General features: G+C 64.8%; 59 protein-coding genes and 3 pseudogenes (1 of these 62 only partly in view). 35 read left to right on the top strand and 27 right to left on the bottom strand.

The features are described 5' to 3' along the window. Positions 1-797, bottom strand: the 5' end (the start) of a protein-coding gene (locus PQR02_RS05900; protein ID WP_408226844.1) for a bifunctional sugar phosphate isomerase/epimerase/4-hydroxyphenylpyruvate dioxygenase family protein. Its footprint begins 1141 nt before the window's first position; the window shows 797 of its 1938 coding nt (coding positions 1-797); it begins with the start codon at positions 795-797; its stop codon lies beyond the left edge, outside the window. Positions 798-869: 72 nt separating this feature from the next. Between PQR02_RS05900 and PQR02_RS05895 the strand changes: the two genes are divergently transcribed. From PQR02_RS05895 to PQR02_RS05885, 3 genes are all read left to right on the top strand, one after another. Then, positions 870-998 (top strand): hypothetical protein, encoded by a 129-nt coding sequence (locus tag PQR02_RS05895; RefSeq protein WP_408226841.1) that lies wholly within the window; start codon positions 870-872, stop codon positions 996-998. A 668-nt stretch (positions 999-1666) separates the two neighbouring features. Further along, entirely contained in the window at positions 1667-1969 is a 303-nt protein-coding gene (locus PQR02_RS05890) for an ArsR/SmtB family transcription factor (RefSeq protein WP_408226838.1), read from the top strand. 83 nt (positions 1970-2052) lie between these two features. Then, positions 2053-3114 (top strand): alkene reductase, encoded by a 1062-nt coding sequence (locus PQR02_RS05885; RefSeq protein WP_408226835.1) that lies wholly within the window; start codon positions 2053-2055, stop codon positions 3112-3114. A gap of 160 nt (positions 3115-3274) precedes the next feature. Here the strand turns inward: PQR02_RS05885 and PQR02_RS05880 are convergent, their stop codons facing one another. Continuing rightward, a complete protein-coding gene (locus PQR02_RS05880) occupies positions 3275-3802 on the bottom strand; it encodes a GNAT family N-acetyltransferase (protein WP_408226832.1) in 528 nt (175 codons plus the stop codon). 198 nt (positions 3803-4000) lie between these two features. On the opposite strand from PQR02_RS05880, the gene PQR02_RS05875 reads away from it, so the two are divergent. From PQR02_RS05875 to PQR02_RS05860, 4 genes are all read left to right on the top strand, one after another. Then, positions 4001-4648: a VTT domain-containing protein gene (locus PQR02_RS05875; RefSeq protein WP_408226829.1), complete on the top strand. Its 648-nt coding sequence runs from the start codon at positions 4001-4003 to the stop codon at positions 4646-4648. A gap of 118 nt (positions 4649-4766) precedes the next feature. Continuing rightward, a complete protein-coding gene (locus PQR02_RS05870; RefSeq protein ID WP_408226826.1) occupies positions 4767-5219 on the top strand; it encodes a MarR family winged helix-turn-helix transcriptional regulator in 453 nt (150 codons plus the stop codon). A 16-nt stretch (positions 5220-5235) separates the two neighbouring features. After that, positions 5236-5799 carry an isochorismatase family protein gene (locus PQR02_RS05865; protein ID WP_408226823.1) on the top strand — a complete coding sequence of 188 codons (564 nt, stop codon included), beginning with the start codon at positions 5236-5238 and terminating at the stop codon, positions 5797-5799. Between the two features lie 64 nt (positions 5800-5863). Then, positions 5864-7225 carry an MFS transporter gene (locus PQR02_RS05860; protein ID WP_408226820.1) on the top strand — a complete coding sequence of 454 codons (1362 nt, stop codon included), beginning with the start codon at positions 5864-5866 and terminating at the stop codon, positions 7223-7225. Between the two features lie 108 nt (positions 7226-7333). Here PQR02_RS05860 and PQR02_RS05855 read toward each other — a convergent pair whose 3' ends face one another. Both PQR02_RS05855 and PQR02_RS05850 read right to left on the bottom strand, forming a co-directional pair. Then, positions 7334-8857: a CoA-acylating methylmalonate-semialdehyde dehydrogenase gene (locus tag PQR02_RS05855; protein WP_408226817.1), complete on the bottom strand. Its 1524-nt coding sequence runs from the start codon at positions 8855-8857 to the stop codon at positions 7334-7336. Between the two features lie 241 nt (positions 8858-9098). Continuing rightward, positions 9099-10055 (bottom strand): LysR family transcriptional regulator, encoded by a 957-nt coding sequence (locus tag PQR02_RS05850; protein ID WP_408226814.1) that lies wholly within the window; start codon positions 10053-10055, stop codon positions 9099-9101. 311 nt (positions 10056-10366) lie between these two features. Between PQR02_RS05850 and PQR02_RS05845 the strand changes: the two genes are divergently transcribed. The 3 genes from PQR02_RS05845 to aroQ are packed head-to-tail and all read left to right on the top strand — an operon-like array spanning position 10367 to position 13368. Next, positions 10367-11773 carry an MFS transporter gene (locus PQR02_RS05845; protein WP_408226811.1) on the top strand — a complete coding sequence of 469 codons (1407 nt, stop codon included), beginning with the start codon at positions 10367-10369 and terminating at the stop codon, positions 11771-11773. 44 nt (positions 11774-11817) lie between these two features. Continuing rightward, on the top strand, positions 11818-12885 hold the full coding sequence (locus tag PQR02_RS05840) for a Gfo/Idh/MocA family protein (protein WP_408226808.1): 1068 nt from the start codon (positions 11818-11820) through the stop codon (positions 12883-12885). Positions 12886-12930: 45 nt separating this feature from the next. Then, on the top strand, positions 12931-13368 hold the full coding sequence (gene aroQ / locus PQR02_RS05835) for a type II 3-dehydroquinate dehydratase (protein ID WP_408226805.1): 438 nt from the start codon (positions 12931-12933) through the stop codon (positions 13366-13368). Between the two features lie 107 nt (positions 13369-13475). Here aroQ and PQR02_RS05830 read toward each other — a convergent pair whose 3' ends face one another. Then, the gene (locus PQR02_RS05830; protein WP_408226802.1) at positions 13476-14576 is read right to left on the bottom strand and encodes a hypothetical protein; all 1101 of its coding nucleotides are present in this window, start codon (positions 14574-14576) and stop codon (positions 13476-13478) included. Between the two features lie 230 nt (positions 14577-14806). On the opposite strand from PQR02_RS05830, the gene PQR02_RS05825 reads away from it, so the two are divergent. The 3 genes from PQR02_RS05825 (at position 14807) to PQR02_RS05815 (ending at position 17659) form a co-directional block, all read left to right on the top strand. After that, positions 14807-15712 carry a LysR family transcriptional regulator gene (locus PQR02_RS05825; RefSeq protein WP_408226799.1) on the top strand — a complete coding sequence of 302 codons (906 nt, stop codon included), beginning with the start codon at positions 14807-14809 and terminating at the stop codon, positions 15710-15712. A 120-nt stretch (positions 15713-15832) separates the two neighbouring features. Continuing rightward, complete coding sequence (locus tag PQR02_RS05820; protein ID WP_408226796.1) at positions 15833-16486, top strand: HAD-IA family hydrolase; 654 nt, start codon at positions 15833-15835, stop codon at positions 16484-16486. A gap of 30 nt (positions 16487-16516) precedes the next feature. Continuing rightward, positions 16517-17659 (top strand): DSD1 family PLP-dependent enzyme, encoded by a 1143-nt coding sequence (locus tag PQR02_RS05815; RefSeq protein ID WP_408226793.1) that lies wholly within the window; start codon positions 16517-16519, stop codon positions 17657-17659. 33 nt (positions 17660-17692) lie between these two features. Here PQR02_RS05815 and hpaR read toward each other — a convergent pair whose 3' ends face one another. Beyond that, positions 17693-18100, bottom strand: a complete 408-nt coding sequence (gene hpaR / locus PQR02_RS05810) for a homoprotocatechuate degradation operon regulator HpaR (RefSeq protein WP_408226949.1) — start codon at positions 18098-18100, stop codon at positions 17693-17695. Positions 18101-18283: 183 nt separating this feature from the next. Here hpaR and PQR02_RS05805 point away from each other — a divergent pair, with 183 nt between their 5' ends. The 7 genes from PQR02_RS05805 (at position 18284) to hpaI (ending at position 24327) form a co-directional block, all read left to right on the top strand. Then, the gene (locus tag PQR02_RS05805; protein ID WP_408226790.1) at positions 18284-19057 is read left to right on the top strand and encodes a fumarylacetoacetate hydrolase family protein; all 774 of its coding nucleotides are present in this window, start codon (positions 18284-18286) and stop codon (positions 19055-19057) included. Beyond that, positions 19054-19812: a fumarylacetoacetate hydrolase family protein gene (locus tag PQR02_RS05800; protein WP_408226787.1), complete on the top strand. Its 759-nt coding sequence runs from the start codon at positions 19054-19056 to the stop codon at positions 19810-19812. Before PQR02_RS05805 ends, PQR02_RS05800 begins: the two co-directional genes overlap by 4 nt. A 41-nt stretch (positions 19813-19853) precedes the next feature. Then, entirely contained in the window at positions 19854-21311 is a 1458-nt protein-coding gene (gene hpaE / locus PQR02_RS05795) for a 5-carboxymethyl-2-hydroxymuconate semialdehyde dehydrogenase (RefSeq protein ID WP_408226784.1), read from the top strand. 50 nt (positions 21312-21361) lie between these two features. Next, a complete protein-coding gene (gene hpaD / locus PQR02_RS05790; RefSeq protein WP_408226780.1) occupies positions 21362-22225 on the top strand; it encodes a 3,4-dihydroxyphenylacetate 2,3-dioxygenase in 864 nt (287 codons plus the stop codon). A 17-nt stretch (positions 22226-22242) separates the two neighbouring features. Then, complete coding sequence (locus PQR02_RS05785) at positions 22243-22641, top strand: 5-carboxymethyl-2-hydroxymuconate Delta-isomerase (RefSeq protein WP_408226777.1); 399 nt, start codon at positions 22243-22245, stop codon at positions 22639-22641. Between the two features lie 68 nt (positions 22642-22709). Further along, positions 22710-23513, top strand: a complete 804-nt coding sequence (hpaH, locus tag PQR02_RS05780) for a 2-oxo-hept-4-ene-1,7-dioate hydratase (protein WP_408226774.1) — start codon at positions 22710-22712, stop codon at positions 23511-23513. Positions 23514-23523: 10 nt separating this feature from the next. Beyond that, entirely contained in the window at positions 23524-24327 is an 804-nt protein-coding gene (gene hpaI / locus PQR02_RS05775; RefSeq protein WP_408226771.1) for a 4-hydroxy-2-oxoheptanedioate aldolase, read from the top strand. Positions 24328-24375: 48 nt separating this feature from the next. Here hpaI and PQR02_RS05770 read toward each other — a convergent pair whose 3' ends face one another. From PQR02_RS05770 to gtdA, 7 genes are all read right to left on the bottom strand, one after another. Continuing rightward, complete coding sequence (locus PQR02_RS05770) at positions 24376-26724, bottom strand: EAL domain-containing protein (RefSeq protein WP_408226768.1); 2349 nt, start codon at positions 26722-26724, stop codon at positions 24376-24378. A 113-nt stretch (positions 26725-26837) separates the two neighbouring features. After that, a complete protein-coding gene (locus PQR02_RS05765) occupies positions 26838-27071 on the bottom strand; it encodes a nucleotidyl cyclase domain-containing protein (RefSeq protein WP_408226765.1) in 234 nt (77 codons plus the stop codon). A 301-nt stretch (positions 27072-27372) separates the two neighbouring features. Continuing rightward, a complete protein-coding gene (locus PQR02_RS05760) occupies positions 27373-28740 on the bottom strand; it encodes an MFS transporter (RefSeq protein WP_408226762.1) in 1368 nt (455 codons plus the stop codon). 51 nt (positions 28741-28791) lie between these two features. Then, positions 28792-30012, bottom strand: a complete 1221-nt coding sequence (locus PQR02_RS05755; RefSeq protein WP_408226760.1) for a 3-hydroxybenzoate 6-monooxygenase — start codon at positions 30010-30012, stop codon at positions 28792-28794. A 22-nt stretch (positions 30013-30034) separates the two neighbouring features. Next, positions 30035-30685: a maleylacetoacetate isomerase gene (maiA, locus tag PQR02_RS05750; RefSeq protein WP_408226757.1), complete on the bottom strand. Its 651-nt coding sequence runs from the start codon at positions 30683-30685 to the stop codon at positions 30035-30037. Between the two features lie 22 nt (positions 30686-30707). Then, positions 30708-31406, bottom strand: a complete 699-nt coding sequence (locus PQR02_RS05745) for a fumarylacetoacetate hydrolase family protein (RefSeq protein WP_408226753.1) — start codon at positions 31404-31406, stop codon at positions 30708-30710. A gap of 122 nt (positions 31407-31528) precedes the next feature. Next, complete coding sequence (gtdA, locus tag PQR02_RS05740; protein ID WP_408226750.1) at positions 31529-32575, bottom strand: gentisate 1,2-dioxygenase; 1047 nt, start codon at positions 32573-32575, stop codon at positions 31529-31531. Between the two features lie 150 nt (positions 32576-32725). On the opposite strand from gtdA, the gene PQR02_RS05735 reads away from it, so the two are divergent. Next, on the top strand, positions 32726-33670 hold the full coding sequence (locus PQR02_RS05735; RefSeq protein ID WP_408226747.1) for a LysR substrate-binding domain-containing protein: 945 nt from the start codon (positions 32726-32728) through the stop codon (positions 33668-33670). Between the two features lie 164 nt (positions 33671-33834). Here PQR02_RS05735 and PQR02_RS05730 read toward each other — a convergent pair whose 3' ends face one another. Continuing rightward, entirely contained in the window at positions 33835-33984 is a 150-nt protein-coding gene (locus tag PQR02_RS05730) for a hypothetical protein (RefSeq protein ID WP_408226745.1), read from the bottom strand. A 46-nt stretch (positions 33985-34030) separates the two neighbouring features. Here PQR02_RS05730 and PQR02_RS05725 point away from each other — a divergent pair, with 46 nt between their 5' ends. After that, positions 34031-34243, top strand: a complete 213-nt coding sequence (locus tag PQR02_RS05725) for a cytochrome c oxidase assembly protein (RefSeq protein WP_408226742.1) — start codon at positions 34031-34033, stop codon at positions 34241-34243. After that, a complete protein-coding gene (locus PQR02_RS05720) occupies positions 34240-34752 on the top strand; it encodes a CopD family protein (protein WP_408226739.1) in 513 nt (170 codons plus the stop codon). The genes PQR02_RS05725 and PQR02_RS05720 overlap by 4 nt, the downstream gene beginning before the upstream one ends. On the opposite strand, the gene PQR02_RS05715 is transcribed toward PQR02_RS05720, so the two are convergent. Beyond that, a complete protein-coding gene (locus tag PQR02_RS05715; RefSeq protein WP_408226736.1) occupies positions 34716-35228 on the bottom strand; it encodes a DUF2231 domain-containing protein in 513 nt (170 codons plus the stop codon). The genes PQR02_RS05720 and PQR02_RS05715 overlap by 37 nt on opposite strands. Positions 35229-35249: 21 nt before the next feature. Here PQR02_RS05715 and coxB point away from each other — a divergent pair, with 21 nt between their 5' ends. The 4 genes from coxB to PQR02_RS05695 all read left to right on the top strand — a co-directional run bounded on the left by coxB (position 35250) and on the right by PQR02_RS05695 (position 40245). After that, positions 35250-35966 carry a cytochrome c oxidase subunit II gene (coxB, locus tag PQR02_RS05710; protein WP_408226733.1) on the top strand — a complete coding sequence of 239 codons (717 nt, stop codon included), beginning with the start codon at positions 35250-35252 and terminating at the stop codon, positions 35964-35966. Continuing rightward, on the top strand, positions 35963-38500 hold the full coding sequence (gene ctaD, locus PQR02_RS05705; RefSeq protein ID WP_408226730.1) for a cytochrome c oxidase subunit I: 2538 nt from the start codon (positions 35963-35965) through the stop codon (positions 38498-38500). Before coxB ends, ctaD begins: the two co-directional genes overlap by 4 nt. Then, positions 38497-38835, top strand: coding sequence for a hypothetical protein (locus PQR02_RS05700; RefSeq protein ID WP_408226727.1), 339 nt, complete (start codon positions 38497-38499; stop codon positions 38833-38835). The genes ctaD and PQR02_RS05700 overlap by 4 nt, the downstream gene beginning before the upstream one ends. Positions 38836-38919: 84 nt before the next feature. Further along, on the top strand, positions 38920-40245 hold the full coding sequence (locus tag PQR02_RS05695) for a ferredoxin reductase family protein (protein ID WP_408226724.1): 1326 nt from the start codon (positions 38920-38922) through the stop codon (positions 40243-40245). 334 nt (positions 40246-40579) lie between these two features. Here the strand turns inward: PQR02_RS05695 and PQR02_RS05690 are convergent, their stop codons facing one another. After that, the gene (locus PQR02_RS05690; RefSeq protein ID WP_408226721.1) at positions 40580-40885 is read right to left on the bottom strand and encodes a hypothetical protein; all 306 of its coding nucleotides are present in this window, start codon (positions 40883-40885) and stop codon (positions 40580-40582) included. Between the two features lie 233 nt (positions 40886-41118). Between PQR02_RS05690 and PQR02_RS05685 the strand changes: the two genes are divergently transcribed. Further along, positions 41119-41385 (top strand): hypothetical protein, encoded by a 267-nt coding sequence (locus tag PQR02_RS05685; protein ID WP_408226718.1) that lies wholly within the window; start codon positions 41119-41121, stop codon positions 41383-41385. 40 nt (positions 41386-41425) lie between these two features. Here PQR02_RS05685 and PQR02_RS05680 read toward each other — a convergent pair whose 3' ends face one another. The 5 genes and pseudogenes from PQR02_RS05680 to PQR02_RS05660 form a co-directional block, all read right to left on the bottom strand. Continuing rightward, the gene (locus PQR02_RS05680) at positions 41426-42775 is read right to left on the bottom strand and encodes an ATP-binding protein (protein WP_408226715.1); all 1350 of its coding nucleotides are present in this window, start codon (positions 42773-42775) and stop codon (positions 41426-41428) included. After that, positions 42775-43485 (bottom strand): response regulator, encoded by a 711-nt coding sequence (locus tag PQR02_RS05675; protein WP_408226712.1) that lies wholly within the window; start codon positions 43483-43485, stop codon positions 42775-42777. The genes PQR02_RS05680 and PQR02_RS05675 overlap by 1 nt, the downstream gene beginning before the upstream one ends. Positions 43486-43501: 16 nt before the next feature. Next, positions 43502-43855: pseudogene (locus PQR02_RS05670) on the bottom strand (efflux RND transporter permease subunit); the annotation flags it as partial. Beyond that, entirely contained in the window at positions 43846-44622 is a 777-nt protein-coding gene (locus tag PQR02_RS05665) for a TolC family protein (protein WP_408226708.1), read from the bottom strand. The gene PQR02_RS05665 and the pseudogene PQR02_RS05670, both read right to left, overlap by 10 nt. A gap of 238 nt (positions 44623-44860) precedes the next feature. Further along, positions 44861-45154 carry an EF-hand domain-containing protein gene (locus PQR02_RS05660; RefSeq protein ID WP_408226705.1) on the bottom strand — a complete coding sequence of 98 codons (294 nt, stop codon included), beginning with the start codon at positions 45152-45154 and terminating at the stop codon, positions 44861-44863. A gap of 470 nt (positions 45155-45624) precedes the next feature. Between PQR02_RS05660 and PQR02_RS05655 the strand changes: the two genes are divergently transcribed. From PQR02_RS05655 to PQR02_RS05645, 3 genes are all read left to right on the top strand, one after another. Continuing rightward, a complete protein-coding gene (locus PQR02_RS05655) occupies positions 45625-45966 on the top strand; it encodes a hypothetical protein (protein WP_408226702.1) in 342 nt (113 codons plus the stop codon). Positions 45967-46275: 309 nt separating this feature from the next. Next, entirely contained in the window at positions 46276-46521 is a 246-nt protein-coding gene (locus PQR02_RS05650; RefSeq protein ID WP_408226699.1) for a hypothetical protein, read from the top strand. After that, the gene (locus PQR02_RS05645) at positions 46518-47426 is read left to right on the top strand and encodes a formate/nitrite transporter family protein (protein WP_408226696.1); all 909 of its coding nucleotides are present in this window, start codon (positions 46518-46520) and stop codon (positions 47424-47426) included. The genes PQR02_RS05650 and PQR02_RS05645 overlap by 4 nt, the downstream gene beginning before the upstream one ends. A gap of 69 nt (positions 47427-47495) precedes the next feature. Here the strand turns inward: PQR02_RS05645 and PQR02_RS05640 are convergent, their stop codons facing one another. After that, the gene (locus PQR02_RS05640; protein WP_408226693.1) at positions 47496-48746 is read right to left on the bottom strand and encodes an arsenic transporter; all 1251 of its coding nucleotides are present in this window, start codon (positions 48744-48746) and stop codon (positions 47496-47498) included. 206 nt (positions 48747-48952) lie between these two features. Here PQR02_RS05640 and PQR02_RS05635 point away from each other — a divergent pair, with 206 nt between their 5' ends. The 3 genes from PQR02_RS05635 to PQR02_RS05625 all read left to right on the top strand — a co-directional run bounded on the left by PQR02_RS05635 (position 48953) and on the right by PQR02_RS05625 (position 50809). After that, a complete protein-coding gene (locus PQR02_RS05635) occupies positions 48953-49507 on the top strand; it encodes a cytochrome b (RefSeq protein ID WP_408226690.1) in 555 nt (184 codons plus the stop codon). A gap of 85 nt (positions 49508-49592) precedes the next feature. Further along, entirely contained in the window at positions 49593-50180 is a 588-nt protein-coding gene (locus tag PQR02_RS05630; RefSeq protein WP_408226687.1) for a YceI family protein, read from the top strand. Positions 50181-50230: 50 nt separating this feature from the next. After that, positions 50231-50809, top strand: coding sequence for a YceI family protein (locus tag PQR02_RS05625; protein ID WP_408226684.1), 579 nt, complete (start codon positions 50231-50233; stop codon positions 50807-50809). Positions 50810-51637: 828 nt separating this feature from the next. Here the strand turns inward: PQR02_RS05625 and PQR02_RS05620 are convergent. From PQR02_RS05620 to PQR02_RS05605, 4 genes and pseudogenes are all read right to left on the bottom strand, one after another. Beyond that, on the bottom strand, positions 51638-51865 hold the full coding sequence (locus PQR02_RS05620; protein ID WP_408226681.1) for a hypothetical protein: 228 nt from the start codon (positions 51863-51865) through the stop codon (positions 51638-51640). Positions 51866-52052: 187 nt separating this feature from the next. Further along, a complete protein-coding gene (locus tag PQR02_RS05615) occupies positions 52053-52973 on the bottom strand; it encodes a DMT family transporter (protein ID WP_408226678.1) in 921 nt (306 codons plus the stop codon). Between the two features lie 56 nt (positions 52974-53029). Then, complete coding sequence (locus PQR02_RS05610; protein WP_408226675.1) at positions 53030-53287, bottom strand: 2-hydroxymuconate tautomerase family protein; 258 nt, start codon at positions 53285-53287, stop codon at positions 53030-53032. A gap of 3 nt (positions 53288-53290) precedes the next feature. Next, a pseudogene (locus tag PQR02_RS05605) lies at positions 53291-53509 on the bottom strand (4-oxalocrotonate decarboxylase); the annotation flags it as partial. A gap of 133 nt (positions 53510-53642) precedes the next feature. Here PQR02_RS05605 and PQR02_RS05600 point away from each other — a divergent pair. After that, positions 53643-53852 (top strand): annotated as a pseudogene (locus PQR02_RS05600) (LysR family transcriptional regulator); the annotation flags it as partial. 39 nt (positions 53853-53891) lie between these two features. Here PQR02_RS05600 and PQR02_RS05595 read toward each other — a convergent pair. Then, positions 53892-54404, bottom strand: coding sequence for a DUF3455 domain-containing protein (locus PQR02_RS05595; RefSeq protein WP_408226672.1), 513 nt, complete (start codon positions 54402-54404; stop codon positions 53892-53894). Positions 54405-55165: the final 761 nt, after the last annotated feature.

The following is a 55165-nucleotide window of genomic DNA, read 5'->3' as shown; positions in this document are numbered from 1 at the left end:
CTCTCCAGATAGAGCAGCGAGCGCATCGCATCGACTGCGATGCGGCGATTAGGCGTTTCGCGGAAGATGTCGTTGAAGATCTCCAGCGACAACGGCCCGGTATAGCCGGCCAGCAAGACCTGTTCAAGGAAGGTCGCCATGTCGAACTGGCCCTGGCCGGGGAACGAGCGGTAATGCCGGGCCCACTGCAGCACGTCCATCGAGAGCAGCGGCGCATCCGCCATTTGCAGAAAGAAGATCTTGTGCCCGGGAATCCCGGCGATGCCGGCCGGGTCGTCCTTCAGCGACAGCGTATGGAAGCTGTCGAGGATCAGCCCGAGGTGCGGATGATCGGCGCGCCGCACGATCTCCCACGCCTGCCCGTACAGGTTCGTCGCGCGCCCCCAGGCGAGCGCCTCGAAGCCGACCCGCAGGTTGCGCGCCGCCGCGCGTCCGGCAAGCTCGTGCAACTGCGCCGCCGCGAGGTCCGGGTCGTCGATGGTGAGCGGCGACGTGTTCGAGCAGCACAGCACCATCGAGACATCCAGCGCCTGCATCAGGTCGAACTTGCGCTCGGCTCGCTCGAGGCTGCGCCGGAACTGCGCGTCGGGCATCCCCTCGAAATCGCGGAACGGCTGGTACAGGTCGATGCTCAGGCCGAGATCGCTCGCCATCGCTCGCACTTGCGAGGCCGAACCCTTGTAGTTGACGAAGTCGTTTTCGAACAGCTCGATGCCGTCGAAACGCGCGGCGGCAATGGCCTCGAGCTTCTCAGGCAGCGTGCCGCTGAGCGACACGGTGGCAATGGTGCGGCGCATGATTTTTCCCCGGCGTCAGTAACGAATCCACTCTACCCGATGGCAGCGATGGTAGCGACGGCTGCGATATCCATGAATACGCTGGATGCCGTCTCCGTCGATGTGACGCCGGCCGATCAGGCCAGCGCCGGCAACGGCCAGCTGGAGTTGTCTCATGATTTGTCTGATATTGGCCGCGCCGGAGTTGGAGAGGCATCGTAAATGGATGTGAGAGTACTCTTGCCAATCATCGACACAATGCGGCCAGATGGAAAATCATAATGCGCTGCCAGCGAATAATGATGGCGTGCGGCGCGCGCTGACTGGGTAAAGTGAAACCGGTTGCCGGCCAATGGAGCCATCGGCGTGGCGGTCCTCAATCACAGGCTGGCCGGCGCATGTCCGAAGTCCGTCCGCTGTAAGGTTCATGGCAGATAGTGCTTGGGATAAGAGGCGTCGTGTGTTCAGCGTCGCCTCAATGCACCAACGCTTACCAACGAGGTCGAGCGGACCCGGCAGTTCAGTCACGCGTTTGCGGCGTGAATCTATCTCGTCACAACGTCGAGGAATAGGAGGGCTTCTAGCTTGACCGAACACGGATGGACAACGACCGAATACATTCGGTATCCTGATCAATAACTGCTGCCGCCTGCCGGTTGCCCGTCACGCAACGCGCTGACCTGAAAAAGTGCCATCCTGTTTGAATACTTCGGCGAGTATCCGGGAAGCACAGACCTTGTTGTACGTCCATACCTATCACCCCCATTGCCAGTAGTGCTTTCGCGCATATCGTCAAATTCCGATATATGATTCGTTCCGTAGCGATGCAGATGCGTCGATGCCGGCCGGCATCCCGCCTGCCCGTTGTCGAATACCTTGAAGCCAACCCAATGAAGCCCGATATCGACGCGATTCACAAAGCGCTTTCCAACCCGGTCCGCCGGGAGATTCTCGGCTGGCTGCGGGAACCGCACGCGCATTTTGCCGATCAGGAGTTACCACTCGATCACGGCGTGTGCGCGGGCAAGATCGACGCGCGCTGCGGGCTGTCGCAGTCCACCGTGTCGGCGCACCTCGCGGCCTTGCAACGCGCGGGGCTCGTCACGTCGAAGCGGGTCGGCCAATGGGTGTTTTTCAAACGCAACGAGCCCGTCATCCAGGCGTTCCTCGAACATATGAACGCCAGGCTCTGAACGCGTCATTCGCGTCGCCGCGCTTCTTTCATCACGCAATCTTTTCAGGCTCGGGCCGCGCCCGCCGCCAAAGGTGAAAACTTATGCCGACTCTTTTCGATCCGCTGCAAATTGGCGACATCACGTTGTCCAACCGCATCATCATGGCGCCCCTGACGCGTCAGCGCGCCGAAGAAATCCGCGTGCCGAACGCGCTGATGGCGCGCTACTACGCTGAGCGCGCAACGGCCGGTCTGATCATCAGCGAAGCCACTTCGGTCACGCCGCAAGGCGTCGGTTATGCGGAAACGCCGGGCATCTGGTCGCAGGAACAGGTCGAAGGCTGGAAGCTCGTCACGAGCGCCGTGCACGGGGCCGGTGGCAAGATCTTCCTGCAACTGTGGCACGTGGGCCGCATTTCGGACCCGCTGTTCCTGAACGGCGAACTGCCGGTCGCGCCGAGCGCAATCGCGGCAAAGGGCTACGTGAGCCTGGTGCGTCCGGAACGTCCGTACGTGACGCCGCGCGCGCTGGAACTCGAAGAAATCGCCGGCGTGGTCGAAGCGTTCCGCAAAGGCGCGGAAAACGCGAAGGCCGCAGGTTTCGACGGTGTCGAAGTGCACGGCGCGAACGGCTATCTGCTCGACCAGTTCCTGCAGGACAGCACCAACAAGCGCACCGATGCGTACGGCGGCCCGGTCGAAAACCGCGCACGTCTGCTCCTCGAAATCACCGACGCCTGCATCGACGTGTGGGGCGCGCACCGTGTCGGCGTGCATCTCGCGCCGCGCCGCGACTCGCACGCCATGGGCGATTCCGACCCGGCTGGCACGTTCGGCTATGTGGCCCGCGAACTCGGCAATCGCAAGATCGCGTTCATCGCCGCTCGCGAATCGCTCGGCGACGACCGCCTCGGCCCGCAACTGAAGAAAGCATTCGGCGGCCCGTACATCGCGAACGAAAAGTTCACCAAGGAAACCGCGCAACAGGTGCTCGACGCGGGTGAAGCGGACGCGGTGGCATGGGGTCAGCTGTTCATTGCGAATCCGGATCTGGTGCGCCGCTTCGCGACGAATGCGCCGCTGAACAAGCCGGAACCGGCGACTTACTATGCGCGCGGCGAAACCGGCTACGTCGATTATCCGACGCTGGAAACGGTGGAATGAGCAGGCGGCGCGCCGCAGGTCGATGCGCCGATGCATGGAGGCGGCGCATGAACAGCGGTGGCTAGCGCTGAATACGCTGTAAAACACGCGGCGGGTGTGACTGAACGATATGTCGGTCACGCCCGCCGCGTTTCCTTTTGCACGCCGAAAACCTCGCGCGTCATCCAAGATCACGCCGCATGAACACGCGCTTCGATTCGTCGAGTCCTCGCGCAATATGCGCGTCGCGCCGCGCGATCAACGCCGCGTCGAGTTCGACTTGCGCGATATCGCGAAACCCAAGCCGCCGGTAGTACGGCGCATTCCACGGCACATCGCGATACGTCGACAGGATGAGTTGCGGCAGTTGCCGCATGCGCGCGAGTTGCGCGACCTGTTCGAGCAGCGCCGCGCCGATGCGCCGTCCCGCATGCGAAGTGAGCACGTCGAGTTCCTGAACATAGATGCACGCGGGCTGCGGCTCGAACATCACGAAGCCGGCGCATGTTGCATCGGCGTCCACGGCGATCAGGATCTCGCGCGCTGCGATCTTGCGCTCGACGAACTCCCGCGCCATCGGCGGAGCATCGGCAATGCCGGCCATGCCTACGCTGACGAAACGCTCGCCTGCTTCGAATTCGATCGCGCGAATCGCGTCCGCTTCGTGCGGCAACGCAAAACGGAAGGTAACAGTGGCGGTGTGTTGCATGACGTTCCTGAGTGCGCGCTGGCCAGGGGCGACCACATGCTGGCCGGCATGGTCGAAGACATGCCCCGATATTGGCATCCCGGCCGGCGAATGGGCAAGTGAGACAGGCGGGACACGTCACGTGCGAAACAGGCAAAAACCACTGCGCATGCCCTCACAGGACTACACTCCAGACATCGGATCGCCCTTCGGCCCGCCATGGACCTCCTGAATCTATTCCAGATCGCCCTGCACCTCGATCAGCACCTGATGACGCTGATCGAGCAATTCGGCACCGCGGTGTACGCGCTGCTGTTTGTCGTCGTGTTCGTCGAATATGGCTTCCTGCCTCTGTTCTTCCTGCCGGGCGATCCGCTGATCTTCATTTGCGGCGCACTCGCGGCCACGGGCGCGTTGAATGCGTGGATCGTGGCGCCCGTGCTGTTCGTCGCGACGGTGACGGGCAGCATCGTCGGTTATGGGCTAGGCCGCGCGGTCGGCGAGAAGGTCTATTCCGCCAACTATCGCTGGCTGAACCACCATGCGCTGCGTAAAGCGCACGCGTTCAGCGAGGCGCGCGGCGGCCTGACCTTTCTGCTGTCGCCGTACATCGCCGTCGTGCGCACGTTCGCGCCGTTCGTCGCGGGCGTCTCGCGCATGACGTTCTCGCGTTATGTGTGGCTGGTCAGCGCCGGCGCGGCCCTTTGGGTCGTCTCGCTGATGGCCGCCGGCTTCCTGTTCGGCAATGTGCCGATCGTGCGCGAGCACATGAGTTCGTTCGTTCTGCTGGGCATCCTGCTCGGCGGCGCAATGCTGCTGTGCGGCGCGCTGTGGCGCCTGTACCAGCGGCGCCTGCACGCGGACTGAAAGCGCCGCCCTCCTCCCCGCGTTGTGCGGGGCGCGATGCCCATACGGGCGCCGTCAACTTGACCTGGAACAGATATGAAGGTAGCCTTCTCAGGTAGCCTTCATATCCAGTCATCGCATGAGCAAGAACGACACCCCGGCCACAGCCGATGCACTGCACGCATTGGCCGAAGACCTGCGTGTGTTGGGCGTCAAGCTGCGCCGCCGTCTGCGCGAAGAGTCCCATGTGGGCGACTTCACGCCTTCGCAGATGCAGGTGCTCGCCCTGCTGGAGCGCGAAGGTGCGGCCACGGTCACCTCGCTCGCCCGCGCTCAGGGCATGCGCCCGCAATCCATGGGCGAAACGCTTTCGGCACTGAAAGCCGCCGGATTCGTGACCGGCGCACCCGACCCGAACGACGGCCGGCAGACGGTTCTCTCCCTCACCCCAGCCTTTCGCAAGAAGATCAAGGCGAGCCGGGCCGCGCGCGAAGACTGGCTATTCCGCACCATTCAGACCCGCTTTTCGGCGGCCGAGCAGAAACAGCTCGCAATCGGCGTCGACTTGCTCAAACGCCTGATCGACTCGTAACTCGCAGGAGCACACCATGGCACTCACTACTCTCGATGCAAAGACCGCGCTGGTCGTCATCGATTTGCAGCGCGGCATCGTCGCGCTGCCCACGGTTCACCCGTCGGGTGAAATCGTCCAACGCTCGGTCAGGCTGCTCGACGCGTTCCGCCGCCACGGGCTGCCGGTGGTGCTCGTCAACGTCGTCGGGGGCGCACCGGGCCGCACGGATCAGGGCCGCCACACCGGCGACTTCCCCGCCGGCTTCGCAGACCTCCTGCCCGAACTGAAGCAACAGCCGTCGGACCATCTGGTCACCAAGCGCACCTGGGGCGCGTTCACGAACACGGATCTCGAAGCGTATCTGCGCGAGCAAGGCGTCACGCAAGTGGTGCTGGTCGGCATTGCGACCAGCATCGGCGTCGAATCCACCGCGCGTTACGCGAGCGAACTCGGACTGAACGTCACGCTCGTGGTCGACTCGATGACCGACCTGAATCCGGACGCGCACACCAACAGCATCACGCGCATCTTCCCGCGCCTCGGTGAAACCGGCACGACGCAGGAAGTGCTCGACCTGCTCGAAAGCACGCGCGCATAACCATGCGCACGAGCGGGCCCTTGCGCTCATACGCCGCCCGCTCGCTTCAAAGGGAAACCCTCCGGTGACAGGCACATTCCGTTCGCTGCGAAACTTCAATTACCGGGTCTGGGCGAGCGGCGCGATCGTCTCCAACGTCGGTACGTGGATGCAGCGCACGGCGCAAGACTGGCTCGTACTGACGGAGCTGACGCATCACAATGCGACCGCCGTGGGTATCGTGATGTCGTTGCAATTCGGGCCGCAAATGCTGCTGCTGCCGCTCACCGGCTATGCGGCCGATCACTTCGACCGCCGCAAGCTGCTGTTCGCCACTCAGGCGGCAATGGGTTCGCTGGCGCTGGCCCTCGGTCTTCTGACCGTGACGGGACTCGTGCAGCTCTGGCAGGTCTATGTATTCGCGGGACTGCTCGGCTGCGTCACCGCTTTCGATTCCCCCGCGCGCCAGACCTTCGTGTCCGATCTGGTCGGCGAACGCGATCTGGCCAACGCTGTCGGACTGAATTCCACCTCGTTCAACGCCGCGCGCATGATCGGGCCTGCGGTGGCCGGCCTGCTGATCGCGTCGGTGGGCACAGGCTGGGTGTTTCTGATCAACGCGCTTTCTTTCGTCGCCGTGCTCGGTTCGCTGCGCATGCTGCGGCTCGGCGAATTGCATCAGAAGCCCCGCGCGATACGTTCACGCGGCAGCTTCGTGGAAGGCTTCAAGTATGTGTGGACGCGTCCCGATCTGAAAGCGGCATTGCTGATGCTGTTCCTGATCGGCACGTTCGGACTGAACTTCCCGATCTTCATTTCGACGATGTCGGTCACCGCGTTTCATGCGGGCGCCAGTCAATACGGCGTGTTGAGTTCGACGATGGCGATCGGCTCGGTGACGGGCGCATTGCTCGCCGCGCGCCGCGCGAAACCGCGGATGGCGCTGCTGCTCGGCGCGGCCGCGATCTTCGGCGTGGGTTGCGCGGCCGCGGCGGTGATGCCGAACTACGTGCTGTTCGGCATGATGCTCGTGGTGATCGGCGTATGTACGCAAACCTTCACCACGTCCACCAACAGCCTCGTGCAACTCTCGACCGAACCCGCGATGCGCGGCCGCGTGATCGCGATCCTGCTGGCTATCGCGCTGGGCGGCACGCCGCTCGGCGCGCCGGTCGTCGGCTGGGTGGCGGACCGCTTCGGCCCGCGCTGGGCGCTCGGCGTGGGCGCCGCATCGGGTTTCGCGGCGGCGCTGGTCGGCTTGCTGTATCTGGTGAAATACCCCCAGTTGCGGGTGTTTGTCGAGGGGCGACGGCTGCGCTACAGCATCGACGATCCACAGCCGGCTGCCGCCGCTTCGTCTGCGGCTTCGAACTATGTCGGTCCCGTTGCCGCGGTCCGCAACGCCGCGTTGAACGAAGCGGAAGAGGACACTTCATCCAGCGTCTGAACGTCGGAGCACCTTTACCGCCTCGACAAAAACGCCCCGCCTCAAAATTCAGGCGCGGCTTTACCTTTTCAAGAGCGGCAACAGCGGCGGCAATGCCGCCGCGCCGGCCTATTTCGCCACCGGCATCGTGAACTCGGCGCCCTTCGCGATGCTGTCCGGCCAGCGCTGCATGATGCTCTTGTAGCGCGTATAGAAGCGCACGCCCTCTTCGCCGTATGCATGGTGATCGCCGAACAGCGACCGCTTCCAGCCGCCGAACGAGTGCCATGCCATCGGCACCGGAATCGGCACGTTGATGCCGACCATGCCCACCTGAATTTGCCGCCCGAACGCGCGCGCGACACCGCCATCGGAAGTGAAGAGCGACACGCCATTGCCGAACTCGTGCGCGTTGATCAGCTCGACGGCGCTCGCGAAGTCGGGGACGCGCACCACCGCGAGCACCGGGCCGAAGATCTCTTCCTTGTAGATCTTCATCTGCGTGCCGACACGGTCGAACAGCGTACCGCCGATGAAGAAGCCCGCTTCGTCCGCCACCGGATGCGCGCGGCCGTCGACGATCAGCTGCGCGCCTTCCGCCTCGCCCGACGCGATATAACCCGCCACCTTGGCCTTATGTTCGGCGGTAACCAACGGTCCCATCTCGGCGTCGAGATGCTCGCCGTTCCTGATGACGAGCGCCTTGACGCGCGGCACCAGCCGCTCGATCAGCTGATCGGCGACCTCGCCGACCGCCACCGCCACCGAGATCGCCATGCAACGCTCGCCCGCCGAACCATAGGCCGCGCCGATCAATGCATCGACCGCCTGGTCGAGATCGGCGTCCGGCATCACCACCAGGTGATTCTTCGCGCCGCCCAACGCCTGCACACGCTTGCCGTGCTTCGATGCTTGCGTGTGAATGTATTCGGCGATCGGCGTGGAGCCCACGAACGACAGCGCCGCGACGTCGGGATGTTCGATCAGCGCATCCACGGCCACCTTGTCGCCGTTCACGACGTTGAACACGCCGTCAGGCAGACCGGCTTCCTTCAGCAACGCAGCGATGCGCAGCGAAGCCGACGGGTCGCGTTCCGACGGCTTCAGCACGAACGTATTGCCGCACGCCAGCGCGATCGGGAACATCCACATCGGCACCATCACCGGAAAATTGAACGGCGTGATGCCGGCGACCACGCCGAGCGGCTGGCGCAGGTTCCAGTTGTCGATGCCACCGCCGATCTGGTCGGTGAAGTCGGTCTTCAACAGGTTCGGGATGCCGCACGCGAACTCGACCACTTCGATGCCGCGCACCACCTCACCTTGCGCGTCCGTGAACACCTTGCCGTGTTCGCGCGTGATCAGCATCGCGAGTTCGTCGTGATGCTGGTTCAACAGCTCCTTGAACTTGAACAGAATGCGCGCGCGCTTGAGCGGCGCGGTTTCGCTCCAGGCGGGAAACGCGGCTCGCGCTGCGCTGACGGCCGCGCCCACTTCCTCGACCGATGCCATCGCCACGGAGCCGGTCACTTCGCCGGTCGCGGGATTGAAGACGTCCTTGAAGCGGCCGCTCGTCGGCGCAACCAAGACGCCGCCGATGTAATGACCCAACTGCTGCACCGACAGCTTCGCTTGTTCGTTCACTGCGTTCATGTCTTACCTCGGGTTCGGAGAAGGCCGCGGTGCATCGCCACCGGGCGCGGGCAAAAAGACCGGACGATGTCGCACAGCATGCGAGCGGCGCTCCGCTTGCCGGCCGGGCTTGATCGAAACTGGCCCAACTGTATCGACGGTGTCCGTCATATTCCCGATACAGCGCAACAGAACCGCGCCTCACTGTGTTGTTTTCTGCGTGGCAACTGTATTGGAGCGTAGGTGTCGAGGCAGCGTCCCCTCAAAACCCGCCCACCCCCCGTGTCACCAGCGCATACGGCCCGCACGTCAACTGCTCCCTGAGGAACTCGATGCAGACCTGGATGCGCGCCGACGACGACAGCCGTTCCGCCGTCACCGCCCACACATCGGCGGACTGCTGGTAGTCGGGCAACACCCGCACCAATTCGCCGGCGCGCAGGCTTTCGGCCACATCCCAGATCGACACCATCACCACCCCATAGCCGTCCTTGGCCCACTGCACGACGATGTCGCTGAGATTCGACGCGACCGTGCCGGTCACCTTCACGCTCTTTTCGCCATTCGGCCCGCTCAGCCGCCAGACACCGAAGCGATCGTCGCGGCCGCGAAACAAGAGACAGTCGTGCTGCGCCAGGTCGCTCAGGTCGGCCGGCGCCCCGTGCCGTTCGAGATAAGCCGGCGACGCGCAGAGAATCCGCGTGCTCTCCACCATCTTGTGCGCGATCAGATGCGGCTCCTGCACTTCGCCCACGCGCACGTCGATGTCGAAGTTCTCGCCGACCAGATCCGCGCGGCGGTCCAGCAACTCCAGCCAGATCTCGAGATTCGGATGACGCTCGCGCAGCATCGCGAGAATCGGCGACACGTGTTTGCGCCCGAGGCGCAGACTCGTGCTGATGCGCAGCAAACCGCGCAACTCGGTGCGCCGGTCGGCGAACGCGTCGGCCATGCCCTGCACGTCGTCGAGGATTTTCTGCGCCCATTGCAAGGCCGCTTCGCCATCGCTCGTCACGCTGACGCGGCGCGTGGTGCGCTGAAACAGCTTGACGCCGAGACTGGCCTCGAGCATCGCGATCCGCTTGCTCACATGCGAGGGAGACAAACCCATTTCGGTCGACGCCGCCACGAAACTGCCGCGCCGCGCGATGTTGCAGAACAATTGGAGATCGCGCAGGAAAGATTCATTGCTGGCTGTGAGCGCATTCTGATTTTCCATCTGGTCGCATTGTGTCGGTGCGGAAGCACATTACCCTAGCCGTAACGAATGGCTCGGGCAAGCCAAAGCAGATCTGGCGGATTGTCCGGGACTCCGAATTGCTGGTTAACCCTCGGCGCCGACCAGCTTTGAAGCGGATGCCGCACTGCGGCAACCCGACAGACTGCCGGCACGATGTCATCGTCGGTCACAGCAGGTCACAGCAGGTTGCGCCAGTCCAGGAAAGTCCTGGCTTGCATAGTTTTGGTTTCAGTACGCAAATGAGTCAGCCATAGAAAGCTGATAGAAAACATTTCTGTTCAGGAGACGACATGGAAACGAACGCATCGGCGAGCACCCACGAGCACCGCTCGCAGGCTCGCAAAGCAACCGCTAGCGGCTGGATCGGCTCGGCGCTCGAGTACTACGATTTCTTCATCTATGCTCAGGCGGCCGCGCTGATCTTCCCGCAGTTGTTCTTTCCATCGAGCAACCCGAAGATCGCGATCGTCGCGTCGCTCGCAACCTATGGCGTCGGTTACGTCGCCCGCCCGATCGGCGCGATCGTGCTAGGCCATTGGGGCGACACCCACGGCCGCAAGAACGTGTTGCTCGTCTGCATGTTCCTGATGGGCTTCTCGACCATGGCGGTCGGCTTTCTGCCCACCTACCATTCCGTCGGCCTGCTCGCTCCGGTCATGCTGGTGATCCTGCGTCTGATCCAGGGCTTCGCGGTCGCCGGCGAAATCTCGGGCGCGAGTTCGATGATTCTCGAACACGCGCCATTCGGACGGCGCGGCTATTACGCGAGCTTCACGCTGCAAGGCGTGCAGGCCGGCCAGATTCTCGCCGCGGCCGTGTTCCTGCCGCTCGCCTACTTCATGGATGACAGCACGTTCAACTCATGGGGCTGGCGGATTCCGTTCCTGCTCAGCGCGGTCGTGCTGATCGCCGGCTACATCATTCGCCGCGAAGTGCATGAAACGCCCGCCTTCGAGAAAGAAGACGCCAGCGGCAACGTACCGAAATCGCCGATCGTCGAAGCCTTCCGCTACAACTGGGGGGATATGCTGCGCGTGGTCGGCTGCGCGCTGATGAACGTGATTCCCGTGGTCGCCACCATCTTCGGCGCGGCGTATGCGGTGCAGGCGTCGTACGGCATCGGCTTCTCGAAGAGCGTCTATCTGTGGATTCCGGTGATTGGCAACATTGTCGCCGTGCTGGTGATTCCGTTCGTGGGCAATCTGTCGGACCGCATCGGCCGGCGTCTGCCGATCATCGTCGGCGCACTCGGCTCAGGGCTGCTGTCGTTCGGCTACCTCTACGCGATCAGTATCAGGAACGTGCCGCTCGCGATCGTCATGTCGATCCTCATGTGGGGCATCGTCTACCAGGGCTATAACGCGATCTTCCCGAGCTTCTTTCCGGAGCTGTTCCCGACCCGCTCGCGCGTCTCCGCCATGGCGATCGGCCAGAACATCGGCACCACGATCACCGCGCTACTGCCGGCGCTGTTCGCCTACGTCGCGCCGCCCGGGTCGAACAACATTCCGCTCACCATCGGCTCGATCACGTTCGGCATCACGGTGATTGCGGCGGTGACGGCATGGAGCGCACGCGAAAACTACCGGGTCAAGCTAAGCGATCTGGGCCAACCCAACGCGGTGCCGATCGACAAGCACAGCTACGAAGCGCTGCGCGCCGAGACAATGGCCGAGTCAAAGAAAGCCGTCGCGTAAGCACTGCCTGACGCCGCTCATCGCCGCCAACGAGGACACGCTTCATGGACAGAATCCGGATCGCCGTGGCCGGCGCGGGCTACATCGGCCGCGCTCACATGGCCGTCGCGCAACAGAGCGGCACGTGCGCGCTGGCGGCGATCGTCGACCCGTCGCCGGCCGCCGCGGTGCTCGCCGCCGAGGCCGGCGTGCCACTCTACAGGACGCTCGGCGAACTGCTCGAACGGGATCGTCCCGACGGCGTGATCCTCGCGACGCCGAACCAGCTTCATGTGGAGCATGCGTTGACCTGCCTGGCGGCCGGCATGCCGGCGCTGCTCGAAAAGCCGATCGCCTCGACCGTGGAGGAAGCGCAAGCGCTCGTCGCTGAAGTGGAGCGCAGCGGCGTGCCCTTGCTGATCGGCCACCACCGCGCGCACAGTCCGATCATGGCGCGTGCGCGGCAGTTGATCGACGAAGGCCGGCTCGGCAAGCTCGTCGCGGTGATGGGCAGCGCGGTGTTTTTCAAGCCGGACCAGTATTTCGCCGACGCCGATTGGCGGTGCAAGCCAGGCGGCGGCCCGATTCTGCTGAACATGATTCACGAAGTGCACAACCTACGCATGCTGTGCGGCGATATCGTCGCCGTGCAGGCTTTTTCATCGCATGCGACGCGCGGCTTTCCGGTCGAGGACACGGTGGCGATCAATCTGCGTTTTGCGAGCGGCGCGCTCGGCAGCTTCATGCTGTCGGACACCGCCGCGTGTGCGCGCAGCTGGGAACAGACGTCGCGGGAAAACAAGGCCTACCCGACCTATCCGGACGAAGATTGCTACGTGATCGCGGGCACGTTCGGCTCGCTCTCGGTGCCGACGATGCGCCTGAAAACCTATGCCAAAGCCGAGGACCGTTCGTGGTGGAAGCCGTTCGACGAGAGCGTCGCCGCGTTGACTCGCGACGATCCGCTCAGGCTTCAGCTCGAACATTTCGCACGCGTGATCCGGCGCGAAGCCAAGCCGCTCGTCAGTGCCCGCGACGGCTTCCAGAATCTGCGTATCACCGAGGCGATCGTCGAGGCGGCCAACGCGGGATCGGTCGTCGACACGATGCCTGCCACCGCCTCGGCTCACTGAATCCACCAGTCTTGCGCTGTTCAATTCATTCTTCAGGGATGCTCAATGAAAACGTTCGTGATGCTGCACGGCATCAACCACAATATGTTCGGCAAGCGCGATCCGGCGCAATACGGCACCATCACGCTGGCCGAGATCGATAGCAAACTCCAGGCGCTGGGCAAGGAGCTGGGCGTCAAGGTGGAGAGTTTTCAGACCAACAGTGAAGCCGACATGTGCGAGCGCATTCACCAGGCTTTCACCGATAACGTCGACGGCGTGCTGATCAATGCAGGCGCGTGGACCCATTACAGCTACGGTATTCGCGATGCGCTGGCAATTCTGGTGGTGCCGGTGGTCGAGATCCACATGTCGAACATTCACGCGCGGGAAGCGTTCCGGCATCAATCCGTGTTTGCGGAGATCGTCAAAGGAAAGATTTGCGGCTTCGGCGTCGATAGTTATCTGCTCGGGCTGCGGGCGGCCGTGTCGAAGGCCGCGTAGTACCGGCGCGGCATGACGCCGCGTACGGTCGCCTCGACCGCACGCGGCGCGGCATGGCGAGCATGTTTGCACGAGGGCGGCCGGCGCGCCGCATCCACGTGCCACCCTCAGCGCCATGGGTCGGTCAGTTCGTTGGCCAGCACCATCTTCTCGCGGACCACATCGACGAGACCCGCGTCGACACCGCTCTGCGCTTTCAGGAATTTCAGCGCGGCGGAATGCACGGTGCGCATCGCGCGTCCATCGATCCCGGCCATGCGCGGTGCGCTGCGCCGCGTTTCTTCGACCAGGTCGCGGGCGTTGCCGAAGTCGGGCGACAAGCCGCTCTGCGTCTCGAACGCGGCGCGCAAGCCAGCCGCGTAGTCGCGCGACTGCCCGAGCCGGTCGATGTCGACCAGCAGGTCGACACCTTCCGTGATGCGCAGCGCGCACAGAATCCACAACGCGATGAACGCCCGATACGCGTTATTGCCTTCCGCCGTGCCCGCAAACTGCTCGCACGCCATCGCATAGGCATCGTCCGACATCGACGCCACCGGCGGCAAGCTCACGCCGCAAACGTCGAGCGCCTGCCTGACCAGCGGGTCCGACTGATTCAGACCCAGCACGCGAAACGGCGCGGCGACGAAAAATGGATTGCTCCATTGCTGACTGAGTAGCCACCCCGACGCGAACTGCGACGCGGGATTGCGCAGTACGCCCACGTGCATCGCCTGCGCAAACGCGGCCTTCAACCACGGCATCCGGCCCGACGAGCGACAGAACTTGAATACCGGCACGCGGCGCTGTTCGACAGTGCGCTCGCACAGATTGCGCAAGTAGGCCTGCAAAGCCGGGAATTCCGCATCCGGCACGCTCGCGAAGCGATCGACGCTGAAACGCTTGCTATAGCCCGCGACTCCACGCGCATTTTGTTCGAGGAACGGCCGGTACTCGTCGAAGTACGGCGCGGCGAGCGGCGGATGCCCCGAGGTCAGCGTGGGACGCGACGCAGCAACATCGGCGAGGCTCAGTTCGGCGAGCACGTTGCTTAGCGGTTCATAAAAACCGGTCGCCGTGTCGAGTTCGCGCAGCCGCGACCAGACCCAGGTTCCCGCGCTGCGCCAGCCGGTGTGCAGAAATACCGCCTGTTTCAGGGCACTTTTGCTCGCAGCATCGTTCGGCCTGGCGCCTGACGGGCCGCCTGAGGGCTCTTGTGACAACGGCATGAGACTTCTCTTCAAATGTAAGCGACAACGATTCGACGGAAAGCGGGCGCTGCCCGAGCCACGCCAGGGCGGCTGATACTGTAGCGGTTCGAGCTGTCGGCTGCATGACGGAAACATCACTTTACCCTGCGATGCCGGACGCATTCGCGTCGGGCACGCAGCGCGCGGCCATGGAACAGCGCAGCCAAACGCATTATGCTGCCAGACTCCCGCCCTCACACGTCGCTGACATGAACGATTCGGCCGATATCCGGTTCCTGTTGACCCTCCGCGAAAGTGGCAGCCTGATCGCCGCGGCGCGCAAGCTGGGGCTGTCGCCGTCGGCGATCACACAGCGCCTTCAGCAACTGGAAAAGAAACTGGGCGCGCAACTGGTGAACCGCAGCGCGCGCCGCCTGCACTTCACCGACGAAGGCATGCTGCTGTGCGAACGGGGCGCCGAACTCGTCGAGCAATTCGACGCGTTGTTCGAAGACTTGCAAAGGCGCCGGGGCGGCCTCGTCGGCACGCTGAAAATCAACGCGCCGTTGGGATTCGGCCGACGCCACCTCGCGCCCGTGATCGGCGACTTCCACCAACAGAACCCGGATATCGACGTCGCGCTCACGCTCTCGGACCGGCCTTTGACCGAGACGATGGATCGCTTCGATATCGTCGTGCATATCGGCGAGCTGCCGCTGTCGAATCTGGTCGGCTACACGGTCGCGCCGAATGCCCGCTTCGTCTGCGCGGCGCCTGCGCTGCTCAAACGGCTGGGCGCGCCGGACTCGCCGGACGCGTTGAGCCGGCTGCCCTGCATCGTGCTGCGCGAGAACAACGAAGATGTCTCGCTCTGGCAGTTCAGCAAGGGGCGCACGCGCCGCAGCGTGCGCGTGTCCGCCCACCTGAGCTGCAACGACGGCGACGTGATCCGCCAGTGGGCCTGCGAAGGCCGCGGCGTGATCCTGCGCTCCGAATGGGACGTAGCCGACGACATCGCGAAAGGCCGGCTCGTGCGTTTGTTGCCTGGATGGAAGGCGCCGGACGCCAACGTGATGGCGCTCACGCATCAGCGCGCGGGTCTGCCGGCGCGCACCCGGCATTTCATGCAGTACTTGCAGAGCCGGTTCAGGCCGCTGCCGCCGTGGCGGCGTTGAGCGGGCGACTCCATGCACGGCGACCTATATTCAGTCTCACTGAAACTATGAATTAACCCAGCTAAACGCCCGCGTGCGGACTGACTTCTATAATCGGCTCATCTCCCCAGCGGTGAAATCATGACTGCCCTATCATTGCCTGCCGCGTTTCCGAAAGCGGTCCGCTTCGACCTGCTCACCGCCCTGCTCGACTCCTGGACCTCATGGAACCACGCCGCCGGTTCCGAGCAGGCGGGCCGCGCATGGCGGGCCGCTTATCTGCGCCTGACCTATGGCTGCGGCCGCTACATCGCGTATGAGCAACTGGTGCGCGAAGCCGCCGCGCAAGTCGGCCTGCACGAATCCGCCGCGTTCGCACTCGAAGCGCACTGGCTGGCACTGAAGCCCTGGCCCGGCGCAATCGACGCATTGCGCGCGCTCGAACCGCACTGCAAGCTCGCGATCGTCACCAATTGCTCCACCCGCCTGGGCGCGCAGGCGGCCAACATTTTCCCGGTCCGCTGGGATGCGATCGTGACCGCCGAACAGGCCGGCGTCTACAAACCCGACCCGCAACCGTACCGGCTCGCGCTCGCGCAACTCGGCGTGCAGGCGCACGAAGCCGCATTCGTGGCCGGCTCCAGCTACGACATGTTCGGCACCCCCGCCGTCGGTTTGCGGACATACTGGCATAACCACATCGGTCTGCCGCTCGTTGCAGGTGCCGAGCCGCCCGAGATCGAGGCGCCGGCGCTCGACGCGCTGGTCCCGTGGCTCGGCCGCTTCGGCCTGTGAGCCGCCACCCTCTCAATCCCCGGTGACAGCATGAAACTCGAACAGATCGAAACCCCGGCCGCATTGATCGATATCGCACGGATGCAGAAAAACATCGCGCGCATGCAGGGGCATATGAACACGCTGAACGTCACGTTCCGGCCACATGTGAAGACCACCAAATGCATCGACGTGGTGCGCGCGCAGATCGCCGCCGGCGCGCGCGGCATCACGGTATCCACGCTGAAGGAAGCGGAAGCGTTCTTTGCCGCCGGCATCGGCGACATTCTGTACGCGGTCAGCATGGCCCCTTCGAAATTGCCGAGAGCGCTGGCGCTGCGCCGCCAGGGCTGCGATCTGAAGCTGGTGGTGGACAACCCGACCGCCGCGTCGGCCATCGCCGCATTCGGCGACCAGCATGGCGAAACCTTCGAAGTGTGGATCGAGGTGGACACCGACGGACACCGCTCGGGCATCACTCCGGAACAAGACACGCTGCTCGAAGTCGGCCGGATTCTGCATGAGAACGGCGTCAAGGTGGGCGGCGTAATGACCCATGCCGGATCGAGCTACGAGCTCGACACGCCCGAGGCGCTCGCCGCGCTCGCGGAGCAGGAACGCGCGGGCTGCGTGCGCGCGGCGCAACGTCTGCGCGAGGCCGGCATCGCGTGCCCGGCGGTCAGCGTCGGCTCCACGCCGACCGCGCTCGCCGCCACGCAGCTGGAAGGCGTCACCGAAGTGCGGGCCGGCGTCTACGTGCTGTTCGATCTGGTCATGCACAACGTCGGCGTGTGCACGCTCGACGACATCGCGCTCAGCGTGCTCACCACCGTGATCGGCCATCAGGCGGACAAGGGCTGGGCGATTCTCGACGCGGGCTGGATGGCGATGAGCCGGGATCGCGGCACGTCCAGGCAGTCGCACGATTTCGGCTATGGCCAGCCGTGTCTGCTGAACGGCACGCTGCTGCCCGGTTACGTGGTGAGCGGCGCGAACCAGGAGCACGGCATTCTGTCGCCGACACAAGCGCAGGCGCAGGCGCAGGCCGACGATATTACGCAGCGCTTCCCTGTCGGCATGAAGCTGCGCATTCTGCCGAATCATGCATGCGCGACCGGTGCGCAATTTCCCGAGTATCACGCGGTTGCGCCGGACGGCGACAGCGTGGAATGGAGACGCTTTCAGGGCTGGTAGCCGGATCCGGCTCCGAGCCCGCGGGCATCCGGGTCACTCATCCTCCTCTGCGAGCCCGGCCAGCAGATCGTCGACCGCGCGATACACCCGCTCGACGATCTCCGGCCCCACCTTGCGCTCCAGTTCCCGATAGTGCGCTTCGAGGTCCTTCGAAATCAAGCGCACCAGTTCCGCACTCGTGTCCGTCAGCGACACCAGCACGCGGCGCTGATCTTCCGCGAAACGCTCCTTGATCACCAGGTCCATGCTCTCCATCCGCGCGAGCACGCCGGCCATGCTCGGGCTCGAAATCGTGCAGATATCGGAGATGTGGCGCGGCTCCATCGGCCCATGTTCGTCGAGCGCGCGAATCACACGCCATTGCTGCTCGGTCAGTCCATGAGCGGTGATCAATGGACGGAAGCGCTCCATCATTTTTTCTCGGGCGCGCAACAACAGCATCGGCAGATTGCGGTGCAAAACTCGGGTGGCAGCGGACATGTTGGCAAAGAATAAAGACAGCCGCCGGTGCTTAAGGGAAAACCCGCGATCAACCGGCAGCCTATTGACCGTGAATGATATCAAGCGCAATACTACTAACATGTTAGTGTTTTCGTCGAGTTTTTTCCGAGAGACCGCTCCCTTATGTTTGCCCTTGCCGATCACCTGCTGCATCCCGAAGGCGACGCGCTGCCCCGCGACGTGGACGCACGCACCGCGGCTGCGCTGCTCGCACGCGGCATCGCGTGCCGCGCGCCGGTCCGTGGCGCGGTGTACGGTACCTTGCTGAACGATCGCGCCACGCTCGCTGCGTTAGGCGACGCGCTGCGCGCCGCGCCGTACAAGGCGCCGCCGAAGGCGCCGGTTCTTTATCTGAAGCCTCGCAACACGCTCGCTGGGCATCGCGCGCGGGTGGTCGTGCCGGACGACGCGGCGGGCGTGGAAGTCGGCGCTTCGCTGGGGATCGTAATAGGCCGCACCGCAACACGCCTTAGCGTGGATCGCGCGGCCGACTATATCGCGGGCTATACGCTGGTCGCCGATCTGAGCATGCCACATACGAACGTATATCGGCCTTCGGTGCGCCTGCGCGCACGCGACGGCTTCTGCGTGGTCGGGCCGGCCGTGGTCGCGGCGCGTCATGTTGCAAGGCCGGATGATCTCGGTATCGAGGTCGTGCTCAACGGCGCGAAACGTTTCACGGCAAGCACTTCGTCATCCGTGCGCAACGTCGCGCAATTGCTTGCGGACGTGACCGATTTCATGACACTCAACGCAGGCGACGTGATTACGCTCGGCGTGCGTCACGGCTCGCCGGTCGCGCATATCGGCGACACGGCCACGATCACGATTGGGGAACTGCCGCCGCTCACGGTATCGTTTGTCGGCGCAACCGGACACGATGGAGAACAACGATGATGCGCGGCCGTGTTGCGTATGCAGGCGCGATTCACGAAGCCTATCCCGACGCCCATGGCGTGCGCCTCGCGGACGGCCGCGTGCGTCGCGAAGATGAAGTGGTCTGGCTCGCGCCGCTCGAAGTCGGCACGATCTTCGCGCTCGGCCTGAACTACGCGGAGCATGCGAAGGAATTGCAATTCAGCAAGCAGGACGAACCGCTCGTCTTTCTCAAGGGCCCCGGCACGGTGCTCGGTCATCGCGGCGTGACGCGCCGCCCCGCCGACGTCACGTTCATGCACTACGAGTGCGAACTGGCGGTCGTGATCGGCCGGAGCGCGCAGAACGTGACGCGCGAGTACGCAATGCAGCACGTGGCCGGTTACATGATCGCCAACGACTACGCGATCCGCGATTACCTCGAAAACTACTACCGCCCCAACCTGCGCGTGAAGAATCGCGACGGCGGCACGGTGCTCGGCCCCTGGTTCATCGACGCCGTCGACATCGCGGACGTCACGCAACTGGAATTGCGCACGTTCGTGAACGGCACGCTGCAACAGCGCGGCAACACGCGCGATCTCGTCACCGGCATCCCCGCGCTGATCGAATATCTGAGCGGCTTCATGACGCTCGCGCCCGGCGATGTGATCCTGACCGGTACGCCGGAAGGCATCGTCAACGTGAACGCGGGCGACGAAGTGGTTTGCGAAATCGACGGCCTGGGCCGTCAAGTCAACACGATTGGGTCCGACGCGGACTTCGGCCGCGCATGATCGGCTACCACTGATCGACAGCACCAGAAAAGGACAACGCAATGCGAATCGACCATCTGATCAACGGCGTGACGTGCACCGCGAAAGACTATTTCCAAACGGTCAATCCGGCTACACAAGAAGTACTCGCCGAAGTCGCACGCGGTGGCGCGCAGGAAGTGGATGCTGCCGTGCGCGCCGCCAAACAGGCGTTTCCCGCGTGGGCCGCGAGGCCCGCCGCCGAACGCGCGAAACTGATCCACAAGCTCGGCGAACTGATCACGAAGCACGTGCCGGAAATCTCGGAGACCGAAACAAAGGACACTGGCCAGACCATTTCGCAAACGCGCAAGCAACTCGTTCCGCGCGCCGCCGACAACTTCAGCTACTTTGCGCAGATGTGCACGCGCGTCGACGGCCATACGTATCCCACGGACACGCATCTGAACTACACGCTGTTTCATCCGGTCGGCGTGTGCGCGCTGATCTCGCCGTGGAACGTGCCGTTCATGACGGCCACGTGGAAGGTCGCGCCCTGCCTCGCGTTCGGCAATACCGCCGTGCTGAAGATGAGCGAACTCTCGCCGCTCACCGCGTCGATGCTCGGTCAGCTCGCGCTCGAAGCCGGTATTCCGGCCGGCGTGCTGAACGTGGTGCACGGCTTCGGCAAGGAAACCGGCGAACCGCTGGTCGCGCATCCCGACGTGCGCGCGGTATCGTTCACGGGATCGACGGCGACCGGCAACCGCATCGTGCAGACGGCCGGGCTGAAGAAGTTTTCGATGGAACTCGGCGGCAAATCGCCGTTCGTGATTTTCGACGACGCCGATTTCGAACGCGCACTCGACGCCGCCGTGTTCATGATCTTCTCGAACAACGGCGAACGCTGCACGGCGGGTTCGCGCATTCTGGTGCAACGCTCGATTTACGCCCGTTTCGCCGAGCGCTTCATTGAGCGCGCGCAACGTTTGAGCGTGGGCGATCCGCTCGCGGACAGCACCATTGTCGGCCCGATGATCAGCCAGGCCCATCTGGCGAAAGTGCGCAGCTATATCGAGCTGGGTCCGAAAGAAGGCGCGACGCTCGCGTGCGGCGGCCTCGACCTGCCCAGCCTGCCCGACGCGATGCGCAAAGGCAACTTCGTGATGCCGACAGTGTTCGTCGATGTGGACAACCGCATGCGCATCGCGCAGGAAGAAATCTTCGGCCCGGTCGCGTGCCTGATTCCGTTCGACGACGAAGCCGATGCGATCAGGCTCGCCAACGACATTTCATACGGCCTGTCGAGCTACATCTGGACCGAGAACACGGGCCGCGCGCATCGCGTCGCCGCCGCCGTCGAAGCGGGCATGTGCTTCGTCAACAGCCAGAACGTGCGCGATCTGCGCCAGCCGTTCGGCGGCACCAAGGCATCGGGCGTGGGCCGCGAAGGCGGCACGTGGAGCTATGAAGTGTTTCTCGAACCAAAGAACGTCTGCGTATCGCTCGGCTCGCATCACATTCCGCGCTGGGGCGCGTAACGCGCAGCCGCGCCACATGGAACAGCAAGCATCTTTCACGGGAGACCGCGATGGAAAAACTCGCGTTGGCAGCAAAAGTGACTCACGTCCCGTCGTTATATCTGTCCGAACTCGACGGTCCGCACAAAGGCTGCCGTCAGCCCGCAATCGACGGCCATCATGAAATCGGCCGGCGGTGCCGCGAACTGGGCGTGGACACGATCGTCGTGTTCGACGTGCACTGGCTCGTGAATAGCGAATACCACATCAATTGCGCGCCGAAATTCGAAGGCGTCTACACGAGCAACGAACTGCCGCATTTCATCAAGAACATGCCCTACGCGTATCCGGGCAATGTCGGGCTCGGCAATCTGATCGCGGAAGTCGCCAATGAAATGGGCGTGAAAAGCCGCGCGCATAGCGAGACCACGCTCGAACTCGAATACGGCACGCTGGTGCCGATGCGCTATATGAACGGCGATCAGCATTTCAAGGCAGTGTCGGTGGCGGGCTGGTGCATGTGGCACGACCTCCGAACGAGTGCGCGCTTCGGCCTTGCGGTGCGCAAGGCGATCGAGGAGCGCTACGACGGCACCGTCGCGATTCTCGCGAGCGGGTCGCTCAGTCATCACTTCGCCGACAACGGCACGGCCGAACAATTCATGCACAAGGTGTGGAGTCCGTTTCTCGAACGAATGGACCGCAGCGTGGTCGAGTTGTGGGAAGCCGGCGACTGGAAGACCTTCTGCGAGATGCTGCCGCTCTACAACGAGAAATGCTGGGGCGAAGGCGGCATGCACGACACCGCGATGCTGCTCGGCGCGCTCGGCTGGGATCGTTACGACGGCAAGGTGGAAGTCGTCACGCCGTACTTCGGCAGTTCAGGCACTGGCCAGATCAATGCGATCTTCCCGGTTACGCCACTGCCCGCCTGAGTTTTGAGGAGACCCACGTGCCCCATCTGACACTCGAATACAGCGCCAATCTCGCCGACGCGCAGCGCATCGGCCAATTGTGCGACAAACTCGCGCAATGCCTCGACGCGCGACGCGAGAACGAACAGAAGGTCTATCCGCTCGGCGGCATCCGGGTGCGCGCCGTGCGCTGCGAGCAATACCGCGTCGCCGACGGACGCCCCGACGCCGCATTCCTGCACGCGAATCTGAAGATCGGCGCGGGCCGCTCCGATGCCGTGAAAAAGGCCACCGGCGATGCGCTGTTCGCACTGATCAAACAGCACTTCGCGGCCGAGTTCGAACAGCAGGGGCTGGCGTTGTCGCTGGAAATCAACGAGTTCAGCGAAGCCGGTACATGGAAGCACAACAATCTGCACGCGCGGCTGAAAGCTTGAAACCGGCACGCTGACGCCGCACCGCCAAGGCCCGACCTTCCATTTCGGCGGCTCACCGAGAATCCATCATGCTAGACGAACAGACCATCCGCGATCTCGCGGCAAAACTCGACCACGCCGAGAAAACCCGCACTCAACTGCGCCACTTCTCCGCCCAGTATCCGCAGATGACCGTTCAGGATGGCTACGCGATTCAACGCGAGTGGGTCAGGCTCAAACTGGCCGAAGGCCACGTCATCAAGGGGCGCAAGATCGGGTTGACTTCGCGCGCGATGCAGCGCTCGTCGCAGATCGACGAACCCGACTACGCGCCGCTGCTCGACAGCATGTTCATCGAGAACGGCCAGGACATCCGCACCCAGCGCTTCATCGCGCCGCGCGTCGAAGTGGAACTGGCATTCGTGCTCGGCAAGCCGTTGAAAGGCCCCGGCGTCACGCTGTTCGACGTGCTGGACGCCACCGCTTACGTGAGCCCCGCAGTGGAAATCATCGACGCGCGCATCGAACAGTTCGACCGCGACACCCAGGCGCCACGCAAGGTCTACGACACGATCTCGGACTTCGCGGCGAACGCGGGCATCGTGCTGGGCGGCCGGCCGGTGCGCCCCCTCGACGTCGATCTGCGCTGGGTCGGCGCACTGCTCTACAAGAACGGCACCGTGGAAGAAAGCGGCCTCGCGGCCGCGGTGTTGAATCACCCTGCAACGGGCGTCGCGTGGCTCGCCAACAAAATTGCTCCGTACGACGAATCATTGAACGCGCACGACGTGATCCTGAGCGGCTCGTTCACGAGCCCCATACCCGCGCGCGCGGGCGACACGTTTCACGTCGACTATGGTCCGCTCGGCGGCATCGGTTTGAATTTCATCTGACTGGCTCGACATGTCCCTACCGCACAACCCTTTCAAGCGCGCGTTGGCCGAAGGCCGGCCGCAATTCGGCCTGTGGGCCGCGCTCGCCGACGCCTATGTGACCGAGTTGCTGGCCACCGCCGGTTTCGACTGGCTGCTGATCGACAACGAGCATGCGCCGAACGACGTGCGCAGTACGCTGTCGCAATTGCAGGCGGTGGCTGCGTATGCGTCGCATCCGGTGGTGCGCCCGGTGCGCAGCGACAGCGCGCTGATCAAGCAACTGCTCGACATCGGCGCACAAACGCTGCTGCTGCCGATGATCGACACAGCCGAACAGGCCGCCGACGCGGTCGCCGCAACCCGTTATCCGCCGCAAGGCATACGCGGTGTGGGCAGTGCGCTGGCGCGCGCGTCGCGTTGGAACCGCGCGCCCGACTATCTGAACACGGCGGCCGACGAGTTGTGCGTGCTGGTCCAGGCGGAGACCGTGCGAAGCATGGAGAATCTGGCGGCGATTGCCAACGTGGAAGGTGTGGACGGCGTGTTCTTCGGGCCATCGGATCTGAGCGCGTCGATGGGCCTGCTCGGCAAGCCGGGCGACACGCGCGTGCGCCACGCGATTCGCCACGGCATCGAGACCGTGCGCGGCGCGGGCAAGGCCGCAGGCGTGCTCGCGCCCGATCCGGCGTTTGCCGCGGAATATCTCGCCGCGGGCGCGAGCTTCGTGGCGGTCGGCACCGATACGGGGCTGCTCAGCCGCGCGGCGGCGGACCTGGCGGCGTCGTACAAAAACACGGCGGCGGCAGCGGCGCCGACCAAAGGCGGCTATTGATCAGGCTTGCGAGCCGCTCGCGAACCGGCCTGCGCGGCGAGAAACGCACTACTCCCCCGCAGGCCACGGCAACCCCGGTTCCGCCCAGTCCAGCTCCACGCCGATCACCGCTCGCCCGACCGCGAGCTGCAGGGCCAGGGTCACCGCGATGCAGGGTCTCCCGCTCGCAAGCGAAAGATACGGACTACTAGTCACCGTCACGCCCGGCAGCAGCACCGCATTGCGGAAATACGGCCGGTGGTCCCAGCGCGCATCGCGCGGATTCGCCACCGGATGCAGCGATGCGCCCTCCTTGCTCCACGCCGGCCCCGGCACTTCATGACCGATCTGGCGGCCTGAAGCGTCGAGAATGAAGCAGCTGATGCAACGCTCGAAGGTTGCGAGCCTGGCGAACGCGTCGTCCATGACGGTGCCGGCCGACAGCGCATCGGCGGCGACCCGCAACGCAATGCGATAAGGCTCGACTTCGGATTCGAACAGCGCATGCTGATGGGCGCGCCCTTGGGCGATCACGTCGAACGCTTCGTCGATCTGCCGGTTCACCGACTCCGGCGGCGCGATCTCCGCGGCCGGCCGCCCGAGCAGATAGCCCTGCGCGAAATCCACGTTCGACTCCACCGCGAGAATCAGTTCGTCGGCGGTCTCCACGCCTTCGACCACCACCAGCATCCCCGCCTGGTGCAGCAGCGATACGAGCTTCGGCAGAATCGGCTGCCCGGTGCCGTGCGTGGTTGCGCGAATCAGTTCGCCGTCGAGCTTGACGAGGTCCGGCCGAATCCGCAGCAGCCGGTCGAGATTCGACTGACCCGCGCCGAAATCGTCGACGGCGATCAGGAAGCCATACTCGCGGTACAAGGCCGCCGCGCGCGACATGTCGTCGACACTGCCGCCGTGCGATTCGAGAATCTCGAGAATCACCCGTTCGGTTTCGAAGCCCGCCGTGCGCACGATAGTCGCGAGCCGGTCGACGTAACCGTCGGCGATGAAGGTGGCCGGCAGGATGTTGAGGAACAGCCACGCGTCGCCGGGGAGCGCCCGGCATGCGTTGCCCAGGTGGACGGCGTGACTCGCGCGGTCGAGCGCGCCTTCATCGCTCGACGGCTTCGGCGCGAACATCACCGCGGGCGGCACCAGCGTGCCGTCGTCCTGCTCGCCGCGCAGCAACGCCTCGAAGCCCACCTGCTTCTGATGCGACAAGCTGTAGAGCGGCTGGAAGTGCGAGATCAGGTAGAAGTCCTCCCAGCGGTGCCGCTGTGCCGCGCCGCGTGCGCTTTCCTCACCGGCCTCGCCCTGTGCATCGCTCGCGACCCGCCGCAGCGTTTCGAGCGGCAGCGCGCGCTCGGCGCACACGCGGTTACGCCCCGAGTGCTTCGCGCGCAGCAACGCTTCGTCGGCGCGGTCGAGCAGCGCCATGATGCTTTCGCCTTGGCGGTGTTCGGCCACGCCGAAGCTCGCGGCGAGGTTGCCGTCCGGCCGCTCGATCGCGGCAATCGCGACGCGCAGCCGCTCGGCCAGTTGCAGCGCGCGGTCGAGTCCGTCGTGCAGCAGCACCGCGAACTCTTCGCCGCCGATCCGGCTCACGCTGTCGCTGGCGGTGGTTTCGTCCACCAGCACCTGCGCGACCCGATGCAGCGCATGATCGCCGATCGCATGGCCGAACCGGTCGTTCAAGGACTTGAAGTTGTCGATGTCCAGGAAGATCGCGCTGACCTGCCCGTCGGGCGTGATCGCAGCAAGGCGGCGCTCGGCCTGCTTGACGAACGCGCGGCGGTTTTGCAGGCCGGTCAGCGGATCGGTCGCCGCGAGTTCCGCCAGTTGGCTTTCGAGCATGAAGTGGTTGCGCCGGAAGCGGTAAAACGCGAAGTGAAACACGATCGAGGTGGGCACGCCGATCGCCGCGATCCACGTCCCCATCACCACGCCGACGTCATGCGGATGCGGCTCGCCGGGCAGCAGCGCGAACGCGCCTGCATAGAACAGCGCGCTGCCGATGAAGAAATGCGCCGGCGTGAGCCACAGTGGCGCGGCGCAAACCGGAATCGCCACTAGCGCGGGCAGCACCCACAGCAGCGGCTGGGCGAGCCCCGCGATGTTCAGTGCGAGGCCGGCCAGCAGCACCTGCATGTACGCCACGCCGATCGCGCCGAACAGCCACGGCGACTTCGCACTCGGGATCGCCAGCACCAGCAGCAGCAGCAGCAGCGCGCACATCAGCCGGTAAGCAAGCGGCGCCGCCGGGCCGCCGGCCAGGTTGCGCGCCCCGACCATGCACAGGAACGCGACCACCGTGTACGCCATCGTCACCGTGGACAGCGGGCGCTGATGTTCCAGCGCACGCCGGTGAAAGCGATCGCGCAAACCGGGATCGGACAGGTGCTGCGTTGAGGTGGCAGACATATGGGTTTGATATCAGGCTGGTTCCAGTCACTCCGCCAATGGTTATCGGCAAATATCCGCCAAATGTTTATGCCCGCCGTGTGAATACAGGTAAAAAATTCGCTTGATGGACTTTACGCGGCCGCCATCACGCGGTCGCGGCCCGAAGCCTTGGCCGCGTACAGCGCGCCGTCGGCACGGGCCATCAGTTGGGCGAGCGATTCGTCGCGCCGCCGTTCGTCCACGCCGACACTGAACGTGTATCGCAACCCGCGCGGCAACTCGGCCGGCGCGAGCGCCGCGAGCCTGCCGCGCTCGCGATCCAGCAGCGCGACCGCTTCGGCGGTCGTGGTCGCGGGGCACAGCACGCCGAATCGCGACCGCTTCGCTCGGCAATGCCTATGAATATCGCGAGTGGCTCGCCGCGGTGTATGTGCGATACAGCTTCAGCAAGCAGATGGGCTCGCAGCCGTTCCCGCCGACTCCGCTGAGTTCGCCTTATCTGTCGTTGTCGAACTAACGGATGGTGTCGTGCCTGGGCGGCGGTGGCGCGCTGCTGGAGCCACCGCCAGGCAAGATCGAAGATGCACGAACCGGTGCCGCGCGGCGGCGCCTGAGATTCAGCACGGCGCGCGGTCCTTCGGCCATGCGCTTCAAAAACGCGGCGCGCTAGGTGACCGAACGAGGTTCGCTCAGCACCACAGGGTCGCCGAGCGGCAACGCCTTCGACCTGGTCAGCCCCAGCGCCATCATCGACACCCCCGCGACAATCGCCGGCGCACCCACGAGCAGAAACAGCGCCGGCATCGTCAGCCCCATCGCCAGCATCGTGCCGCCCGCGAGCGACCCCGCCACCGAGCCCATGCGGCCTATACCATTGGCCCAGCTCACGCCGGTCGCGCGGCAATCGGTCGGATAGAACGCGGCCGACAGCGCATTCGCGCCGACCTGCGAGCCCGAGATGCAGAACCCCGCGCAAAACACCGCCACCGCCGCCAGCCAGGGCGTGGCCGCGAGGCTGCCGATCGCCGCGACGAACAGCCCCGCCGCCGCATAGCTGCCCGCCAGCACGTAGTGCGGATTGATGCGGTCCATCAGCCAGCCCAGCACGATCGCGCCGAGCGTTCCGCCGACCTGGAACATCGCGGTGACCAGCGCCGCCGTTTGCAGCGACACGCCGTTCGCGCGCAGCAAAGTCGGCAGCCAGCTCGACAACAGATAGATCACCAGCAGACTCATGAAAAACGTCAGCCACATCAGCAAGGTGCCGCGCAGCAGATCGCGCCTGAACAACTGCCCGACCGGCGAGCCGTTTGCCTTGCCGTGCGCTGCCGTGAACGTGGCAAGCGAGAGGTCTTCGTCCGGCGCGATGCGCGCGAGCACCCGCGCCACCTGCTGCGGCTCCTTGCCGAGCGCCACGAGATAGCGCACCGACTCGGGCAGCCGCCACGCGAGGATCGGCAGCAGCAACAGCGGAGCGACGCCGCCGGTCAGCAGGACCGCGCGCCAGCCATAGCGCTCCATCAGCGCGGCCGCGACGAAGCCGCCGAGCGCCGAGCCTACGGTAAAGCCGCAAAACATCGTGGTCACGAGGAAAGAGCGGCGCGACGCGGGGCAGTATTCCGAGGTCAGCGTGATGGCGTTGGGCATCGCGCCGCCCAGACCGAGGCCGGTCAGAAAGCGCAACGCAATCAGTTCAGCCGGCGTGCCGGCCCACGCCGACACCACGCTCGCGAGGCCGAAGCCCAGCACGCACAAGAGCAGCAGCCGCTTGCGGCCGAGCCGGTCGCCGAACGGACCGAACAGCAGCGCACCGGCCATCAAGCCGGCCAGGCCCGCGCCGAAGATAGGCGCGAGCTGCGTGGGAGCGAGCTGCCACTGCGCGCGGATCGCCGGTGCGATGAAGCCGATCGCCGCGGTATCGAAACCGTCGATCGCGACGATCAGAAAGCACAACACGACGATCGCCATTTGAAAAGGCGACACGCGGTTGCGGTCGATCAGCTCCGTGACATTGACGGGCGTGCGGGTTTTCATGGGGTGTCTCCTCCAGCTATGAATGTTTGTTATCCGGCCATCGCCGACTCCTCAGGCCACGCCCTTCAGGCAGTCCTCGGCGCGCCAGCCATGCAGCCATTGCAACGCGTCGTAGAACTGCTCCTGCGTGCGTCCCACCCACAGCGAGTTGCGCACCTGGCGCTCGACGCCCTTCGCGTGATAGATCCTTCCCATCTCGCGCGCCGAGTACAGCACGCGCGCGGTGCGCGGAATCCGCGCCTTCTCGTACAGCGCGAACGCGGCTTCGAAGTCGCCGTCGGCCGCCGCTATGGCCGCGCCTAGCGTGACAGCGTCCTCGAGTGCCTGACAGGCGCCTTGGGCCAGGTATTGCGTCATCGGATGCGCCGCGTCGCCGAGCACCGTCGCGCGGCCGAAGCTCCAGCGTTCGACGGGATCGCGATCGGCGGTGGCCCAGCGCTTCCAGGAAGTCGGGCGGTCGAGCATCTGATGCGGCAGCGGGTGAATGCCTTCGAAATACGACAGCACTTCCTCCTTGCTGCCTTCGCGCACGCCCCACTGCTCCTGTTCGCGGCTGTGGAACGTGACGACGAGGTTGTACTGCTGGCCGCCGCGCAGCGGGTAATGCACCAGGTGGCAATGCGGACCGGCCCACACCACCGGCGCGTTGATGCGCAGATCGGCGGGCATGTTCTGCACCTCGACTACCGCGCGATACACCACATGCCCGGTCACATGAGGCTCATCGCCGATCAGCGTCTGACGGACCGCCGACTTCACGCCGTCGCAGCCGATCGCGGCATCCGCGCGATAGCGCTCGCCGTGCTGATCGGTGACCGTGACGCCGCTGTCGTCCTGGTCGAGCGAGCGCACCTGCGTGTTGGTGCGGAACTGGATCAGCGGATGATCCCGCACCGCCTCCAGGATCGACAGATGGATGTCGGCGCGATGGATCACCGCATACGGATTGCCGAAGCGCTGACGGTATGGCGCGCCGACGTCGATATGGGCGATCTCGCTGGCGTCGATCGCGTCCATCAGATTCAGGCTGTCGGTGAACACCGCGCGGCCGCGGGCCGCGTCGCCGACGCCCAGCGCGTCGAGCGCATTGAACGCATTCGCGGCGAGCTGGATGCCCGCGCCGATCTCGCCGATCTCCGGCGCCTGCTCCAGCAACTGCACGCCGATGCCTTGCCGCGCCAGCGCGAGCGCCGCCGCCAGCCCGCCGATGCCGCCGCCGACCACGATCACGCGGCGGGTCTCCTTACGTGTCTCTTGATGTGTCTCACTCATGACTCTTGTCTCCTGTACTGCGTCAGACGCGGTAGTCCGGCTGGCGCTGCGGTTGCGCGAGTTCGAACGCGGGGTGTTCGAGCGCGTGCCGGTAAACGGCGAGGCTGCGGGGATAGGCGCTCAGATCGCAACCCATTCTTTGCGCATTGGCGATCTGCGGCACGAGGCAGCAATCCGCGAGCGTCGGCTGTGCGCCGAAGCACCACGGGCCTTCCGCGTTCCAAGCGTCGCGTGTCAGCAGACGCTCGACGGCCGCCATCCCCTCTGCGACCCAGTGCCGATACCACGCGTCTTTCTGTTCGGCCGATGCGCCGAGCACGTCCTGCACATAGCGCAGCACGCGCAGGTTGTTCACCGGATGGATGTCGCAACTGATCAGGTACGAAAGCTCGAGGACGCGGGCGCGCTCGTGCGCGTCGAGCGGAATCAGACGCGGTTGCGGGTAGCGCGCATCCAGATAGTCGATGATCGCGAGCGACTGGCCGAGGTGAAACTCGCCGTCGACGAGCGCGGGCACCGACGCCGACGGATTCACGTTCGCCACGTACTGCGGCTCGCGATGCGCACCCGTGCGGATATCGACCGGCAGGTAATCGTAGGGCAGCCCCTTGAGGGCAAGCGCGATCCGCACACGGTACGACGTTGAACTATTGAAGAAGCTATGAAGCTGCACGATAAAACCTGTCAAATGAAGTTCAGACCACACGCACGGTCAATTCGCCGAGCCGTTCGACACCGACGGTCATCACGTCGCCTGTCCTGACCGCGCCGACCCCTTCCGGCGTGCCGGTGTAGATCACGTCGCCCGGTTCGAGACGGAAGAACTTCGACAGATCGGCAACCGTCTCGGCCACCGACCAGATCAGATGGGACACATCGCTCTTCTGCTTTGTGTCGCCATTGACGGTCAGCCACAAGCCGGCCTTTTCGAAGTGCCCGGCCGCGCTGGCCGGATGGATCGGACCGATCGGCGCCGAACGGTCGAACGCCTTGCCGATTTCCCACGGGCGGCCCATTTCGCGCATCTTCATCTGAAGATCGCGGCGCGTCATGTCGAGGCCGACTGCGTACCCCCACACGTGGTCGAGCGCCTGTTCCAGCGGAATGTCGGAGCCCGCCTTGCCGATCACCGCGACCAGTTCCGCTTCGTAGTGATAGTTCTGCGTCTGCGACGGGTACGCGAGTTCGAGCGTTTCGCCGTAGGCGAGCGGAACGAGCGCATCGGCCGGCTTGCAAAAGAAGAACGGCGGCTCGCGATCCGGATCGAAGCCCATTTCGCGCGCATGCGCGGCGTAGTTGCGGCCTACGCAATACACGCGGCGCGCCGCGAACAGATCACTCGTGCCGACGACGGGAATACCGACGGGCGCCTCGGGGGGGAAAATAAATGCCATGGTGTGCGACTCACTCGTGCGTAAAGGGGTGTAGGGAGATCAACGGAGAATGGGGAGCCCAGGCCGGCGCGACGTGCTCCGGGTGGTGGGTGCGCGTCGCGCGTGCGTCGTGGTTGCGTCGCCTAGCCGCGCTCTTCGCGCAGCAGGTTCAGCGCGGCCAGCACCGGCCGGTCCGAATAGCTGAACAGCACGCTTTCGCTGGCAGCGGACAACTGCACCGGCACCCACGAAGGCGCGACGAATACGTCGTGCGGCTCGAAGGAAAATTCGCTTTCACCGATGCGCGCCGTGCCCTGTCCTTCCACGACGCAGTACACCGTGGCGTCGGTGCTGCGATACGTGCGGCCCTCGAAGCCGGCCGGCAGCAGCTGCATGAAGGTCGCCATGGTCGGCATCGGCCAGCCGCCGGTGGTCGGGTTCACGTAACGCAGCTTCACGCCGTCCCACGCGTCGGGCTCGCCGTTGCGATACAGCGTGTCGAGCGCTTCGCGGCTGCGTTCATATGGATAACTGAAGATCGGCGAAGTCGGGTTCGACGCGACGTGGCGCACCGGCGCCATGTTGTGGCCGAAGCGCGCGAAACTGTCGCCTTCGGGCCGCGTGACAGGCTGCGTCGCGTGCGGATAGTTTTCCGCGAAACCGGCGTCGAGACTCGCGACGAGCGGAATATCCAGGCCATCGAGCCAGACCACCGGCTCGCCGCCCTCTTCGACCGCAGGGTTGCCGTGGTCGTGCCACGTCCACGACGGCGTGATGATGAAGTCGCCTGGATGCATGGTCGTGCGTTCGCCGTCGACCGCGGTCCACGCGCCCTTGCCCTCGACGATGAACCGCAGCGCGGACTGCGTATGGCGGTGGCTCGGCGCGATCTCGCCGGGCAGGATCAGCTGAAGCCCGGCATAGAGGCTCGGCGTCATGCTCGACTTGCCGGGCAAGCCCGGATTTTCGAGCACCAGCACCCGCCGCACCGCTTCCTCGGCGCTGATGACCGAGCCGGCCTGCATCACCAGGTCGCGCACCTGCGCATATTTCCAGATCGCGGGCCGGGCACGCGGCTGCGGCTCGCGCGGCACGAGGCTGTGAAGGGATTCCCAAAGCGGCGTCATCCGCTGGCGGGCGATCTGTTCGTAGTAGGCCGCGCGTTGCTCGCGCTGATCGTTGGCTGACATGATGTCTCCTGGGTCTGACGGCATTGGGCGCAACACCGGTCCGGTGCGATGCGTGTTATGCATGATTTATATGCCTCCTAGCTATATCCTGTAAAATAACGAATTCCTCTTATCCATATAGTTTTGGATATAGCTCAGTGAGGCCTCCCAATGGACTGGACTTACCGGCTGCGCCTGAGGCATCTGCAGGTGCTGTTGAGCCTCGCGGAGACCGGCAATCTCAGCCAGTCGGCGGCCGCGCTGAATACGACGCAGCCCGCGCTCTCGAAGTGGCTCAAGGAACTGGAAGCGGATATCGGACTCGCGCTGTTCGAGCGGCATGCGCGCGGATTGCGGCCCACTCCCCACGGGGAATCGCTGCTGGAGCACGCGCGGCGCATCGAGGCGCATCTCGACAGCGCCCGCGACGACATGCAGGCGCTGCGCGACGGCGGCAGCGGACTGGTGTCGATCGGCACCTCCGGCGTGTCGAGTGCGGACACGGTTCCGCTCGCGGTGGCGCGTCTGCTCGACCAATTGCCCCGTGCGCAAGTCCGGCTGGTCGAAAGCACGATGAATCAGCTGCTCCCGCAGTTGGCCAGAGGCGAGCTGGACATCGTGGTCGGCCGCTCGTCGCCGGAGAATACGGACCCGCAGATCCAGTGCGAGAAGCTTTACGAGGAGCCGATCCACTTCGTGTCACGGCCGCAGCACCCGTTGAGCGGCAAGGACTCGCTCGACTGGGACGACCTGCTGGCCTATCAATGGATCGTGTGGCCGAACGGCACGCCGGTGAGGAACGCGCTGGAGTCGGCGCTCGCCGCGGCGGGACAAACGCTGCCGGGCCGCTGTATCGAATCGAACTCATCGATCCTCAACATCACGCTGCTCAACCACACCGATCTCGTCGGCGTGGCGTCGCACCGGGCCGCACGCCGCTTCGTGCAATTGAACACGCTGCGGATTCTGCCGATGCAACTGTCCGGTTTCGGCTCAGTGGCGATGTACTGGCGTGCCGACAGCCTCAACCGCGCCGCCGTTGCGCTCGCGGTGGAGAGCCTGCGGGCGTGTGCGCAACCCGATGTCGGGGAAACGGAAACAGCGGCCGGCGCGTGAGGGGTCGGGCGCGGCTGAAAAGCCGTGGTTATCTGCCGAGGCGCGTGCCGCAGAGAAGCGAGGACTTCGGCGCTGACCGCTTCAACGCAAAGCGGATCGCCCTGATCTGCCCACGACAAACCCGCTGAGCCGCCGCTCTTTCGCTCCGGGCGGCAAGCCTCGCTCTAGCTTCCCGAGCCCCGCGTGCCAGTGCCGCCGGCGTTGCGTTGCCGCTGCCGCTTCTGCCGCGCACGCGCGATGCTGACGACAATCAGCACGATCGCCAGCAGCGTCAATTCGATAAACGCGGGGATCTGAATAGGATCGTGGAACATGACGGGCCCTCCGCCACGTGATCCGGCCATCTTACGCCGGTAGCGGATGCCGGACGGCATCGCGTCCGTCGAGGCTTGCTTCGCGCCCGCGCCGCTGTATGTCGTGCATTTCGCCAGCACCGCCGCGTGGGGGCTCACCCCGCTCGCCGACCAGCAACTGGCCGGGCTGCTGATGTGGGTGCTGGCGATGATCCCTTATCTCGCAGCGGGCCTCTGGATCGCCTGGTCCAGCCTGCGCGCCAGCGAGCCCGCCCTGTGACGACCCTGCTGAAGTTCATCCATCTCGCCGCGATCGCCATCTGGTCGGGCGGCCTGATCGTGCTGCCCTTTCTGTTCCGGCAGCGCCTCGGGCTCGCGCCCGGCTCCGAACTAGACCGGCTGCACCGCATCACGCGACTGGTTTATGTGGAGCTGACTTCGCCCGCCGCGTTCGTCGCGATTGCGAGCGGCACCGCGCTGATCTTCCTGCAAGCCACCTTCGTCGAATGGTTCTCCTTGAAAATGGTGCTGGTCGGCATCATGGCGATGCTGCACGTGGTGGCGGGCCTCGTGATGCTGCAACTGTTCATGCCCGATGGACACTTCAGCCGGCTGTCGTCGCTCGCGTTGACGAGCGCCTATGTGCTGGTGATCGTCGCGATCATCTGGGTCGTGCTCGCGAAGCCGCACGTCGATTCAACCCTGTTCGCCCCGCATCTGTTCGAGCCCGGCGGACTCGCCCGATGGCTGCATCACTCCTTCGGCGACACCAGAATGCCGACACCATGATCGAACACGAGCTTGCCTCCATGCCAACCGGCGAAGCCCGTCATCACCGACGCGAGCGCCGACAGCGCGAGCCCATGCGGCAGGATCTGCTCAGGATAGAAGAGACGCACGCCCCAGTTGGCGCCGGCGATCGCGACGAGCGTCATCGCGGCCACCGCGTGGGACCAGCTCGCTTCCCTGAGGCGGATGCCGCGCACGAGCAGCAGTTCGGCGGTGCCGACGAGGCTCGCGCCCACCCCGCTCCAGAACGCGAAGCCGGCCGCCCAGAGGCCCGCCCTGATCCAGAACGGATCGCCCGACCACCAGTAGATGACGTCCACGCCGAGCGTGGCGACGACGAACGCAATCGGGAAGTGCACCATCATCACGTGGATCGGATGGCCGACGAAGGCCACGGCCGAACCCGCGTCGAGCCGCAGCAACTCCAGCAGCACTTCGCTTTTCGGATGAGATGCGGACTCGTTTTTCCTTGCCATGGTTCGTACCCCTTACGTCGGATGGGTGAGCCTGCGAACCATCATAGCCGCTGGCGTCTACCGGTCCAAGCCGGATTGCTCGCGGCGCTCGCCGGCTGCGCCGGGCCGCTGTCGACGCTGGCGCCGTCCGGACCCGCCGCGGCGTCGATCGCGGGGCTGTGGTGGGTGATGCTGGCCGGCTCCGCCGTGCTGTTCGCGCTGGTGCTCGCGCTGTTCGCGCTGGTGATGCGGCAGCCGGGCTGGGGCTCGCGCGTGTCGCCCGCGCGCTGGATCGTGCTGGGCGGCCTCGTGCTGCCCGCCGTGATCCTGATCCCGCTGATCTGCTATGCGCTCCTTGCCGGCGAACGGCTGTTGCCGCTGCCGGGCCATGCACCCGCGCGCATCGACGCGGTTGCCCAGCAATGGCGCTGGATCTTCCGCTATCCGGACCAAGGCGGCCTGCAAACCCTGGACGTGTTGCATCTGCCCGCGGGCACGCCGGTCGATATCGTCGTCACCAGCGAGGACGTCGTGCACTCGTTCTGGATTCCGCGCTTCGCCGGCAAAATCGACGCGGTCCCCGGACACGCCACCCGTCTGCGCGTGCAAGCCGATCAACCCGGCCGCTACGAAGGGCAATGCAACCAGTTTTGCGGGCTGGGTCATGCAGGGATGCACTTCACGGTGATCGTCGATCGTCCGGAAGACTTTGCCGCCGCCGTCAAGCAGGCGGCCGCCAGCGTGGAGGAGAAAAAATGAGTGTGCCCGTCGAGCCGCCGTCACAGGGCACCAACGCGTTGCGGCTGCACCGCCAGCTCGCCGCGATCTGGGCCACCGGACCGGGCGTGCAACGGCTTGCCGCCGTGAACCATACGGTCCTCGGCATGCGCATGATGATCACGTCGTTCCTGTTCTTCGCGATCGCGGGCGTGCTCGGCATGCTCACGCGCGTACAGCTCGCGACGCCGCGCGCGGCCTTCATGGACGCGGAGACCTACAACCAGGTCTTCACGATGCACGGCTCGATGATGCTGTTCCTGTTCGCGATTCCGATGGTGGAGAGCTTCGCGGTCTACCTCACGCCGAAGATACTCGGCACGCGCGACTTCGCGTTTCCGCGCCTCACCGCGTACGGCTACTGGTGCTACCTGCTGGGCGGCACGATCCTGACGGTCTCGCTGATCCTGCGCGCCGCGCCCGACGGCGGCTGGTTCATGTACACGCCGCTCAGCTCGAACGTCTACACGCCGGGCATCAACGCCGACGTGTGGCTGCTCGGCATCACTTTCGTCGAGATTTCGGCGCTGTCGCTGGCAATGGAAATCGTCGTGTCGATCCTGAAGATGCGCGCGCCCGGCATGTCGCTCGACCGCATGCCGATCTTCGCGTGGTACATCCTCGTCACCGCGATGATGATGATCGTGGCGTTTCCGCCGCTGATCCTCGGCTCGATCCTGCTCGAAGTCGAGCGCGCGTTCGGCCTGCCGTTCTTCGATCCGCGGCGCGGCGGCGATCCGCTGCTGTGGCAGCATCTGTTCTGGCTGTTCGGCCACCCGGATGTCTACATCATCTTCCTGCCGATGGCGGGCGTGCTGTCGACCATCATCCCGGTGTTCGCGCGACGGCCGCTGGTCGGCTACCGGGCCATCGTCGTCGCGATCATCGCGCTGGCGTTCCTGAGCTTCGGCATCTGGGTGCACCACATGTTCACGGTGGGCATTCCGCATCTGGCGCTCGCGTTCTTCTCGGCGGGCTCGGCGATCGTCGCGGTGCCGACCGCGATCCAGTTCTTCGCGTGGCTCGCCACGCTGTCGCATGGCCGGCCGCGCTGGGACGTGCCGATGCTGTACGTGTTCGGCTTCTTCTTCGTGTTCACGGCGGGCGGGCTGACCGGCGTGATGCTCGCGATGGTGCCGTTCGACTGGCAGGCGCACGACACCTATTTCGTCGTCGCGCACATGCACTATGTGGTGGCCGGCGCGCTCGCCTTTCCGATGCTCGCCGCGTTCTACTACTGGCTGCCCTTGCTGACCGGCCGCACCGCCGTGTACAAGCTGTCGCTGCCTGCCTTCTGGCTGGTCTTCATCGGCTTCAACATGACGTTCTTCATGATGCATCTGACCGGCCTGCTCGGCATGCCGCGGCGCATCTTCACCTATCGCGGCGACGAGGGCTGGAACTGGCTCAATCTGCTGTCGTCGGTGGGCGGCTTCGTGATGACGATCGGCTTTGCGCTGGTGGCGATCGACATCGTCGTGCAACTGCGCTATGGGCGGCGCGTGCGGCGCAACCCGTGGGATTCGACCACGCTCGAATGGGCGATGCCGATTCCGCCCGCGCCCTATGCGTTCGCATCGATCCCGCGAATCGGTGACGAAACGGAAGGCGTCGCGCCCGGCAAGCTCGCGGCGCGGCTGGCGCGCGGCGACGGCTATCTCGGCTTCACACGCAATGGCTGGCAGGAGACGCTCGGCGTGCACATGACCTCGGGCGAGCCCGAGCAGCTGATCGTGCTGCCGCGCGCGACCTATTTGCCCCTCGTCACCGCGCTCGTGACCTGCGCGGCGGTGCTGGCGATGCTGTTCAAGTTCTATCTGGTGTCGCTCGCGCTCGCGTTCGTGACCTTCGGCCTGTTCATCTACGCCGGCCAGAGCGCCGGTCATGCGCGCGACTACGGACCGCTGCCGGTGGGACGAGGCGTCAGCGTGCCGCCGCATACCGAAGTGGCCGGCGCGCCGGCGTGGCTCGCGCTGATCTGCACGCTGGTCGCGAACGGCACGCTGTTCACGTCGCTGGTGTTCGGCACCTTCTATCTGTGGATCGCCGCGCCGAACTGGCCGGCCGCCGTGACGCCCGCGCCGAGCCGCCTGCTCGCGCTTGTCACGGTGGTCGCGCTGGCGGTCGCGGCGGCGGCCGCGCGCGGCTCGCTGCGCGCCGCCGCCGCGGACCGCCACCCGCATCGCTGGATTGGCGTGGCCGTGCTGGTGCTGGTCATCGCGATCGCCGCCGATGTCATGCTGATCTCCGGTGTCACGCCGCATCCGCGCGAGCACGCGCTCGGCGCGACGGCCGCCGCGCTGCTCACGTATGTCGGCATTCATGCCGGCATCGGGCTGCTGTTTCTGATCAGCAATGTGCTGCGCATCGGGGCCGGCTTCGTTTCGCCGCGACGGCTCACGGACCTGCGCCTCACGCGCTTATGGATCGACTACACGCTGGCGACGGGCATCATCGCGCTGGGCCTCGTGCTCGCGTTGCCCGCGCTGGTGGCGATGCTGGGAGCCAGGCCATGAACGGACGCACCCTTGCGCCCCGGCGCTTATGGTGGCTCGCCGTGGGCTTCAAGATCTGGTGCGTCGCGCTGGTGATCCTGTATGCGCTGCACGCGGTCGGCTGTGCGTTCGGCTGGTCCACCGGCCCGCTGCGCTTGAGCCTCGCGGTCGTGCTGCTCGTGCATCTGGTCGCGATCGGCTGGCTGTGGCGCTATCGTGCGGCCGCGATTCGCGACCCCGGTCCCGAGCGCATCAGCGCATTCATGCATACCGTCGTCATCTGGACCCTGATCGCGGCGCTGGCCGCGACTGCCATCACGTTCGGGCCCGCGCTTCTGCTGACCACGTGCATCTGACGCTCGCCGCTCGACGCGGCTGCGGCGACGGCCGGCGCCACGGTCCGCTCAAACCGCTTCGCTGCTGATACAGAGAGGGATGTCATGCAGTATCGCGATCTCGTGCGCAAGGCCGTCTGGTCCGCCATCTATCTGCTGTTCATTCTCGCGCCGCTGTTCGCGCTGCTCGCGGGCAACCTGCCGCCCGCGCGCAATTTCGGCACCGAGTTCTCAGTGGCGCTCGGCTATAGCGGCCTCGCGATGATGGGGCTGCAATTCGGCCTCACCGCGCGTTTTCGTCACGTGACCGAGCCGTGGGGCGAAGACGTCATCTATCACTTTCACCGGCGCATCTCGCTGATGGCGGTCGGCCTCGTCGTCGCGCATCCGCTGATTCTGATCGCGATCGGCTCGCCGTCGCTCGCGCTGCCCGATTCGGTGTGGGATATTCCATGGGGGGCGCGCTTCGCGGTGCTGTCGATCGGCTCGCTGATCCTGCTGGTGGTCATGGCGTTGTGGCGCCAGCAGTTGAAAATCCGTTACGAGCTGTGGCATTTGTCGCATATCGTGCTCGCGCTGGTGGCGATCGCGGCCGGCATGCTGCACATGGTCGGCTGGGGCTTTTATTTGGTCGATCCGCTCAAGCGCACGCTGTGGATCGGCATGACGATCTTCTGGATCGGCTTGCTGTTCTATGTGCGCCTGTTCAAGCCGATTTTCATGCTGAGGCGTCCTTATCGAGTGACCGAGGTGCGCACGGAACGCGGCGATACGACCACCCTCGTGATGCGGCCCGAAGGCCACGCGGGCTTCCGCTTCAAGCCCGGCCAGTTCGGTTGGCTCACGTTGTGGGCCAGCCCGTTCCGCATAACCGGGCACCCGTTTTCCTTTTCATCGAGCGCCGAGGCCGCGGGCGGCCGCGTCGAGATGACGATCCGCGAGCTCGGCGATTTCACCAGCGCGGTCAAAACGGTGGCGGCCGGGCAGCGGGTCTATCTGGACGGGCCGTATGGGGCGTTCACGATCGGCAATCCGACCGACATGCATGTGCTGATCGCGGGCGGCATCGGCATCACGCCGATGATGAGCATGATCCGCTCGCTCGCCGATCGCGGCGACGCACGCCCGCCCGTGCTGCTGTACGGCAGCAAGACGTGGGACTCGCTGACCTTCCGCGAAGAGCTGGAGACGCTGAAAATGCGGCTCGATCTGAAAGTCGTGTATGTGCTCTCGCAGCCGCCTGAAGGCTGGACCGGCGAAAGCGGGCGCATCACCGCCGAGGTGTTCAGGCGTCATCTGCCGCCCGAGTACCCCGCGCACGAGTACTTCATCTGCGGACCCGACGTGATGATGGACGCGATCGAAACCGCGCTGGGCGAGATGAAGGTGCCGCTCGCCCGTTACCATTCCGAACGCTACAGCTTCGTCTAGGAGAGTTGCGATGCGCCGATTGTTCGCCAACCGCCTGGCTGTTGCGACGGGTGTGATCGTGGTGGTGGTGTCGCTGGTGTTCGCGTTCTTGCGGGTGAGTTCGCTGCATTAGCCGCCAGGCGGCAAGCAGCGCGCGACCCATCGCGGCACTCGCCGCCGGGACTGGACGCCAGCACGCCGTTACCAGGTGATTTGCACGCAGCTTCGCAACAGCAGTGCGACGAGTTCGGCCTGTCTGTGGGTATCGGTCTTGGCGAAAATCTGCTTCATATAACCGCGCGCGGTTCCAATGCCGATTCCCCGTTGCGATGCCGCGTTGCATCCGACGCGGTCATCACGTGGGTTCTGCCGCAGCGGGAAGCCACGCCCCAAAGACCGCGTCATCCTGTATTCGGCAACTCGCGGGGAAAATTAAGGGTTTGCAGAATTGTGTTTCGTTCGTGCTGCAAACGTGGCTGGCGCGCGGCTCGAACGGTGGCTCGCCAACCGGTTGCACCATGGCATAGGGATTGCCAGCGGCACGTTCGGGATCGGCCTCGCGCTTGCGCTGGGCTCGCTGTTCGCGCCGGATCCGCGCCGCGCAGCCCATGTTGCAGCGGCCGCCATGTCGATCGTGACGGCAGCAATCGCTGCTTTTCATCCTGCTGCCCGCAATGCGGCTTATATTGATGCTAGGCGTGTTCCTGCATCGTCGCGATTACCGCTTCAGCGCGATCCCCGCGCCCGCGCTGGCGATCGTCGCGGCGGGACGGCTGGTCGGCGCGGCGTGATCCGCGCGGCCGCAGCGCGTGCCGGTATGATGCCTGGCGCGCGCCCTCATCGGAGCAGCACATACCGTCGCTCCTCACGCATCATTCAGCCACGAGAACCATCATGCCTGCCCAACACGACGAAGCCCCCGCCACCAGCGCCGCGCCGGATGAGGTCAAGCGCAAGACGCTGTCCATCACCGTGCGCAATCTGCTGATGGTCGCCGTTGGCGCGGTGGTGTTCGCGATCGTGGCGAGCGTCGTGCTTTACAGCACGGTCATGTATGGCGACGAGATTCCCAACTTCGGCATCATCCTGATGCTGACCGTGCCGGTGATCGCGGGCGTGGCGTTCCGCGTCGGACTGGACGCGTGGCTGGACCGCGAGTGAGCGCCACGCCTACGGCAATGGGCCGGGTCCGCGCGGCCGGTTAGCCAGCCGCCACCGGCAACACCACCCATACTTCCAGGCCGCCGCCCTCGCGCGGATGAAACTGCAGGCTGCCGCCATGCAGCCGCGCAATCCGCTCGACGATCGACAACCCCAACCCCGTGCCGCCGCTATGCGCGCGTGCATTGCGGCCGCGCTGGAACGGCGCTTTCAGTTGCTCCAGTTCCTGCGCCGACAGCCCCTTGCCGCGATCGCCGACCGCGACCGTCACCGTGCCGGCGGTGGCCCAGGTGCGCACGGCGAGACCGCTGCCGCAGTACACGATCGCGTTCTGCATCAGGTTCATCAACAGCCGCATCATGCTGATCGGCCGGTACGCGAGCCCCGGCAGCGGCGCGAGCGACAATTCGAACTCGTGCCCGAGTCCCGCGAAGTCGCCCGCGAGCCGTTCGATCAGCGCATTCAGATCGCCGGGCTGCGGCGCCTCGCGCTCGCCGCTGCCCGCGTAGTCCATGAACTGCTGCAAGATCGTCTCGATCTGGTCCAGATACGACTCCGCGGCAATCACGAAACTGCTGTCGCTGCCGTGCGGCATCGCCATCGCCATCGACAGGCGCAGCTTGGTGAGCGGCGTGCGGATGTCGTGCGAAATGCCCGCCAGCATCAACGCGCGGGTCGCCTCGGCTTCCTGCAACGCGTGCGTCATCTGATTGAAAGCACGGCTCACCGCCGCGATTTCGGTGGGGCCGTCGGTGGGCAGCGGCGCGGGCGCTTCGCCGGCGCTTACGCGGCGCGCCGCCCGCGTCAACTGCTCAAGCGGCTCGTTCAGGTGAAGCTGGATCGCGTAGCCCGCCAGTGCGGCCAGCGCGCCCAGACCGAGTGACAGAAAAATCGCCACTTCGAGTCCGTTGCCCTGCGCGTCCTCGGGGATCGGCAAGGCAATCCAGTACGGTGCCTGCGGTGCGTCCGCCGGCCCGTGCAGGCGAATCCACAGGCGCTCCCCGCCTTCGGTTTGCCAGCGCGCCGGCATGTCGGCGGGCAGATGCGCGCGCAGGCTGTCGAGAAACAGGTCGCGCTGATAGTGGCGGTATGCGTGCGCGAGACTCGGCGGAGGCTTCTCGGTGGCCTCGGGCGGCAATTGCGCGCGCGCGTCGAGACGCGCGGTCAACGCGCTGCGCGCGCCGGGCGGCGTCGCGGCCAGCAGGTTGTCGAGCGTGGTGACGTAAGTGGCGAACACGGCCGCCGCGCGGTCGACGCGAGGCCGTTGCACGTAATGCAGCAACACGGCGAGCGAGCACACCTGGCTCAACATCACGAGCGCGATCAGAAGCGCGATATTGCGCGCGAGCAGCGTGCGCGGCAGCGCCCCGCGCAGCAGCGGGCGCGCCATCACTCGACGTCCGCGGCCAGCATGTAGCCGACGCCCCACACGGTCTTGATGAAACGCGGCTTGGACGGATCGTCCTCGACGATCTGCCGCAGCCGCAGCACCTGCACGTCGATGCTGCGATCGAGCGCGTCGTGCTCGCGCCCACGTGCGCGCGCCAGCAGGTTGTCGCGGCTCACCGGCCGGTTCGGCGACGAAGCCAGCGCGACCAGCAGCAGCATCTGTGCCGAGTGAATCTCGAGCGGCACGCCCGCGCGCGACAGCTCCTGCTTGCCGACGTCGAGCGTGAAGTCGCCGAAGCGCACGCTTTGCGAAGTCACGGTGACATCGCCCGACGCGATCTTCTGCCGGCGCAGCAGCGCGTTGATGCGCGCCACCAGTTCGCGCGGCAGGAACGGTTTGGCGAGGTAGTCGTCGGCGCCGGTTTCGAGGCCGACCACGCGGTCGAGCGGATCGCCCTTCGCGGTCAGCATCAGGATCGGCAAGGTCTGGCCCTGCTCGCGCAGGCGCGCGCAGATCTGCAGGCCGTCCTCCGCGCCGATCATCAGGTCGAGCACCAGCAGATCGAACGGCTCGCGCTCCAGGTAACGGTCCAGACGCCGGCTGTCCTCGGCGATGCGCACGTCGAAGCCGTGGCCGCGCAGAAACCGTTGCAGCATGTTGCGCAACTCGACTTCGTCGTCGAGCACGATGATCTTGGCGGGGCGATCCATGCGAAAGCTCCTCGGTTCAAGCGTCGGGTGACGCCTCGGGTAACGCCTTGTGCGCCGCATGCCGCTCGGAAAGACGCTGCAACAGCACATAGAACGACGGAATGAACAGTACGGCAATGCAGGTGGAAGCGAGCATCCCCGAAAATACCGCAATCCCGAGCGAGCGGCGCGGGCTCGCGCTGGCACCGGTCGCGATCACGAGCGGCACCACGCCGAGAATGAAGGCGAACGAGGTGATCATGATCGGGCGGAACCGCAGCCGCGCAGCCTCCACCGCTGCCTCGGCGACGCCCACGCCCTGCGCGCGCAGATGCCGCGCGAACTCGACGATCAGGATCGCGTTCTTCGCCGACAGCGCGATCAGCAGCACGCCAGCGTGTCGCGGTCCTGCGCGCGAGCCTTGATGAGCGGCGGAATCTGCGCCTCGGTTTCGGCCACCAGCGTGGCGGCCTGCTCGACATCGAGCTGGCTCACCGAACCGCGCTTGTAGCGCAGCTGGGTCAGCGCGAGACTCTGCTGCACCGCCTTCAGGTTTTGCTGCGCGACCGTGATGCGTTGTTCCAGCGCGCGCAGATCGATATAGGCGTTGGCGACATCCGCGAACAACGACACCAGCGCGTTGTCATACGCAGCTTCCGACACGCGCAATTGCGCGCGATCCGATTCGATCTGCCGGCGATATTTGCCCCAGAAGTCGAGCTCCCAGCCGGCGTTCACATGCAGATGCTCGGCCCACAGATGCGCGGGCGGAATCGGGCCGACGCCGCTCGTGTCGACATGGCTCACGCCCACCGACACGGTGCCCGACTGCGGCAGCAGATTCTGCTCGCTGATGGAGAGTTGCGCGCGCGCCTTGAAGATGTTCAAGCCGGCTACCTGCAGCGTCAGGTTCCGTTCATACGCACGCTGTTCGAGCGCGGTGAGCACCGGGTCGTCGAACGCGCTCCACCAGGCCGCTTGTGCGGCGGGAGCGGACTGCGCGCTGTCCGGCAAACTCTCGAGCCAGCGGTCTTCGAGCGTCACGTCGGGCTGCCTGAAATCCGGGCCGACTGTCACGCAACCGCTCAACGCCGCGCCGAACGACACGATGAGCGATGCGCTGACAAGGCGCAGGCGGCGGGACGCGGCAGGTTTCATCGCGCGTTTGGTGGGGCGTCAAGGTACGGCAACGGGTTGGAGGGAATGGCTCGCGGCACGACGCAGGATGACGCGGAACCAGACATGAGCGAGCGGAACACAGCAGGTCACCGGCCAAGGACACGCTTGAACGGCAGGCAGCCAGCACCGCTTTGCGGCGCCGGGCGTCGCGGGATTCGGCGCAAAGCGTCCGGCCGGCCGCGCCACGCCCCTACGATCTCGCCGATGCCCGCGCGGCTCAGTGCGCTGCCCCGCGTTCCTGCATGAATGCCGCGATCTGCGGCAGCGTGATGTAGCCCGCCTTCTGCGAATCGATTTCGTCGAAATGTTGGGCCACCATCGGCATGCCCGCCTCGGCCTGCTGCTTCGTGAGCTTGCCGTCGTGCGTGGTGTTGGCGTTCGAAAAGCGCATCTGCAACTGCTGCGCCATCCGTTCCATACTTTGCGGATTCCCGCCCTGGGGCGCCGCGCTCTGGGCGAACGTGATGGTGGATGCGCAGCACAGCAGCATGGCGGCGAGCAACTTCTTCATGACCGACTCCTTCGATTGATCTTCACTTGATGCATCGAGCGTCGCCTGCTCGTGCCGCGATCCGCTTCGATGACAGGCCGAATTCTTGTGGATCCGACGCCGGATGGCAATTTCAGAATCATGTCGACGTGTGTCATGGCCTGGCGCGCACAACGGCAGCAGGCGCGGCGCGCCCGGCTTGCGGATCGCAGCACGCGCTTCATACATCGGCGCACGCCCGCGCAGCCGCAACCCCTCTGGCCCGCGAGCCTCGCCGTGACATCGAATGAAATGACTTTGCCGTGTCGTTTCAACGCTGCGTTGCGTATCTTTGGTCTGCCGGCGCAGCACAGCATCGCAAACAGCGGATGTACCGCTCGCGCCGCTCGCGCCACGAGCGCATCCCGCAACGGCTGAGCGTCCACGCGAAGCCGGACCGCCGGCGCGTCGTTCAACAGAACATGTGCCGCTCAACGTCTCAGGAGTACCCAGTGACCATTCGTCTCGCCTGCGCTTCTACCTTTACCGCCATCGGTCTCGCCTGCTCATCCACCGCCTTCGCCAGGGTCGTCATGTACGTGCCCGCCGCCGTGGTCTATGCGCCGCCGCCGCGGCCTGTCTATTACTCCTTGCCGGTCAGTCCGGTGTACGTGACGGCGCCCCCGCCGGTTGCCGTTCCCGTTGCGGTGCCGGTCACCGCGTCCGTCACGGTTGCGCCGGTCAAACCCGCTGCGCTCTACACCACCGTCGTCGTGCCGCCGCCGACCAACTATGCGCCGGTGCCCGCGCCTGCCGTGACCTACGCGCAGCCGGTCATGATGATGCCGCGCTAACGCGCGCATCGGCTCGCGAGCAGTTCACCAGCGCCGGCAGTCCGCGCACCGGGCGCATGCGTTGCCCATGTGTCGACTACGAGACAGTTGACCCAGCATAGGACATGCTTCGCGCCGGCACGCCTCGCGAATTCCCGTTGTCCTGAACAATTGCCGCAGACCGGTGGGAGAGGACCGTGGGGCGGCTCGTGCCACTCCGCTGCGTGGCGTGATGAACGTCGCGGCAGCGCGTGCCGCATTCGTTGGGAACGGCGCTTGCTGCTGCCTACTGGCGAGTGCCGAACTCCCCGTGCTTCCCGGAAACATCAGATGACTTACCACGACATAGATAAGGAAATCGCCCACCTCGAAGTTGTCTTCGGGCTGATCTCCACATGTGACCGCTTTCCCCTGTCGTACTGGCAGCAGCGTCTGCGCGTGCTGCACAGCGCGCCGATGATGTCGGCGCAACGCGCGCGCGTCGCACGGCTCGAAGCGACGTTGCGCTCGCTGCGTGAGTCGGAGGAAACGGCGAGCGCCGAGCCGCCGCACACTTCGACGGTCACCGGGTCATGACGCAGGCCGTGAAGGAAAAGCAGCCAAAGCAGGCGGCGGCGCGTACCGTCGCCCCGGGTGCACGCGCGCGGGACGCAGGCGCGGACTCGCCGCATCTGGACGAGGAGGAACAGGATCAGGCGGCCGACCACACCGCGCCCCATGCGCTCGTCCTGCACGAAATCGTTCGTGCGGAAGGCGAAGCCGCACTCGAGCGGACCATCGGCGCGTTGATCTGGTCGTCGTTGGCGGCGGGGTTGTCGATGGGCTTCTCGTTTCTCACGCAAGCGGTGCTGCAAGCCGGATTGCCGGACGCGCCCTGGCGCTATCTGGTGGCGAGCCTCGGCTACTCGATGGGCTTCGTGCTCGTCATCATGGGCCGGCAGCAACTGTTCACCGAGAGCACCTTGACCGTCGTGCTGCCGGTACTGACGCGGCGCGATATGCCGACCTTGCTCAAGGCGCTGCGTCTGTGGGTCGTCGTGCTGCTCTTCAACCTGATCAGCACCTGGATCTTCGCCGCGATGCTACGGATTCCCGACGTGTTTGCACCCGCCGTCGAGGACGCGCTCGGCGAGGTGTCGCGCGCCGCGCTCGGCCCGCAGAACATACTGCCCACGTTTGTGCGCGCGATCTTCGCCGGCTGGCTGATCGCGCTGATGGTGTGGCTGTTGCCGAGTGCACGCTCCGCGCGTCTGCTGACCGTGTTGCTGATCACGTATGTGGTGGCCGTGAGCCATCTGTCGCACATCATCGCTGGATCGACCGAAGTGGCCTACGCGTATCTCGCCGGCGACGCGAGCTTGCATGACTACTTCTTCCGTTTCCTGGTGCCGACACTTGCCGGCAACATCATCGGCGGCATGACGCTGGTGGCGCTGCTCAATCATGCGGCGATCGCGCCGGAGATCAACGATAGCCCCTGAGTGGCCGCGTGAGCGGATGCGCGCGGGGTCTGCAGACGGGGCGGCACATCACGTCGGCACATCGCCCGCTCAACCGGTCAGCAGCCGCGCGCCGAGCGCCAGCACGAGGGCCGGCACCATCACGAGCACGCCGACCTTCAGGAACTTCATGAAGCTCACGTCTTCGCCTTCGCGGCGAATTGCGTTGAGCCAGAGAATGGTCGCGAGCGAGCCGGTGATCGACAGGTTCGGGCCGAGATCGACGCCGATCAGCAGCGCGTCGATCACACGCTCCGGACTCTGCGCCTGGATCACCGTCGAACTGGCGATCAGGCCGGCCGGCAAGTTGTTCATCAGATTGCTGCCGAACGCGATGAGCGCGCCGCACCATCCCGCCGTGGCCATTTCGTTGTGTTCGGTCGCGCGCCGCAGCGTGGTGGCGAGCGCCGTGATGACCCCCGTGTGATCGAGCATCTCGACCAGCACGAACAGCGCCGCCACCAGCGGCAGCACGCTCCACGAGATTTCGCGGATCATCGGCAGCGGCGATTTGCGCTCCTGAATCAGCACCACCAGCGCGGTCAGCGTGCCGAGTATCGCGGTCGGCATGCCGAGCGCAATGTCGTAGGCGGACACCGTCAGCAGGACGCCCGCCGTCACCGCGATACCCGCTAGCGCGACCCGTCCGCTCGACGACAATTCGACCGCTTCGAGATTCGCTTCGCAGACGCCCGCGAGCGCGTCGCGCTGGCTCCAGCGCAACATCACGTAAGTTGCGGCAATCGACAGCACGGACGGCAGCGTGAAGCGCATCATCCACGCGCCCAGTGCGGGGGTGTGGTTGCCGTACAGCACGATGTTGGCCGGATTCGAAATCGGCAGTACGAAACTCGCCGCGTTGGCGACGAAAGCGCAGATGAACAGCAACGGCAGCGGCGGCGTCTTCGCCTTCTTCGCGGCGGCGAACACGGCTGGCGTGAGCACGACCGCGGTCGCGTCATTGGACAGAAACGCGGTGATCACCACGCCGACCAGGTACACCAGCACAAAGAGCTTGCGCGGCGAGCTTTGCGCGTGATTGACCGCGAGCACGGCGACCCAGTCGAACAGACCTTCGCGCCGGCCCACTTCCGACAGCAGCATCATGCCGAACAGGAACAGGTAGACGTCGGTGCCCTTGCCGATTGCTTCGATCGCCAGATGCACCGGCAATAGTCCGAGCGATACCAGCAGCAGCGCGCCCGCGACGGCCCATACGGCTTCGGGCCATTTGAACGGCCGGGTGATGACGCCGGCCGTGGCCAGCGCGGCGATGCCCCAGGAGAGGAAAACAGAATTCACAGCGTAGGCCCTGGAAGATGAGTTGCGTGGTTGCCGATGTGGTCTCGTTGCGAGTCAGCCGGAAAATTACCACAGCGTGCGCATTTCAATCAGATTAGTGTCACCGTCACAACAATCTGTTCTCTCGCATCCGGCTATTCAGGATTGGTGGGCCTGCCTACCATCTGCGTTCTCACTCGATCCCTCACCATCGCGAGCACAAGAGAATGCCATCACGTCCCTCCGGTTCCGAACGCTACAACGGCGCGGCCATTGCACTGCACTGGCTGATCGCCGTGCTGATCATCGGCGGGTTCTATCTCGGCTGGATCATGACCGATATCCCCGGCTTCACGCCCACCAAGCTGAAGTACTTCTCGTGGCACAAGTGGATCGGCGTGACCGTGTTCGCGCTCGCCGTGCTCCGCATGCTCTGGCGCGCCACGCATCGCGCGCCGCCGCTCGATGACGCCACGCCCGCGTGGCAGAAGGCGGCGGCCCATCTGGTGCACGGCGTGCTGTACCTGCTGATGCTCGCGATTCCGCTGTCCGGCTACTTCTATAGCTCGGCGGCCGGCATTCAGGTGGTGTACCTCGGTGTCGTGCCGCTGCCCACGTTCATCGGCCCGGATCAGGCGCTCAAGGCCACGCTGCGCAGGGTCCACGTGCTGCTCGACTACGCGCTGCTGGCGCTCGTCGTCATGCATGTGCTGGCGGCGCTCAAGCATCAGTTCGTCGACCGCGACGGATTGCTTGCGCGGATGATTCCGTTCCTCAAGTAACCATCTCAACCACTGCCGATTGGTCACTACTGGTTGGCAATCTAATTCCCAACAGCGTGCAATTCACGCACGCGGTTTCGATAGGATGCGTACCACCATGAAATCAACCGCTCTCCCATCGGTGCGTCGCGCGGCGCTCGCCGGTCTCGCCGCTTTTTCCATGTTCGGCGCCGGCCTCGCGCACGCCGACGTCGACCTGAGCAAAAGCACCGTCGTCGCCACGACGAAGCAGATGAACGTGCCGGTCGACGGCAAGTTCGGGAAGTTCTCCGCGCAACTGAACTTCGATCCGGCCAAGCCGGCCGCCGGCAACGCCAACGTGACGATCGACACCGCCAGCTACGACCTCGGCGCCGAGGACTACAACAAGCAGGCGCAAGGCAAGGAATGGTTCGACAGCGCGGCCTGGCCGGCCGCGACCTTCGTGTCGAGCGCGATCGCATCGGCCGGCGGCAACCAGTACAAGATCACCGGCAAGCTGACCATCAAGGGCAAGTCGCAAACTGTCGTGGTGCCGGTCGTCATCGCGAGCCAGGGCGCCACGCAAACCTTCGACGGCTCGTTGCCGATCAAACGCTCGCAGTTCGACGTCGGCACGGGCGAATGGAAAGACACGTCGGTCGTCGCCGACGAAGTCGTCATCAAATTTCACCTCGTCGCTTCGAAGAAGTAACGCAAAACAACGAAGCGTCGCCGCACTTTTCTGAAAACCTGGAGAACATCTTGAAGAAATCATTTTTGCTCGCAGCAGGCGCGCTCGCCGCTGCATTGTCGTTCAATGCGATGGCCGCCGATACGTATCAGCTCGATCCGACCCACACGTACCCGAGCTTCGAAACCGACCACTTCGGCGGCCTCTCGATCTGGCGCGGCAAGTTCAGGAAGAGCAGCGGCACCGTGGTGCTGGATCGCGCGGCGAAGACCGGCACGGTCGATGTGACGATCGACATGAACGCGGTGGATATCGGCAACGACAAGCTCGACGCGGAACTCGTCACCGACAAGTTCTTCAACGCCGCGAACTATCCGAGCGCCACCTACAAGGGCACGCAGATCCGCTTCGACGGTGACAAGCCGGTGGAAGTGATCGGCACGCTGACGATGCACGGCATCACCAAGCCGGTCAACCTGAAGATCGAATCGTTCAAGTGCTTCACGCATCCGATGCTCAAGCGCGAAGTGTGCGGCACGGAATCGACCGCGACGTTCAATCGCGACGACTTCGGCATCGACTTCGGCAAGGCCTACGGCTTCAGCATGCTGACCACGCTGAATATTCAGGCTGAGGGCATCAAGCAGTGATCTCCGCGGATTAAAGCAAGCTCGCGCTACACGGTTGCGGCAACGGGTCGAGATGGCCGCCCTAGTTTGCGCAACCGTTCTTTACGGAATAGCCCTTTGAACATGGGCTGTTTCGCCAGGAACAGCGGATTGAATCGCTTGTTCGTCAAAGTCTCCAGCTCGTGACATTTCGGTTTTGCCGCCCGGCAAAAGCCGGAGCATTGCGCGCACGCCTGGGCCGCCGCCATGGCGCACCCGGAATGAGATGACTGATTTCTTCGACGGCTTCCAGTAGCAGTGGCGCGCACTCGTGCGGGCGAGCTTCAGTCAGACGAAACACCGGCCCCGCCACGCTCACCGCGCCCATAGCGTTTTCGCTCACAGGGTGCACGAGAGGCGCGGCCATCGCCGACATTCAGTCCGTGAAGGTCTGGACTGCGACTGAATACCCGCGCTGACGGGCCTGCTCCACACGACCAGTTTGACGGCACGGGATTGGTACGCGGATTGGAGCGCAAAGGCTGCCAGTTGAAAGGCGCTGCCGCGCTCGTTCTCGGCAGTGGCGGAGTGCGAGCGGCCATGGCGGCTTCGTTGACAGCTGCGGGCGTTGGAGAACTCGCCCTTTCGACACCAGCGATGCCGCTTCGGGAGCACTCGGCAAGCGGCTCCGGACACACTACCCGGCGGCGAGAGATAAGGGCTGCGCCGTGCAGGTCGCGACCGGCATGCTGTTCGAGATGGTCTGCGCCTATGTCTAGTTTTTCGGATATGGCACGGCTTCGCCGCAAGGATTGCGTGCGGTATTGCAGATCAACTATTCGTCATAATAAACGGCCTGTCGGCACCGCTTCAGTATTGGCGCCGATAGGCTTCGGCCATGATCGCGCTGACCTCTGCGCGAGTTTTCAACGCGTCGCGGATTGCGTCCGGAAGGCGCGCGAGCCATCCGGATACAACGGGAGCAAGAACGGTAGCGACGATTGCGGCGGAAAAAATCGATTTCATGATGGGGTTCCAGTTGTCTATGGCGGCCTGCCCGCTGTCGTCCGGAAGAACTACATGTTCCGAACGCCACATATGCAGGCGAGGCGGGTTGCTTCGCCGCCTTGGGTATTAGTATAAACCCTAATCACATTCGACGTATTCCGACACTTTTTTAGGTCATCCCGACCTGCGGCGCGGTCCAAGCTGGGGAAACGTCGAGCCGCCAACCTCGCCAAATCCGTTGGCATCGCTACATGCAGCAACGGATGGGCCGCACGGATCAGGACCCACGAGCGCGTGCGTGCAGCAACACCGTCCCGATTCCGCTCGCTGCAATCACCAGCATGCCCAGCGCCATCCACAGGTTCGGAACCTGACCAAAGAAGGCCCAACTGAAGAGCGTGGCGAACGCCAGTTGCGCATAGCCGAAAGGCGTGAGCACCGCCAGCGGCGCGCGTCGAAGCGCCTGTAGCATCAGCGAATGGCCCGTGGTCGCGAGCGACGCCATGATGAGGACGAGCAGCCAGCTTCCAAAGCGTACGGTCTTGATTTCGGGAAGCAGGCTGGCCTGAGCCGCCCACAACAGCGCGGAAAGCGCCAGCGTCGCCACGACAGCGGTCAAGAAGTTGGTGGTCATCGCGTCGCCGCTTTTCGACAGCTTGCTGGACACAACCTGAAAACACGCGAAGGTTGTCGCGGCGGCGAGCGGAAAGAATATCGGCCACGAAAAATCGCCGCTGCCGGGCCGCACGACCATCAGCATGCCGATGAAGCCGAGAATGACCATTGCCCATCTGCTTCGCGGCACACTCTCGTCGAGGAGCGTTGCGGCCAGCACCGTGGTGATCAGCGGCGCCATCATGGCCAGCGAAGTTGTCACGGGAAGCGGCAAATAGCGCAGCCCCGCAAACGTCGACGCGGAATTGAGCAGCAGCAGGAGCGCCCGCAGCAATTGCAGCCTGAAGGGCCGCGCCCCGCGAAAATCGCGGACTCCACGTTTCGCCAGCCAGAGCGCGAGCACGACTGTCTGGAACACGTATCTCACCCAGAGCAGCGCAAGTAGCGGCACGGTCGAGCCGATGACCTTGGTCATGGAGTCACTTCCCGCAAAAGCGGCAGTCGTGAGGACCATGAGGAAAATGCCCGCTTGCGCGCTGTCGGCGGGAAGAGAAAAGCGGCTGAAGTATCGTGGACGTTCCACCCGTCTCTCCTATCGTCGTGCGGTCCGGATCACGCGTATCGATTCGATACGCCCGCTCATTTGTTTGGCGTCACCTGAACCAGCGCGTCGGTTGCGATCGCATAGCCTGTCACGCCCAGGCCATCCCCGACGCGGTCCGCGACGGTCTTGCCGCCGCGTCCCCAGCAATCGGGCGGCACTTCTTCGACCAGAACGCGCACGCCGCCGACCGGCATCGCCGGGCTTTGCGTCATCGCCTGCGAGACACTTTCGATCAGACGGCGCTTCTGCTCGGGACGACGGCCTTCGAGGATATCGATAAGGGCAATCGGCATCGCTTATCCCTTGACGTGAAAACCCGCACTGCCAAGCTGTTCCATGTCGACCGACACGTATTGCCCCGGCTTGAGCCACTCAGCCGGCGTCGCGCCCCCCGCCATCACAATCGAGCCGGCCTGCAACGGTTCGCCCGCCTGCGCCGCAAGACGCGCAGCGGCAACCAGCGAACGCAGTGGATGACCGAGCAGCGCGGCCGTCGAACCGACCTGGAAATCGCGTTCGTGCTGAAGCATTCGCTCGAAGGCGAGGTGACCGGACCGCAGGCGCTCGCCGCTGTTGAGCGCCCGGAGGTAAAGATCGGCTTGCACAATATGTCGAAGGCTGAGCAGATCGCGGCGCTTCGCGAGTGGCGTGGCGAGCCGCTTCGGTGTCTGCGTGACAACGGAGTCGGCGGTCAATCTTCGGTTGCCTGGGGTGGTATACCGGCCGCTCAGGTCGTCGCAGCTACGGGAGATCGAGTTGAGTTGTTTGTATCGGCGCGAAGATAGGTCGCCGATCCTGCAGGCTTTTCTCAAGTTGATACGGGCGTCCCGCTCAAAGCATGCCCGCGTAAAGCGCTGAACCAGAACCCCGCGCGTGTCGTCGCATAAGCGCATGCCACTATCGATAAAATACATAATCCGCGAGATAAGGTGAACTACCGATTTCGTGCTCCGTCGAACATGGCGCGGCCGGCATCAACCCTCCAACGGTATGCACTCGCTGCACATACCGGACAGCCGACAGTGTGCCGATACCGGACGTGCTATGCGCTTCGAGCAAGAGTTGCGGGATGCTCGCCGGCGTTTCGCTGGGACGCTGCGCAAGCACTCGCCCTACAATCCGGCTTCCGTCGTCCGCTTCCCAGGACGGCCCGGCGCCGTGCCGAACCGTGGCGTGGCCACTTGCGTCGAACAGCGTTGCCTGTGGGCTCCTGAACACCCAGCCCAAATGATGCTGCGCGTCGAACTCACAGGAATAGGTTTGCACGCCAGACGCGGCCAACGTCATCAAGCGCTCGGCCTGAGGCGGGTCGATGGAAGCGCTGGCAGGACCCGCAGGCGTCGTCGCACACGCCCCCAGTAGCGATGCAACGGCGGTCGCAAGACCTGATCGGAAAATATTTTTGAACATGGTTCTCGCCTTGAAGGGACAAAGTACGATCCGCAGAAGTTGCCGACCAGAGACATAGGCCGTTGAATTCGATAGTCAGGATCGTACGCGTAATTCCATGCGTCATCGAGCCCGCGAACTCGGTCGACTCTTCGTCGGCCTGATGGAAAGCTTCGCATAAGTCCGAACTTCAGGCGTCACGCCATATTCTTCGTGGCAACGAACATCTTTCAATCGGCAAACGATGCTCTGAGGCAACGGCTGGCTCGTTTGCAAGTTTGCACACCAGTTCCCGCGCCACTAGCTGTTCGCTATCCACGCAGCGCAATCCGTTTTCTCGCGCGCACGTAGCATGCACCGCGCAATGCCGCATCACGCCGGCCTCAGCTTGGGACCAGGACCCAGTAGGGGTAACCGCAAAAATCGAAATTCACCCTTGCAAACAATGCGCTTAATTATCAGCCAACGCTTTCCTAAGCTTGACATTAGCTGCTATGGACTCGCTCTCGCGCTGCCGGCGCACTGTATGCCGTCAATACTATGCAATACCGGCCTGAGAAGCCTTGTCGCGCGTCGCTTGAGTTGATTGAGACATAGAGGGCATCGTGGGCATAAACGAGGTACCGGTCACCTGGCCAGGCCTTTAGGCGAGCCTGGATTCCTTCCAGGAATGAAGTATGTCTCGTTGACGGTCCTCAGCGGCGATCTGTGGTTCGCGTCACGTGCACCACTGCGAATGATCGCGCGAGTTTGTTTGATCGCCACGAGCCAAGCGTAGAACG

The organism is Paraburkholderia sediminicola (assembly GCF_046026895.1).
Classification (GTDB): domain Bacteria; phylum Pseudomonadota; class Gammaproteobacteria; order Burkholderiales; family Burkholderiaceae; genus Paraburkholderia; species Paraburkholderia sediminicola_C.
This window is presented reverse-complemented; position numbering and strand designations above follow the sequence as displayed.

Bases quoted from the DNA above. Each gene is read 5' to 3' on its own strand.
- PQR02_RS05685 (WP_408226718.1), top strand. From the start codon at position 41,119: ATGCCTGCCCAACACGACGAAGCCCCCGCCACCAGCGCCGCGCCGGAT.
- PQR02_RS05675 (WP_408226712.1), bottom strand. From the start codon at position 43,485: ATGGATCGCCCCGCCAAGATCATCGTGCTCGACGACGAAGTCGAGTTG.
- PQR02_RS05695 (WP_408226724.1), top strand. From the start codon at position 38,920: ATGCAGTATCGCGATCTCGTGCGCAAGGCCGTCTGGTCCGCCATCTAT.
- PQR02_RS05690 (WP_408226721.1), bottom strand. From the start codon at position 40,885: ATGAAAAGCAGCGATTGCTGCCGTCACGATCGACATGGCGGCCGCTGC.
- PQR02_RS05890 (WP_408226838.1), top strand. From the start codon at position 1,667: ATGAAGCCCGATATCGACGCGATTCACAAAGCGCTTTCCAACCCGGTC.
- PQR02_RS05850 (WP_408226814.1), bottom strand. From the start codon at position 10,055: ATGGAAAATCAGAATGCGCTCACAGCCAGCAATGAATCTTTCCTGCGC.
- PQR02_RS05820 (WP_408226796.1), top strand. From the start codon at position 15,833: ATGACTGCCCTATCATTGCCTGCCGCGTTTCCGAAAGCGGTCCGCTTC.
- PQR02_RS05715 (WP_408226736.1), bottom strand. From the start codon at position 35,228: ATGGCAAGGAAAAACGAGTCCGCATCTCATCCGAAAAGCGAAGTGCTG.
- coxB (WP_408226733.1), top strand. From the start codon at position 35,250: ATGGGTGAGCCTGCGAACCATCATAGCCGCTGGCGTCTACCGGTCCAA.
- PQR02_RS05870 (WP_408226826.1), top strand. From the start codon at position 4,767: ATGAGCAAGAACGACACCCCGGCCACAGCCGATGCACTGCACGCATTG.
- PQR02_RS05755 (WP_408226760.1), bottom strand. From the start codon at position 30,012: ATGAGTGAGACACATCAAGAGACACGTAAGGAGACCCGCCGCGTGATC.
- PQR02_RS05665 (WP_408226708.1), bottom strand. From the start codon at position 44,622: ATGAAACCTGCCGCGTCCCGCCGCCTGCGCCTTGTCAGCGCATCGCTC.
- hpaR (WP_408226949.1), bottom strand. From the start codon at position 18,100: ATGCTGTTGTTGCGCGCCCGAGAAAAAATGATGGAGCGCTTCCGTCCA.
- PQR02_RS05825 (WP_408226799.1), top strand. From the start codon at position 14,807: ATGAACGATTCGGCCGATATCCGGTTCCTGTTGACCCTCCGCGAAAGT.
- PQR02_RS05865 (WP_408226823.1), top strand. From the start codon at position 5,236: ATGGCACTCACTACTCTCGATGCAAAGACCGCGCTGGTCGTCATCGAT.
- hpaE (WP_408226784.1), top strand. From the start codon at position 19,854: ATGCGAATCGACCATCTGATCAACGGCGTGACGTGCACCGCGAAAGAC.
- PQR02_RS05730 (WP_408226745.1), bottom strand. From the start codon at position 33,984: ATGTTCCACGATCCTATTCAGATCCCCGCGTTTATCGAATTGACGCTG.
- PQR02_RS05595 (WP_408226672.1), bottom strand. From the start codon at position 54,404: ATGTTCAAAAATATTTTCCGATCAGGTCTTGCGACCGCCGTTGCATCG.
- hpaH (WP_408226774.1), top strand. From the start codon at position 22,710: ATGCTAGACGAACAGACCATCCGCGATCTCGCGGCAAAACTCGACCAC.
- PQR02_RS05725 (WP_408226742.1), top strand. From the start codon at position 34,031: ATGCCGGACGGCATCGCGTCCGTCGAGGCTTGCTTCGCGCCCGCGCCG.
- PQR02_RS05875 (WP_408226829.1), top strand. From the start codon at position 4,001: ATGGACCTCCTGAATCTATTCCAGATCGCCCTGCACCTCGATCAGCAC.
- PQR02_RS05805 (WP_408226790.1), top strand. From the start codon at position 18,284: ATGTTTGCCCTTGCCGATCACCTGCTGCATCCCGAAGGCGACGCGCTG.
- PQR02_RS05630 (WP_408226687.1), top strand. From the start codon at position 49,593: ATGCGTACCACCATGAAATCAACCGCTCTCCCATCGGTGCGTCGCGCG.
- PQR02_RS05895 (WP_408226841.1), top strand. From the start codon at position 870: ATGAATACGCTGGATGCCGTCTCCGTCGATGTGACGCCGGCCGATCAG.
- PQR02_RS05760 (WP_408226762.1), bottom strand. From the start codon at position 28,740: ATGAAAACCCGCACGCCCGTCAATGTCACGGAGCTGATCGACCGCAAC.
- PQR02_RS05735 (WP_408226747.1), top strand. From the start codon at position 32,726: ATGGACTGGACTTACCGGCTGCGCCTGAGGCATCTGCAGGTGCTGTTG.
- gtdA (WP_408226750.1), bottom strand. From the start codon at position 32,575: ATGTCAGCCAACGATCAGCGCGAGCAACGCGCGGCCTACTACGAACAG.
- PQR02_RS05660 (WP_408226705.1), bottom strand. From the start codon at position 45,154: ATGAAGAAGTTGCTCGCCGCCATGCTGCTGTGCTGCGCATCCACCATC.
- PQR02_RS05620 (WP_408226681.1), bottom strand. From the start codon at position 51,865: ATGTGGCGTTCGGAACATGTAGTTCTTCCGGACGACAGCGGGCAGGCC.
- PQR02_RS05645 (WP_408226696.1), top strand. From the start codon at position 46,518: ATGACGCAGGCCGTGAAGGAAAAGCAGCCAAAGCAGGCGGCGGCGCGT.
- hpaI (WP_408226771.1), top strand. From the start codon at position 23,524: ATGTCCCTACCGCACAACCCTTTCAAGCGCGCGTTGGCCGAAGGCCGG.
- PQR02_RS05680 (WP_408226715.1), bottom strand. From the start codon at position 42,775: ATGGCGCGCCCGCTGCTGCGCGGGGCGCTGCCGCGCACGCTGCTCGCG.
- PQR02_RS05800 (WP_408226787.1), top strand. From the start codon at position 19,054: ATGATGCGCGGCCGTGTTGCGTATGCAGGCGCGATTCACGAAGCCTAT.
- aroQ (WP_408226805.1), top strand. From the start codon at position 12,931: ATGAAAACGTTCGTGATGCTGCACGGCATCAACCACAATATGTTCGGC.
- PQR02_RS05650 (WP_408226699.1), top strand. From the start codon at position 46,276: ATGACTTACCACGACATAGATAAGGAAATCGCCCACCTCGAAGTTGTC.
- PQR02_RS05700 (WP_408226727.1), top strand. From the start codon at position 38,497: ATGAACGGACGCACCCTTGCGCCCCGGCGCTTATGGTGGCTCGCCGTG.
- PQR02_RS05840 (WP_408226808.1), top strand. From the start codon at position 11,818: ATGGACAGAATCCGGATCGCCGTGGCCGGCGCGGGCTACATCGGCCGC.
- PQR02_RS05830 (WP_408226802.1), bottom strand. From the start codon at position 14,576: ATGCCGTTGTCACAAGAGCCCTCAGGCGGCCCGTCAGGCGCCAGGCCG.
- PQR02_RS05635 (WP_408226690.1), top strand. From the start codon at position 48,953: ATGCCATCACGTCCCTCCGGTTCCGAACGCTACAACGGCGCGGCCATT.
- hpaD (WP_408226780.1), top strand. From the start codon at position 21,362: ATGGAAAAACTCGCGTTGGCAGCAAAAGTGACTCACGTCCCGTCGTTA.
- PQR02_RS05815 (WP_408226793.1), top strand. From the start codon at position 16,517: ATGAAACTCGAACAGATCGAAACCCCGGCCGCATTGATCGATATCGCA.
- PQR02_RS05855 (WP_408226817.1), bottom strand. From the start codon at position 8,857: ATGAACGCAGTGAACGAACAAGCGAAGCTGTCGGTGCAGCAGTTGGGT.
- ctaD (WP_408226730.1), top strand. From the start codon at position 35,963: ATGAGTGTGCCCGTCGAGCCGCCGTCACAGGGCACCAACGCGTTGCGG.
- PQR02_RS05880 (WP_408226832.1), bottom strand. From the start codon at position 3,802: ATGCAACACACCGCCACTGTTACCTTCCGTTTTGCGTTGCCGCACGAA.
- PQR02_RS05845 (WP_408226811.1), top strand. From the start codon at position 10,367: ATGGAAACGAACGCATCGGCGAGCACCCACGAGCACCGCTCGCAGGCT.
- PQR02_RS05745 (WP_408226753.1), bottom strand. From the start codon at position 31,406: ATGGCATTTATTTTCCCCCCCGAGGCGCCCGTCGGTATTCCCGTCGTC.
- PQR02_RS05610 (WP_408226675.1), bottom strand. From the start codon at position 53,287: ATGCCGATTGCCCTTATCGATATCCTCGAAGGCCGTCGTCCCGAGCAG.
- PQR02_RS05885 (WP_408226835.1), top strand. From the start codon at position 2,053: ATGCCGACTCTTTTCGATCCGCTGCAAATTGGCGACATCACGTTGTCC.
- PQR02_RS05770 (WP_408226768.1), bottom strand. From the start codon at position 26,724: ATGTCTGCCACCTCAACGCAGCACCTGTCCGATCCCGGTTTGCGCGAT.